Below are 57,671 nucleotides of genomic sequence, written 5' to 3'. Positions count from 1 at the left end.
CCGACACGCTGTACGTCACGCAGCTCGTCGCAGACGGTGTCGTGAACACCATGCCCGAGAAGACCCTCGAGGCGACGTTCGACCACGGCCAGATCGACGGCGACAGCGTCACCGGCTCGTACGACGAAGCCAACAAGGTCCTCGACAAGCTCGCCGGCCTCGGCATCTCGTACGACGAGGTGACCGCTCTCCTGGAGAAGGAGGGCGTCGAGAAGTTCATCGTGTCATGGGACGAGCTGCTCGAGACGGTCACCGCAGCTCTGGCGGCCGCAAAATGAGCTTCAAGATCCACGTCTCCGGCGCCGCCAAGGCCGCCGTCGACGCGGTGGTCCCCACCCTCGTGACCGACATGGTCGCGTCGGGGATCACCGGGCAGGACGCCGCGCTGTGGGGTCCTGCGGCTGAGGACGAAGCAGGCAAGCGTCTCGGCTGGACCGAGGCGACCACGGTCTCCCGCCCGCTCGTGGCCGAGATCGAGACGCTCCGCGCCGAGCTCACCGCAGCAGGGGTCGAGCACATCGTCCTCGCAGGCATGGGTGGCTCGTCGCTCGCGCCAGAGGTCATCACGCGGACGCTCGGCGGGAACCTCACGGTTCTCGACTCGACCGCCCCCGGCCAGGTCCTCTCCGCACTGGCCGACCGGCTGGAAGCATCCGCCCTCGTCGTGTCGTCCAAGTCTGGCTCGACCGTCGAAACCGACAGCCAGCGTCGGGCATACGAGAAGGCGTTCACCGACGCGGGCATCGACCCGCGCGGCCGCATCATCGTGGTCACAGACCCGGGCTCGCCGCTCGACGCGTCCGCGCGTGAAGCGGGTTACCGTGTCTTCAACGCCGACCCGAACGTCGGAGGCCGGTACTCGGCTCTCACGGCATTCGGACTCGTCCCCTCCGGACTTGCCGGAGTGGATGTCGGGGCGCTCCTCGACGAGGCAGACTCGGTCGCCGTCGAACTGTCGATCGATGACAAGCACAACCCGGGGCTCATCCTCGGTGCCGCCATCGCCGGCACGTCGCCGTTGCGAGACAAGCTCGCCATCGTCGCAGACGGAACCCACATCGTCGGGTTCGCCGACTGGGCCGAGCAGCTCATCGCCGAATCGACGGGCAAACAGGGCACAGGTCTTCTGCCCGTCGTGGTGGACACCGTGGCCCCGGAGATCTCCGGTTCGTACGACGACGTCCAGGTTGTCCGTCTCGTGGACGACGCGGGAACGCTGCACCTGTTCCCGCACGACCGCCACAAGGGCGAGATCCTCGTGTCGGGCACCCTCGGAGCGCAGATCCTCGTCTGGGAGTACGCCACAGTCATCGCCGGCCGCATCCTCGGGATCAACCCCTTCGACCAGCCGGACGTCGAGTCTGCGAAGATCGCGACCCGTGGCCTGCTGGACGCCCGCCCGGAGCCCACCGCTCCCCTGTTCGTTGAGAACGGCATCGAGGTGCGCGGCGACGCCGACGTCCTCGCCGGGGTCTCGACGGTCAAGGAAGCCATCGACGCTCTGATCGGCCGACTCGATGACAACGGCTACCTCTCGGTGCAGGCATACGTCGACCGTGTCGCGCTTCCTCAGCTCGAGGGTGTCCGCGGCATGCTCGCCGGAATCGCCGGTCGCCCGGTCACGTTCGGCTGGGGCCCGCGCTTCCTGCACTCCACGGGGCAGTTCCACAAGGGCGGACCCGCTGTCGGCGTCTTCCTGCAGATCACCCAGGAATCACCGGTCGACCTCGAGGTCCCCGGCCGCCCGTTCACCTTCGGCCAGCTGATCCAGGCCCAGGCACAGGGTGACGGCAGCGTTCTCGCGGATGCCGGTCGCCCGGTCGTCACGTTGAACCTGACCGACCCTGACAACAACATCGTGTCACTGTTCGAGGCGATCAACTAGCTCACGCTGGTTGGTCCGCCGTTACCGAGGAGCCGTATGTCCCCCGTGGATATCACCCCGGAGTTCAACCCGCTGCGGGTGGATTCCGATCGCCGACTGAACCGCATCGCCGGGCCGAGCGGCCTCATCATCTTCGGCGTGACAGGTGACCTGTCTCGCAAGAAGCTGATGCCTGCCGTCTACGACCTGGCGAACCGCGGACTCCTTCCCCCCGGGTTCTCGCTGGTCGGGTTCGCCAGGCGGGACTGGGAGGACCAGGACTTCGAACAGGTCGTGCATGACGCCGTGAAGGCGTACGCACGGACGGAGTACCGGGAGGAGGTGTGGAAGCAGCTCGCCCAGGGCATCCGTTTCGTTTCGGGTGAATTCGGTGACGACGCGGCATTCGAGCACCTCAAGGAAACGGTGGAGAAGCTCGACGAGGAACGCGGAACGATGGGAAACCACGCGTTCTACCTCTCGATCCCGCCGAAGGCGTTCCCCGAGGTGACCGAGCAGCTTCGGCGCTCGGGCCTCGCGGACGCGAGCGAGGGCCAGTGGCGCCGAGTCGTCATCGAGAAGCCGTTCGGATCCGACCTGAAGACCGCCCGTGAACTGAACGCGGTCGTCGAGTCGGTCTTCCCCGCTGACTCCGTGTTCCGGATCGACCACTACCTGGGCAAGGAGACGGTGCAGAACATCCTGGCGCTGCGTTTCGCCAACCAGATGTTCGAACCGATCTGGAACTCGCACTTCGTCGACCACGTGCAGATCAGCATGGCCGAGGACATCGGAGTCGGCGGACGGGCCGGGTACTACGACGGAATCGGTGCCGCTCGCGACGTCATCCAGAACCACATCCTCCAGCTTCTGGCCCTCACCGCCATGGAGGAGCCGCTCTCGTTCGACGCCAAGGATCTTCGCGCAGAGAAGGAGAAGGTTCTCGCGGCGGTCAGCCTGCCCGAGGACCTCGGCACGGCCACGGCGCGCGGACAGTACGCCGGCGGGTGGCAGGGCGGCGAGAAGGTCCCCGGATTCCTCGAGGAAGACGGCATGGCCCCCGAATCGACGACCGAGACCTATGCAGCCATGCGGCTCGACATCAAGACCAGGCGCTGGGACGGCGTCCCTTTCTACCTGCGGGCAGGTAAGCGCCTCGGACGCCGGGTGACCGAGATCGCCGTGGTGTTCAAGCGCGCTCCCCAGTTCCTCTTCGCCGAGAGCCAGACCTCCGAGCTCGGCCAGAACGCCCTCGTGATCCGGGTCCAGCCCGACGAGGGTGTGACCATCCGTTTCGGCTCGAAGGTCCCGGGCGCAGGCACCCAGGTGCGCGACGTCACCATGGACTTCGGCTACGGGCACGCCTTCACCGAGGCCAGCCCCGAGGCCTACGAACGACTCATCCTCGACGTGCTGCTCGGCGACCCGCCGCTGTTCCCCCGTCACCAGGAAGTCGAACTGTCGTGGAAGATCCTCGACCCGATCGAAGAATACTGGGCCGCCCAGGGCGGACCGCTCGAACAGTACCAGCCGGGCTCGTGGGGTCCGGCATCCGCCGACGCGCTCCTCGCGCGCGACGGACGCACCTGGAGGCGACCATGATAGTCGATCTGCCCGACACAACGATCAGCAAGCTGTCGAAGAAACTCGTCACCCTGCGTGAGGACGGTGGAGCCGTCGCGCTCGGCCGGGTTCTCACGCTGGTCATCGTTTCCCAGTTCGGTGAGGAAGAGGAGGCCATCGAGGCCGCCAACGACGCCTCCCGCGAGCATCCGATGCGCGTTCTCGTGCTCTCCAGGATCCCCGATGACGCAGGGGAAGCCGAGAGAATCGATGCCCAGATCCGTGTCGGAGGCGATGCGGGGGCCAGTGAGGTCATCATCCTCCGCGCCTACGGCGACGCCGCGAGCAACGAGGAGAGCCTCGTCAACGGCCTCCTACTGCCCGACGCACCCGTCGTGGCCTGGTGGCCGATCGAAGCACCCGCAGACGTAGCGAAGACAGCCATCGGGCACATCGCCCAGCGCAGGATCACCGACGCCTCCGAACACGAAGACCCGCATGCAGCGCTCGTCGACCTGTCCGGCTCGTACGCGCCGGGTGACACCGACTTCGCCTGGACGAGGCTCACCCTGTGGCGGGCGCAGCTCGCAGCCGTTCTCGACCAGCCGCCGTACGAACCGGTGACCGGAGTGACCGTCTCCGGCGCGTCGGATTCGGCGTCGACGGTCCTCCTCGCCGCGTGGCTGCAGATGCAGCTCCAGGTCGAGGTGGTGCAGGAACTGACCCCGCGCGGTTCAGGTGATACCGGCATCCACGGCGTTCGGCTGTCCCGCGCGAGTGGCGACATCGTCCTCGAGCGCCCGTTCGACGCGATCGCCGAGCTCACGCAGCCGAACCAGCCGACCCAGGAGCTGACGCTGCCACGGCGCAGCCTCAGGGACTGCCTCGCCGAGGAGTTGCGCAGGCTCGACCCCGATCCGTTGTACGGTGAAGTGATCACCAAGGGTGTGCGACAACTCGGAGCCGAGACCGCCGCCGCGGAAAGGTAAGACTGAATGACCAACGAACGACGCGTGCTTGTACACTCAGACAGCGACGCCCTGGCCGCCTCCATCACAGCGCGGTTCCTGACGAAGACCGTCGACCTGCTGGATGAGAACGATCGGGTCAACATCGTGCTGGAGGGCGGGCGCATCGCCATCAAGGTCCTTGCCACCATCAACGCGTCTCCCGCTCGTGACAGCGTCGACTGGTCACGCGTCCACTTCTGGTGGGGTGACGAACGCTGGCTCCCGGCAGGCGATGCCGAGCGCAACGACGTGAAGGCGCGCGAAGCGCTGATCGACCACCTCGACATCCCCGCGGAGAACGTGCACACCTGCCCGGCGTCCGGCGGGGAGCTCGACCTCGATCAGGCCGCGGCAGCGTATGCGGACGAGCTGGCGCGGCACGCGGACGGTGAAGGAGGACTCCCCCGCTTCGACATCACCTTCCTCGGTGTCGGGCCTGACGGCCACACGGCGTCCTTGTTCCCTGACCGCCCCGAGGTGCTCGAACGCGACGCCACCGTCGTCGCCGTGCGTAACTCCCCCAAGCCTCCCGCTGAGCGGATCAGCCTGACCCGTCCGGCGATCAACTCGTCACAGCGGATCTGGGTGGAGCTGTCAGGAGCAGACAAGGCGTCGGTTCTCGGACTCGCCCTGGCCGGCGCTGCGTACACAGAGGTTCCGATCGCCGGGATGAAGGGGCGCAAGCGCACCGTCTTCTTCGTCGACTCGGATGCTGCGTCCGAGGTCCCCGAAAGCCTCATCGCTCCGACCTACTGACACCGAACACGAGAAGAGCCCCTGTCGAATCGACAGGGGCTCTTCTCGTGCTCCGGCAAGCCGGAACGAAGTGCTACTGGGCTGACGCGGTTCCGCGGCGGGCGCGCAGCTGTTGCAGTGCCTCATCGAGAAGGGCTTCCGCCTCTTCCTCGGTGCGACGCTCCTTCACATAGGCCAGGTGAGTCTTGTACGGCTCCAGCTTGGCGACCTCGGGCGGGTTGGCCCTGTCACGCCCTGCAGGCAGGCCGGAAGACGGGCTGTCGATGATCTCGGGGATCTCCTCGTCTGGGAGGCTCGCAGCGAAATGCCGAACCGTCTCATTCCCGAGGATGTCCCAGTACGACACCGCTACCCGTTCCGCATGGAAACCGTGATCCTGTTCACCCATGGGGCCAGCCCCGACGCGTGAACCGCGAATTGCGCTACCTCCGGCAGCCATATGTCCTCCTACGCGCCCGAGGTGAACTTGGTGATGAGACCAAGCGCCACGATCGAGCTGAACCAAACGAGACTGAGTACGACCGTGAACCGGTTGAGGTTACGCTCGGCGACTCCGGACGAACCGAGGCTCGATCCCATGCCACCGCCGAACATATCCGACAGCCCACCGCCGCGCCCCTTGTGCAAGAGGATGAGGAATGTGAGCAGGAGGCTCGTGATACCGAGCACCACCTGCAGAACGACCTGAAGTATCTCCACAAAGGACCTTTCATGTGGCGGCCATGGAGTTCCATGAACCGCCCTCAATTATAGCGTGAGCGTGCGGGTGCTACAGTCCCACGTGCTTCTGGTAGCGCACGATGCTCGTGAACTCGTTCAGGTCGAGGCTGGCACCGCCGACGAGAGCACCATCGACGTTTGGTTCCCGCATGAATCCGGCGATGTTGGATGCCTTCACCGAACCACCGTAGAGGATGCGGGTCTTCGCGGCGACGTCATCACCGAGCGTCTCGACGAGGACGGCACGCAGAGCTGCAGCGACCTGTTCGGCCTGCTCAGGCGTTGCTGCCTGGCCGGAGCCGATGGCCCAGACCGGCTCGTACGCCACGACGATGTCCACCGTAGACGAGATCCCGGCGAGTGCCGCACGAAGCTGGGCGACGGGAACGGCGCTCGGGCCGTGCGTCTCCAGGTCTTCGGCGGTCTCCCCGACACAGATGATCGGAGCAAGGTTGTGCTTGAGCGCTGCGGTGACCTTTGCGGCGACGTCGTCGTCGGACTCACCGTGCAGCGTACGCCGCTCGGAGTGCCCGATGATCACGTAGCGGCAGTCGAGCGCTGACAGGAACGCGCCGGAGATCTCCCCCGTGTACGCACCTGAGTCGTGCGCTGACAGGTCCTGCGCTCCGAAGGCGATCGGCAGCTTGTCCGCCGAGACGAGCGTCTGCACGCTGCGCAGGTCGGTGTATGGCGGGAACACCGCCACCTCGACCGTGGACACGTCGTGCTTGGCGTCTGCGAGACCCCAGGCGAGTTTCTGAACGAACGCGATCGCCTGGAGGTGGTCCAGGTTCATCTTCCAGTTCCCAGCGATGAGCGGGGTCCTGCGTACTGACGAGGTCACTGTTGCCATCCCAAAATCTCCAGTCCGGGAAGCCGCTTGCCCTCGAGGAACTCGAGACTCGCGCCACCTCCGGTCGATATGTGTCCGAATTGATCGTCATCGAAGCCGAGTGCCCGAACCGCAGCTGCGGAATCTCCTCCGCCGACGACGCTGAGGCCGTCGACCTCGGTGAGGGACTGGGCGACCGTCTTCGTTCCTGCGGCGAACGGTGCGAGCTCGAACACGCCCATCGGGCCGTTCCAGAACACCGTCTTCGATGAACGGATGATCCCGGCGAAGCGGGCGGCTGTCTCCGGTCCGATGTCCAGGCCGAGGCCAGACGCACCGAACGGGGTGTCCTCGATCGCGTCAGCGGGCTGGACGACGTGGTCGGCGTCAGCGCTGAACGACGCGGCCACGACGACATCCGTCGGGAGTACGATCTCGACGCCGAGCTTCTCGGCTTCGGACAGGTACCCCTTCACGGTGTCGATCTGGTCTTCCTCGAGCAGGCTCGAGCCGACCTTGTGCCCCTGCGCTGCGAGGAACGTGAACAGCATCCCTCCGCCGATGAGGAGCGTGTCGACCCGGGGAAGCAGGTGTCCGATGACACCGAGCTTGTCCGACACCTTCGAACCGCCGAGGACGACCGCGTACGGGCGCTCAGGCGATTCGGTGAGGCGGTCGAGGACATCGAGCTCGGTGGAGATGAGCAGGCCGGCCGCACTCGGCAGGAGCTTGGGCAGCTCGTAGACGCTCGCCTGCTTGCGGTGGACGACTCCGAACCCGTCTGAGACGAAGGAATCGCCGAACGCGGCGAGCTTCTCTGCGAAGGCGGTGCGCTCGGATTCGTCCTTGCTCGTCTCTCCCGGGTTGAAGCGGAGGTTCTCGAGAACGGCGATGTCACCGTTCCCGAGGGAGTCGACGGCATCCTGAGCGGCCTGGCCGACGGTGTCGGAGGCGAACGTGACGGCTGAGCCGAGGAGTTCGGACAGGCGCTGCGCCACAGGGGCGAGGCTGTACCTGTCGTCCGGTGCGCCATCGGGCCTGCCCAGGTGGGAGACGACGACGACGCGTGCGCCCTGGCTGAGCAGGGCGTTCAGAGTGGGAAGCGACGCCCGCACGCGCCCGTCGTCGGTGATGACCCCGTCCTTGAGAGGAACATTGAGGTCACACCTGACGACGACGCGCGTGCCGGCGAGCGAGCCCAGCGATTCGAGTGTACGAAGCGACACGGCTTGGTGATCGTCTCTAGAGACGGTCTGCGACGTACTCGGTGAGGTCGACGAGACGGTTGGAGTAGCCCCATTCGTTGTCGTACCAGCTCACCAGCTTGACCTGGTTGCCCATGACACGCAGCAGGCCGGCGTCGAAGATCGACGAGTGCGGGTCGGAGACGATGTCGCTCGAGACGATCTCGTCTTCGGTGTACTTGAGGATGCCCTTGAGCGGTCCCTCTGCTGCAGCCTTGTACGCGGCCTTGATTTCCTCGACGGTGACGGGGCGCGACGACTCGACCGTGAGGTCGGTGATCGAACCGGTCGGCACAGGAACGCGCAGCGCGAAGCCGTCGAGCTTGCCCTTGAGCTCGGGTAGGACGAGGCCGATGGCCTTCGCTGCACCGGTCGAGGTCGGGACGATGTTGACAGCGGCGGCACGGGCACGACGCAGGTCGCTGTGCGGGCCGTCCTGGAGGTTCTGGTCAGCGGTGTACGCGTGAACGGTGGTCATCAGGCCGCGTTCGATACCGAACTCATCGTTGAACACCTTGGCGAGCGGCGCGAGGCAGTTCGTCGTGCAGGAGGCGTTCGAGATGATGTGGTGGTTTGCCGGGTCGTACAGGTCCTCGTTGACGCCGATGACGAAGGTGGCGTCTTCGCCCGTTGCCGGTGCGGAGATGAGGACCTTCTTGGCGCCTGCGGCGATGTGCTTCTTCGCGTCGACGGCCTTGGTGAAGAAACCGGTGGACTCGATGACGATGTCGACACCCAGTTCACCCCAGGGGAGGTTGGCCGGGTCGCGCTCCGAGAAGACCTTGATGGCCTTGCCGTCGACCGTGATCTTCTCTTCGTCGTACTCCACTGTGGCGTCGAGGCGCCCGTTGATGGAGTCGTACTTCAGAAGGTGGGCGAGGGTCTTGTTGTCGGTGAGGTCGTTGACCGCGACAATTTCGAGGTCGCTGCCCTTGGCGAGAGCTGCGCGGAAGTAGTTACGGCCGATGCGGCCGAACCCGTTGATACCGATCTTTACGGACAAGGATCTCTCCTGTTGCTGAGGCGCCGAAGCGCGTGTTTGTTGTGCAGTTGTGGTCGGAAGAAGGGAAAGGTCGTCCGGGTGAACCCCGGACGACCTCGTCGGTTATGACAGTAGCAGCAGCCCGGAGGTCTTCTCGCGAGCCGTCACGAAACGTTCAGAGACGTTCTCCCAGTTGGTGATGTTCCAGAACGCCTTGACGTAGTCGGCACGGACGTTCTTGTAGTCGAGGTAGTAGGCGTGCTCCCAGACGTCGAGAAGCAGGACGGGGACGGTGCCCGCGGCGAAGTTCGACTGCTGGTCGAAGAACTGCTGGACGATGAGCTTCTGCCCGATCGAATCCCAGACGAGGGCGGCCCATCCTGAGCCCTGCACGCCGAGCGCTGCAGCGGTGAAGTGGGCGCGGAACTTGTCGAACGAACCGAAGTTGTCGTCGATCGCAGCGGCGAGTTCGCCGGTGGGCTTGTCTCCGCCGTTGGGCGAGAGGTTGGTCCAGAAGATCGAGTGGTTGACGTGTCCGCCCAGGTTGAACGCGAGGTCCTTCTGGAGCTTGTTCACGTTGGCGAGGTTGTCCGAGTCGCGAGCTTCAGCGAGCTGTGCGAGGGCGGTGTTCGCACCAGTCACATATGCCTGGTGGTGCTTCGAGTGGTGCAATTCCATGATGGCCCCAGAGATGCTCGGCTCGAGTGCCGAGTAGTCGTAACCGAGGTCAGGGAGGGTGTAATCAGCCATTGTTTCTCTCCTCTTCTTGTGCCGCTGGCCGCTGTTGGCGCGGCTGTGAACGACCTTTCCAGTCTAGTCAGGTCGTTCAGGACATCGGCGCGTGCGTGCCAACTGTGACAGATCAGACGTCGTCGAGGTCAGGCGGCAGGTTCGCATCCGTGCCGGGGAGCCCGAGGTCCTGTGCCCGTTTGTCTGCCATGGCGAGGAGGCGACGGATCCGGCCGGCGATGGCATCCTTCGTCATGGGCGGGTCGGCGTGGTGACCGAGCTCGTCGAGGCTCGAGTCCCGGAATCGCAGGCGGAGCTCCCCCGCGTACCTGAGGTGCTCGGGGATGTCGTCTGCCAGGATCTCCATGGCGCGTTCGACCCGCGCGCACGCCGCGACTGCTGCCTGTGCCGAGCGGCGCAGGTTGGCGTCGTCGAAGTTGACGAGGCGGTTGGCTGTCGCCCGGACCTCACGACGCTGCCGGAGGTCCTCCCACGCCTTCACGGTGGCATGAGCTCCCATGAGCACGAGCATGGCGCTGATCGCTTCGCCGTCACGGATGACGACACGGTGCACACCGCGGACCTCTCGCGCTTTCGAGGCGACGCCGAGGCGACCTGCTGCGCCGACGAGCGCCATGGCCGATTCGTTGCCCGGGCAGGTGATCTCCAGTGCGGCGGAGCGGCCGGGATCGGTGAGGGTGCCCGCTGCGAGGAACGCGCCGCGCCACACGGCGGCGAGCTCGGCCCTCGTGCCCGTTGTGAGCCGGTTGGGCAGGCCGCGGATCGGGCGGCGTCGTGCGTCGAGCAGTCCGGTCTGCCTGGCGAGAGTCTCCCCGCCGTCCTGGACCCGCACGAGATAGCTCTCCCCGCGGCGGGTGCCTGAGCCGCTGATCATGCTGACTTCGCTGCGGACGCCGTACAGTTCGGCGAGATCCTTGCGGATGCGACGGGCCAGCTGCGGAGTGTCGAGTTCGCTCTCAATGGCGATGCGACTCGAGATGAGGTGGAGTCCGCCGCTGAAGCGCAGGATCGAGGTGAGCTCCGCTGCCCGCACGGCCGTCTTCGCTTCCACGATTCCGGCCAGTTCTTCTTTGACCTCAGCAGTCAGTGCCAATCGTTGTCCCATCTCGTGTGTTCATGTGTGATCGTCTGTGCCGCTGGTCTACTCGCGACCGAGGTCGCGATGCTTGACGCTGACGGCGACACCGGGCTGCTCAGCGAGTTTGTCGGCGAGCTGCAGTGCGAGCGCGACCGAGCGATGCTTTCCGCCGGTGCACCCGATTGCGAAGGTGGCGAATCGTTTGTTCTCCCGCTGGTAACCGGCAAGAACCGGTGCGAGTGCCGCGGCATAGCTGTCCAGGAACTCCCTGGCGCCCGGCTGGTTGAGTACGAAGTCGCTGACTTCGGCGTCCAGTCCAGTATGCGCCCGCAAGTCGGGAACCCAAAACGGGTTGGGCAGGAACCGGGCGTCAGCGACAGTGTCCGCGTCAGAGGGAAGGCCGTACTTGAAGCCGAAACTCATCACTGTGAGTTTCACGCCCGGCGTGCCCTCAGCGGCGAACAGCTCGGATGTCTTCGTGGCCAGCTGGTGCACGTTGAGGTCGGAGGTATCGATGACGATGTCGCTGGATTCACGGATGGTGGCGAGCCTGGCACGCTCACTGGTGATTCCGTCGAGGATGGTGCCGCCGCCCTGCAGCGGGTGCGGGCGACGCACCGCGTCGAACCGGCGCACGAGTGCGGCATCCGTAGCATCGAGGAAGACGACCCGGAGTTTCGTGCCCGAGCGCAGCGACTGGATCATCTGCTGCAGGTCGCTGAAGAAGTCACGGCCGCGGACGTCGACGACGGCAGCAATCCTGGGCAGAGCACCCTCGGCGCGTTCCGCCAGGTCGATCAGAGGCCTGAGCATCTGCGGAGGAAGGTTGTCGACCACGTACCAGTCCAGGTCTTCCAGGGCGTTGGCCACTGTGGAGCGGCCGGCACCCGACATGCCCGTGACGATCAAGACTTCCTGCTGAGGGATCGGCTGGTCCACCGGTTTCCTGCACTTTCGATTTGCTCGCGCAGCCTGATGCGGCTGCTCCCCCAGCCTACCGACTGTTCAACTGGGCGTGGATTGTCGTCGCCAGCGCCGGGCCGATGCCGGCGACCTCGGTGATCGCCTCAGGCGCCGCCTGGCGCAGCTTGGCGACCGAGCCGAAATGACGCAGCAGGGCCTTGACCCGCGCCGGCCCGAGGCCGGGGATGTCTGCGAGCACGCTCGAGATGTCCTTCTTGCGTTTGGTGCGCTGGTAACTGATGGCGAAGCGGTGTGCTTCGTCGCGGACCCGCTGGAGCAGGAACAGGGCCTCGGAGTTGCGCGGGAGGATCACCGGGTAGTCGTTGTCAGGCAGCCAGATCTCCTCGAGCCGCTTGGCCATGCCTGCCAGCTGGATGTCCGTCCTGCCGGATTCGACGAGGGCGCGCTGGGCCGCCTGCACCTGCGGTTGCCCGCCGTCGACGATGAGAAGCTGGGGCGGATACGCGAACTTGCGCGGCTTCGACACCGCGTCTGCACCGGTTTCATCGACGTCTGGTTCGGGTTCCGGGTCGGTGAGGTAGGCCAGCCGGCGGGACAACACCTGGTAGATCGACTCGGTATCGTCGCTCGACTCGGCGATTCCGAAGCGCCGGTACTGGTCCTTCCTCGGCAGTCCGTCCTCGAAGACGACCATGGATGCCACGATGTTCGTGCCCGACAGGTGCGAGACGTCGAAGCATTCGATGCGCAACGGTGCCTGATCCATCCCGATGGCATCCTGGATGTCGGTGAGCGCCTGGGAACGCGCGACGAAATCGGCGCTTCGCCTGGTCTTGTAGAGCATCAGCGAGTTCTTCGCGTTGATCTCGGCGGTCTGCATGAGAGCGGCCTTCTCGCCGCGCTGGGCGGTGTGCAGCCTGACCTTGCCCTTGCCTCGCAGGCCGGCAAGCCAGGTCTCCAGTTCGGCGGAATCCTCTGGGAGCTCCGGCACGAGGATCTCACGCGGGATGTCGACGATTCCGCCGGAGTCGTATGCCCGCTGCAGGACGCTGTCGACGAGTTCGGCGGTCGACAGGTCGAGCTCCTTGTCCACGGTCCAGGACCGCACACCGCGGATCCTGCCCGAGCGGACGATGAACTGCTGCACGGCGGCGGACAGTTCGTCGTGGGCGAGTCCGAACAGGTCGGCGTCGACCGAGTCCTTCAACACGACGGCGCTCTTGTCGAGCACGGCCTCGAGCGCCTGGAGACGGTCGCGGTACCTGGCCGCTGACTCGTAGTCCTGCACGGCCGCGGCCTCACGCATCCGTTTCGTGGCCTCCGTGACGAAGCGTTTGTCGTTACCGTTCATGAAGCTGACGAAATCGTCGACCATCGCGCGGTGTTCCTCGATGGTCACGCGCCCGGAGCATGGGCCGCCGCAGCGGCCGATCTGACCGGGGAAACACGGGCGTCCTGACTGCATGGCCCGCTTGTAACTGGAGTCAGAGCAGGTGCGGATCGGGAACGCCTTGATCATCAGGTCGATGGTCTCGTGCACCGCCCAGATCTTCGGGTACGGGCCGAAATACTTCGCCCCTCGGATGCGCGGGTTGCGGGTGACGAGCACCCGTGGAGCCTCATCCCCGAGGGTCACCGCGAGGTAGGGGTACGTCTTGTCGTCGCGGAACTTGACGTTGAACGGCGGCTCGAACTCCTTGATCCAGGTGTACTCCAGCTGGAGGGCGTCGATGTCGCTGCCCACGACGGTCCATTCGACGCCGGTCGCGGTGGTGACCATCCGCCTGGTGCGTTCGTGCAGACTCGGCAACGGGGCGAAGTAGTTGCTGAGCCTCGCCCTGAGATTCTTCGCCTTGCCGACGTAGAGCACCCGACCGGTGTCGTCGCGGAACCGGTAGACACCCGGGCTCGTCGGAATCTCGCCTGGGCGTGGCCGGTAGGCCAGAGCCGATCTCACCTATCCGGCCTTACGGGCGACGATCTCGCCGGCCTCCAGGACTTCCTTGAGGTAGTACCCGGTGTGGCTCTTCTTCACGTTGGCGAGCTTTTCAGGTGTTCCGGTGGCGAGGACGCGGCCACCGCCTGCACCGCCCTCGGGACCGAGGTCGATCAGCCAGTCCGCCGATTTGATCACGTCGAGGTTGTGCTCGATGACGATGACCGTGTTTCCCTTGTCGACGAGGCTGTTGAGCACGAGGAGGAGCTTACGCACGTCTTCGAAGTGGAGTCCAGTGGTCGGTTCGTCGAGAACGTACACGCTGCGGCCGTTCGTCCGCTTCTGGAGTTCGGTCGCCAGCTTCACCCGCTGTGCTTCACCGCCGGAGAGTGTCGTGGCGCTCTGGCCGAGACGCACATAGCCGAGGCCGACTTCGACCAGGGTCTTGAGATAGCGGTGGATCGAGGTGATCGGCTCGAAGAACTCCGCGGCCTCAGCGATGGGCATGTCGAGCACTTCAGCGATGTTCTTGCCCTTGTAGTGCACCGAGAGGGTGTCGCGGTTGTACCGTGCTCCCCCGCACACCTCGCACGCCACGTAGACGTCGGGAAGGAAGTTCATCTCGATCTTGATCGTGCCGTCGCCTGCGCACGCCTCACAGCGCCCGCCCTTGACGTTGAAGCTGAACCGGCCGGGAAGGTAGCCGCGGGTCTTGGCCTCGATCGTTTCGGAGAACAGGTTCCTGATGCGGTCGAAAACGCCGGTGTATGTCGCCGGGTTCGAGCGCGGTGTGCGGCCGATCGGCGCCTGGTCGACATGGATCACTTTGTCGAGCTGTTCGAGTCCGGTGACACGCGTGTGCTTGCCGGGGACCTTGCGCGCCCCGTTGAGCTTGTTCGCGAGGACGCGGTAGAGCACGTCGTTGACCAGTGACGATTTGCCCGAGCCGCTGACGCCGGTGACGGCCGTGAACGTGCCGAGCGGGAAATCGACGGTGACCTTGCGCAGGTTGTTCGCCTCGGCGCCGACCACAGTGATCATGCGTTCGGGATCGATCGGCCGGCGGGTCTCGGGGATGCCGATCTCCTTGCGCCCCGACAGGTAATCGCCGGTGAGCGATCGAGTGTTCGTGACCAGGTCTTCGTACGAGCCCGAGTGGACCACTTTTCCGCCGTTGACCCCTGCGCCTGGGCCGATGTCGACGATCCAGTCTGCCGTCCGGATGGTGTCTTCGTCGTGTTCGACGACGATGAGGGTGTTTCCGAGGTCACGCAGGGTGACCAGGGTCTGGATGAGACGGCGGTTGTCGCGCTGGTGCAGGCCGATGCTCGGTTCGTCGAGCACGTAGAGCACACCGGTGAGCCCTGAACCGATCTGTGTGGCCAGGCGGATGCGCTGCGCCTCACCTCCGGACAATGAACCGGCGTTGCGGGAGAGGTTCAGGTAGTTGAGCCCGACCTGGATGAGGAAGTCGAGGCGCACCTTGATCTCGCGGAGCACCTGGGCGGCGATCATGCCCTCCCGGTCGCTCAGCTCCATCCGGTCCATGAACGCTCGGGCGTCGCTGAGGCTCAGCTCGGCGACATCTGCGATGTTCGCGCCGTGGATGAGGACGCTCAGCACCTCAGGCTTGAGTCGCTTGCCCTCGCACACCGGGCAGGGGATCTCGCGGAGGTATTCGGCCCAGCGGGCACGCTGCACATCGGTCTCGGCCTGCGCGTATTGACGCTCGATGTACGGCATCACGCCCTCGAACCCGGAGGTGTAGCTCACCTCACGGCCGTAGCGGTTCTTCCACTTGACCTTGACCTTGAAGTTCTCGCCGCGGAGGACAGCCTCCTGCACGTTCTTCGGAAGCTTCTTCCACGGGGTCTTGAGAGAGAAGCCGAGGTCACGGGCCAGACCTTCGAGAAGCTTCTCGTAGTACTGGTAGAGACCCTTGCCCTGAGTCGTCCACGGGATGATCACGCCGTCGTTGATGCTCAGCTCTGAGTCGCCGATCAGGAGTTCCTGGTCGACGGACATCCGCGTGCCGAGGCCGGAGCACTCCGGGCAGGCGCCGAACGGCGCGTTGAAGCTGAACGTGCGCGGTTCGATCTCGGTGAGTTGCAGCGGGTGGTTGTTCGGACAGGACAGTTTCTCGCTGTATGAGCGGATCGAGTCAGGACCCTCTTCGTCGACAAGCTTGATCTGGACCAGTCCGTCGGTCAGGCCGAGGGCGGTCTCGAGGGAATCCGTGAGCCGGCTGAGGGCGTCTGGCCCGGCGACGAGGCGGTCGACGACGACGGAGATGTCGTGCTTGTACGACTTCTTCAGGACCGGTGGCTCGTTCAGCTGGATCTGCTCGCCGTCGACGAGGGCACGAGCGAAGCCCTTTGCCGCGAGCTCCTTGAAGAGGTCGACGAACTCGCCCTTCTTCTGTGAGACGACGGGGCTCATCACCATGTATCTGGTGCCCTGCTCGAGTTCCATCAGCTGGTCGGCGATCTGCTGCACGGTCTGACGTTGGATCGGCTCACCGCACACGGGGCAGTGCGGCACGCCGATCCGTGCCCAGAGGAGGCGCATGTAGTCGTAGACCTCGGTGATCGTGCCGACCGTGGAGCGCGGGTTGCGGTTCGTCGACTTCTGGTCGATCGACACGGCGGGGCTCAGGCCCTCGATGAAGTCGACGTCTGGCCGGTCGACCTGGCCGAGGAACTGGCGGGCGTACGCCGAGAGGGATTCGACGTAGCGTCGCTGCCCCTCGGCGAAAATCGTGTCGAAGGCGAGCGACGACTTGCCCGATCCGGACAGGCCGGTGAACACGACGAGCGAGTCCCTCGGGATGTCGAGGTCGACGTTGTGCAGGTTGTGCACGCGGGCACCGCGGACGCTGAGTTTTGAGGCTGAATTTACCTTCGAAATTGACACCCATTGAGTCTACGTCGACCCACTGACATCGCCGTCCCCGGGGTGGACAATGAGCTATGGACCCGTATGCGGCCAAGCGGGACAGGATGGTGTCGGAGCAGATCGCTGCGCGTGGCATCCGTGACGAACGCGTGCTGGATGCCATGCGACGCGTCCCGCGGGAGGAGTTCGTGCTGAGGAACTCCCGGGCGAGCGCGTATGAAGATCACCCGCTCCCGATCGGTGACGGGCAGACGATCTCGCAACCGTACATCGTCGCGCTGACCGTCGAGGCCGCACGGGTCGACGAAACATCTTCCGTGCTCGACGTCGGCACAGGCTCGGGCTATGCGGCCGCCGTGATGGCCGAGATCGCCGGAGACATCGTCTCGATCGAACGTCACGAGGGCCTGGCCTCTGCTGCCAGCCGCGTGCTCGAGCGGCTCGGCTACTCCAACGTCACGGTCGTCGTCGGCGATGGGACGCTGGGCTGGCCGGATGCAGCGCCATACGACGCGATCGTGGCCGCGGCGGCCGCGCCGCGGGTTCCTGCGCCGTGGCTCGACCAGGTGCGCGTGGGAGGCCGGCTCGTGATGCCCGTCGGGACGCCGGGGTTCGGCCAGCGACTGCAGCGGATCACGAGGACGGATGGCACGCCCCGGGTCGACGATCTCGGAGGCGTCACTTTCGTCCCGCTCATCGGAGCACACGGGGTCGGAGCGCCGATGTTCGAGGAACGGGACGACTGACCCGTGAGGTCAGCCCAGGTGTCCGGCCTTCTCCATCTGCCTGAGGTCGCGTTTCAGGTCAGACAGTTCGTCACGGAGCCGCCCGGCCAGCTCAAACTTCAGCTCGGCGGCGGCGGCCAGCATCTGGTCGTTGAGGTCGGCGATGATTCCCTCGAGTTCCGCGGCGCCCTCTGACGCGATGCCCTCGCGCCGCAGTCGCGGTGTCGGGCTCTTCTTGCGAGAGTCGCGGTTCGCCAGCATCGCAGCCGTGTCTGCGCCCTCCCGAGCAAGAGCATCCGTGATGTCTGCGATTTTCTTGCGCAGCGGGGTCGGGTCGATGCCGTTCTCGACGTTGTACGCCACTTGCTTCTCACGGCGCCTATCTGTCTCTTCGATCGCACGCTTCATCGAGTCGGTGAGCACGTCGGCGTACATGTGCACCTCGCCGGACACGTTGCGGGCCGCGCGTCCGATGGTCTGGATGAGCGACGTGGATGACCGGAGGAAACCCTCCTTGTCTGCGTCGAGGATCGCGACGAGCGAGACCTCCGGAAGGTCGAGGCCCTCACGGAGGAGGTTGATCCCGACGAGGACGTCGTAGACACCTGAGCGGAGTTCGCTGAGCAGTTCGACCCGGCGGAGGGTGTCGACGTCTGAGTGCAGGTACCTCACCCGCACGCCGGCTTCGGTGAGGAAGTCGGTGAGTTCCTCGGCCATCTTCTTCGTCAGAGTGGTGACCAGGACGCGTTCGTCACGACCGGCACGGAGGCGGATCTCCTCGAGCAGGTCGTCGATCTGGCCCTTCGACGGCTTCACGACGATCTGCGGGTCGACGAGGCCCGTTGGCCGGATGATCTGTTCGACGACGCCGTCGGCGATCCCCATCTCGTACCGGCCCGGGGTCGCGGACAGGTAGACGGTCTGGCCGACCCTGTCCTTGAACTCATTCCACTTGAGCGGGCGGTTGTCGAGGGCGCTCGGCAGCCGGAAACCGTGCTCGACCAGGGTGCGCTTGCGCGAAGAGTCGCCTTCGTACATCGCCCCGATCTGCGGAACGGTGACGTGTGACTCGTCGATGACGACGAGGAAGTCGTCGGGGAAATAGTCGATGAGGCAGTGGGGTGCCTGCCCTGGTGACCTGCCGTCCATGTGGCGCGAATAGTTCTCGATACCTGAGCAGAAGCCGATCTGCTGCATCATCTCCAGGTCGAAGCTCGTCCGCATCCGCAGTCGCTGGGCTTCGAGCAGCTTGCCCTGGCGCTCGAGTTCGGTGAGCCGCTCCCCCAGTTCCTCCTGGATCGTGCCGATGGCGCGCTGCATGGAGTCCGTGCTCGCGACGTAGTGGGAACCGGGGAACACGGACACCGAGTCGAGTTTGCGGACGACGTCGCCGGTGAGCGGATGCAGCGAGTACAGTCCCTCGATCTCGTCACCGAACATCTCGATCCGGATCGCCAGTTCTTCGTACACAGGGATGATCTCGATCGTGTCGCCGCGCACACGGAAGTTGCCGCGGGAGAAGTCGACGTCGTTGCGGTTGTACTGCATCGAGATGAATTTGCGGATCAGCCAGTCGCGGTCGACCCGCTGGCCGACCTGCAACGCCATCATGGCGTTGAGGTATTCCTCCGGCTTGCCGAGACCGTAGATGCAGGAGACCGTCGAGACGACGATCACGTCTCGCCGGCTCAACAGCGAGTTGGTCGTCGAGTGGCGGAGACGCTCGACCTCGGCGTTCACAGACGAGTCCTTCTCGATGAAGGTGTCGGTCTGGGGCACGTAGGCCTCTGGCTGGTAGTAGTCGTAGTACGAAACGAAATACTCGACCGCATTGTTCGGCATCAGTTCGCGGAACTCATTGGCGAGTTGCGCGGCGAGGGTCTTGTTGTGGGCAAGAACGAGAGTCGGTCGCTGGACGGCCTCGATCAGCCAGGCCGTCGTCGCGGACTTGCCGGTTCCTGTGGCACCGAGCAGCACGACATCCGTCTCGCCGGCGTTGATCCGGCCGCTCAGTTCGGCGATCGCCTTGGGCTGGTCGCCGCTGGGGGTGTATTCGCTGATGACCTCGAACGGGTGCACAGAGCGCGTGGGTTGCATGCTTCGAGTCTAGGCACGCCCACTGACATCGAAGCGTGCAGCACGTGTGAGGTAAGCCGGCCACGCGGATGCCTGTCGGCACGTCGAGGTGCCCCGACGTGTGGTCCGACCCGCGACTGGACGACCTTGTGGGGCAACCCGATCGCCCCGACAGCCGATGGGGGCAACTCGCCACAGCCCGGGTGCGGCATCGACGATCCGCAGCCCGGGGTCAGCGCGACGAAGAGGACCGCGCCAGGTCCCAGAGCGCGTCTGCCTGCTCGACGGTGGCGTCGATCGTTCCATCCGTGTCGATGACGCGGTCGGCGACGGCGAGCCGTTCGTCGTCGCTGGCCTGCGATGCGATGCGCCTGCGGGCCTCTTCGGGAGACATCCCGCGCATGCCGACGAGGCGGGAGATCCTCGTGTCTGGCGCGGCGCTGGCGACGACGACGAGGTCGAAGGCGTGCGGGACCTGTGCTTCGACGAGGAGGGGGACGTCGTAGACGACAACGGCGTCGGGATCCGCCTCTTCGGCGGAGGCGATTCGACGAGCTGTGAGTTCGCGCACAGCCGGATGGACGATGGCGTTGAGGGCCTGGAGGGCTTCGGGGTCGGAGAACACGATCCCGCCGAGTTCGGCGCGGTTGAGGCTGCCGTCATCGTTGAGGACGCCTGGCCCGAACCGCTCGACCACGGCCGCGAGGGCTGGGCTGCCGGGCTCGACCGCTTCGCGGGCGAGGACGTCTGCGTCGATGTGGACGGCACCACGTTCGGCCAGCCGACGTGCGATGGTCGACTTGCCTGAGGCGATTCCGCCGGTCAGGCCGATCAGGTACACGGAGTGGTCACCTGTGGGAGTCAGGCCGTCGGGACGAGGTGACCCTCGAGGTAGCCGACAGGAACGGCGCGGGCTTCGGCGAGAAGCCAGGGGTCACCGTCTGTGGAGGCGTCAAAGGCGAGGCGCTGCAGTGCGCGGGAGAGTTCGACGGCGACGTTCAGGTGGACGAGCCAGCGTTCGTCCGTCGGGAAGTCGAACTGTGAGAGCAGGTCGGCCAGTGCGGCGACGTACTCGTTCGACCCCTTGAGGTACTGTTCCTGGCTTTCCTCGTCGCCGAGGATTCTGTACTGGGTTGCCTTGAAGCCGGGGATGGTGCGCCTGGCCAGGACGGACGTGTCGGTCATGATGCCGAGCGCTTCCTGCCACGTCGTCGGTTCGGCGTCCAGGAGCTTGTCGATGCACAGAGCCACGTACTGGTCCTGCATGTACTGGTAGACGCCGAGCATGAGGGCGATACGGTCCGGGAAGAAGCGGTAGACGGTTCCGATGGCCATCTCGGCACGCTTGGCGACTTCGGCCGTCGTCACACCTGCGTGACCGGACTCGTCGATGATCTCGCCGCAGACACGGAGGATCGCCTCGAGACTCTGGCGGCTTCTTTCCTGTTGGGGGCTGTTCCTGAGTGACTTCTCATTCGAGATGTCAGTTGCCAGGTACTGCCGCAGAGAACCAACGTCCACGTCGTCCCTTCGAAGGTTGTGTCGTACGAGAAGCCGTCGCATTTCGCGGCACGGCCAACATTATCAGTCAGGGTGTTTTACGAAGCCCCCAACAAGCGGGTCAGGCGGGATCCGCCTGCACACACGTCGACTGGCCGGCCCCGTCAGGGACCGGCCAGTCGACGTGTTCGTGGTGCTTAGGAGTTGCTGGTCAGCTTCTCACGCAGAGCCGCGAGCGACTCGTCGTCCGCGAGGGTGCCGCTGCCGGCCGTCTCGCTGGAGAAGCTCGAGCCTGCTGACGGGGCGGAGGCAGCGACTGCCTCTTCCGTTGCGGCCGTAGCAACCTGCTTCTTGTGAGACTCCCAGCGAGCCTGGGCTGCAGCGTAGTCCTGCTCCCACTTCTCGCGCTGGGTGTCGAAGCCCTCTTTCCACTCGTTGGTCTCCGGGTCGAAGCCCTCAGGGTACTTGTAGTTGCCCTGGTCGTCGTACTCGGTGAGCATTCCGTAGAGTGCCGGGTCGAACTCGGTGCCTTCGGGGTCGACGCCTTCGTTGGCCTGCTTGAGGCTCAGCGAGATGCGACGGCGCTCGAGGTCGATGTCGATGACCTTGACGAACACCTCGTCACCGACGGAGACGACCTGCTCGGCGAGCTCGACGTGCTTGCCGCTGAGCTCGGAGATGTGCACGAGGCCCTCGATGCCGTCTGCGACGCGAACGAACGCACCGAACGGAACGAGCTTGGTGACCTTGCCCGGTGCAACCTGGCCGATGGCGTGGGTGCGGGCGAAGACCTGCCACGGGTCTTCCTGCGTCGCCTTGAGCGACAGGGAGACACGCTCGCGGTCGAGGTCGACTTCGAGGATCTCGACGGTGACCTCCTGGCCAACTTCGACGACCTCGGACGCGTGCTCGATGTGCTTCCAGCTGAGTTCGGAGACGTGGACGAGACCGTCGACGCCACCCAGGTCGACGAACGCACCGAAGTTGACGATCGACGAGACGATGCCCTTGCGGACCTGGCCCTTCTGGAGGTTGTTGAGGAACGTGGTGCGGCTCTCAGACTGGGTCTGCTCGAGCAGCGCACGACGCGACAGAACGACGTTGTTGCGATTCTTGTCGAGTTCGAGGATCTTGGCTTCGATCTCCTGGCCGAGGTACGGCGTGAGGTCGCGAACCCGGCGAAGCTCGATGAGCGATGCGGGCAGGAAGCCACGGAGTCCGATGTCGACGATGAGGCCACCCTTGACGACCTCGATGACCGAACCGGTCACGACGCCATCGGTGTCCTTGATCTTCTCAACGTCGCCCCACGCACGCTCGTACTGTGCGCGCTTCTTGGACAGGATGAGGCGGCCTTCTTTGTCTTCCTTCTGGAGGACGAGGGCTTCGACCATGTCGCCGACCTGGACGACCTCGCTGGGGTCGACGTCGTGCTTGATGGAAAGTTCGCGAGAGGGGATGACACCCTCGGTCTTGTAGCCGACATCGAGGAGGACCTCGTCGCGATCGATCTTGACGACGGTGCCCTCGATGAGGTCTCCGTCGTTGAAGAACTTCAGTGTTTTCTCGACCGCGGCCAGGAAGTCTTCAGCCGATCCGATGTCGTTGATAGCGACCTGCTTGGCGGTCGTTGCGGTTGTCATGTAGTGGTTGCTCCAGTAAGGACTGATTTCAGGCCGACACGATCCTCGTCAATCAGGGATTGTCTGGGATGTTTCCGTGCACGGCGAACGGATAGAACGTCACAAAAGTGACATGTCAGTCTATCGGTTCCCGCTGGCGGTAAGCAACCTGCGTGAAACCGCGGGAATCGAGGGGCGATCAGCCGCCCGCCGGGGTCCGTGTTGCATTCAGAACGAGGTCGAAACTCACGTCAGGGGTCCCCCGGTAATTGAGGTGAACGGACGCGGACAGCACGTTGGTCCCGGAGTTCAGGAGTGACGCCGGAACGCTGAACGTCGCCGGGGACGCGACCGCCGCGGACGTCCGTGGCGCCCCGAGCGGATAGGTGCTCGCCGTGATCGGGCCTGTCGGCATGTTCGATCGGCCGATCTCGACACCGTTCAGGTAGACGACGACTCCGTCGTCGGCGCGGGTCGTCGCGGAGATCGCGGAGAGTTCCGAGATGTCAGCGAGGGTGAAGGTGTGGCGGAACAGCGCGGTTCTCGGACGGTTGCTTGTCGGCGGTGGGACGTCGATGTTCGTCTGGACGCCGGTGAAACCGAAGCCGAGCGGTGCGCGGCCGGTCGGCCACGCGGTGTCATCGAAGGCGAGGTTCGTCCAGCCGGCGGGCCAGGCAGTGTTGGAGTAGAGCCACGACCAGGTGGACCCTCCCGGAACCAGGACGACCGGCCCGCCGGTCGGCGGCTGTGCCGGAGTCGTTGCCGAGGCCGTGCCCGCTGTCGAGGTCAGCCCTGTCGTTCCGACGGCGACGACCGAGTAGGAGTACGTCGTCGACGGCGCCAGGCCGGTGTCGGCGAATGTCCTGGTCGGCTCTGTGGTCGTGCCGACCTGGCTGCCGTTGCGCAGGACGCGATACGACGCGGCCTGTGGTCCGGTGCCAGGCGTCCAGTCGACCCGAACCGCAGTCGGGCTCGTCGCCGTCGCCGTGACCGCCGGAGCGCCAGGTGGGACCTGTGCCGGTCCCCCTGTCGTCCGCTTGCCGGCGAGCGACAGTTCCATGCTGGCATCCGTGGTTCCCCGGTAGTTGAGGTGGACGGAGACGGCGACGACGTTGACGCCGTCCCTGAGGAGTGCGGTAGGGACGTCGAAGAGGACAGGTGCCGCGATCGCTGCGCTCGTCCGCGGTGCCGCCGTCGCGTATGTGGTGGTGCTCAGGGTTCCGGTGGGCAGGCTCCGCCGCCCCACCTCTGTGCCGTTGACCCACACGGCTGCACCGTCGTCGGCGCGCGTAGAGATGACCATGTCGGAGTATTCGGATGCCGTGGCGAGCGTGAAGGAGTGCCGGAACAGTGCCGTGCGCGGCCTGTTCGAGGTCGGCGGGGGCACGTCGATGTTCGTGGCGATGGTCGTGCTCCCGAATCCGAGCGGTGCCTGGCCAGCGGCCCATGCGCTGTCTGCGAAGGACGGACCCGTCCATCCGCTCGGCCACGCGTTCGAGGAGTACAACCACTTCCAGCTCGACCCTGAGGGAATCACGGTGACCGGGTTGGTTGTGCCGGCCGGGGGTGGCAGGGTGACGGATGCCGTTCCGGCCGGCGAAGTCAGACCGGTCGGGCCGACCGCGACAACGGTGTAGTCGTGCTGGGAACCGGCGGCAAGGCCGGAGTCGGTGAAGGTTCGCGTCGGCTCGGTCACGGCCTGCGGTGCCCCACCGTCACGGCTGACCCGATATTCGACCGCTGCGGGACCGGCCCCAGGGGTCCAGTCGACGCGCGCCGTGGTGCTGTCGACGGCCGTCGTGGTCACGGTCGGACGTCCGGGCGGCACTGGGGTGGGTTCGCCACCCTGGCGGAGCGCCGTCATGACGAGGTCGAAACTGAGGTCGGCTGTCCCACGGTAGTTGACGTGCACGGATGCCGTGACGACGTTGGTGCCGTTCTGCAGCAGCGCTGCGGGAACCGTGAACACAGCAGGTGCAGCGGTTGCCGCGTTCGTGCTCGGCGCTGCCGTGGCGTATGTCGCGTTGGTGATGGTTCCCGTCGGCATGTTCTTCCTGCCGACCTCGACGCCGTTCACACTGACGACGAGGCCGTCGTCAGCGCGCGTGGTGAGACTGACTCCGCTCAATTGAGCGGCATCCGCCACCTGGAAGGTGTGCCGGAAGAGCGCACTTCTTCCCCGGTTCGAGGTCGGTGGGGGCACGTCGATGTTCGTCGTCCTGCCGTTGTTGCCGAAGCCGAGGACGGCGTTCCCCCTCGCCCAGCTGCCGTCGGCGAACCCCGTGGTCGACCAGCCCGCAGGCCAGGCGACGTTCTGGTACCACCAGGCCCATTCGCCGCCGCCGCGCACGAGCAGTTCTCGCTCGCCTGAGCTGGCAGGCGACATGTCGTAATTGAGGCTGAACTCACTGTCCGCGTCCGTCTCGAACCGGCCCAGCGTCGGCGAGTAGGTCTTCGCCGCGATCGTTCCCGCGGTGGGACTGAACGTGTAGTACCGCATCCAGCCGTCCCCGCCGTTGATGCGGGACTGGTAGTCGGAGAGAATCTGGTGCACCGGCTGACCGCACGCGTTCGGGTCGGTGCGGTTCGCTTCGCCTTCGTCACCGTCGTGCCAGTGCCCGTTGAGGACGAGGAAGATGTTGCAGTTGTCGTAGATCAGCTCGTTCCAGACCTGCACGGCCGAGTTGATGCCCGGGTCGCTGCGCACTGTGGTGTTCGAGCGGCTCCCACCGGTCGTGATGAACCCGTGGGTGGAGATGATGGCGCGCCGGTCCGGGTACGCGTCGAGCACCTTCTGCGCCCAGTCGAGGGTGTAGTCCGGCGATTCGAATTCGAGGTTGATCAGGACGAAGTCCATGCCGCCTGCGGTCAGCAGGCCGAAGTTGTCCTTGTTCTTGCGGTCGACGGGGTCCGGGCCGAACAGATTCTGGCCGAGGTATCCGCCGTATGAGGCCTCAGGCGAGTTCCAGGATGCCCCTGAATACCTGCTCGGAGGGAAGTACGTGTCGTATGTGGTCGCCTCACCGGTGACGATGTTCATGTCGTGATTGCCCGGCAGCACGCTGTTCGGAACGCCCGCGTCGTCGAGGACCTTCATGTACTTGCTTGCCCGATTCCAGTGATTCACGTTCGGCCACGACTCGACGAGGTCGCCCAGCTGCGTCACCCACGCGATATTGAGGTCGTCCTGGTTCTCGACGACCCAGTCGACCTGGTCCTCGAACTTCGACTCGTTGGTGGCGGACACTGTGTAGCCCTGCGTGTCGGGGATCACGGCGATGGTGAAGTCCTCGCCCGGCGGAGGCGGATCGGCCGCGAAGGCCGGTGCTGTCGGAACTGCGAGGGCGATGATCAGGGCCGGGATGCATGCCGCCCGAAGCAGCGCCAGACGGGAACGGGCTTCGCCCGGCTGTCCGACCATGGAAACTCCTGCCGTCCTGCGCCCGGAAAGGGTCACTGGTGTCAGGAGTAGTCCCCCATCGGGGTGGCACACCAGTCCCCCAAGTGAGGGACACTCACGTTTGGGAGGTGGTCAGTCGCGAGGGGTGCGCTCCCGGAGAGCCGCGACGAAATTGCCGACGGCATCCGGATCCGAGTGAAGGAACAGCGACGGTTCGAAGAGCTCGGCTTCGAGCACCAGCGGGCCCTTCACCGGATCGTCGACCACGTCGATGCGGGCATAGAGCGGAAGAGACTCGGCGTCGCTCAGGCCTCGGCCGGCCAGGACGGCACGGATCGCGGTGACGAGCGCATCACAGACCGCCCGTTCGTCAGCGGACGGATCGACGCCGGCAACGACCTCGGTGTACACGCCGCCGAGCAGCCCGCCGCCGACGGCGAGCAGCGGTCCCTTCGAGATGGCGTGGCTGAACCGTCCGTTGAAGTAGAGAAGCGCGTGTTCGCCGTGTTCCTGGACGCCGTCGATCGCCGGCTGGACCATCACCGTCTTCCCGAGGTCGAGGATCAGGTCGGCGAGGACCAGAGCTGCGGGATCGCCGACCTCGAACAGGCCGGTGTTCTGCGAACCGGCGGATACGGAGGGCTTGATGACCAGTCGGGCCGCGTCGACGGCAGCGCATGCTGTTTCGACCTCGGCGTGCGTGGTGCAGAACGTGGTGGGGACGAGGGGGACGTCCGAGACGGCCGCGATGTCGCGCAGGTAGGTCTTGTCGATGTTCCAGCGGATCAGGTCGGGGGCGTTCAGGACCGTGGTGACGGCCGCAACCGAGTCGAGCCAGTCGAGGAACTCCCTCGGACGTTCCGGGTAGTCCCACGGCGAACGGATGACCACCAGGTCGAAGTCCTGCCAGACGATCGACGGGTCAGTCCAGAGCACAATCCTGGCCGGGATGCCTGCGACGGCCAACGCATCGGTGAGCAGGGGAAGATCGTGGTCGGTGTAGACGGGGTCTGTGATTCCATGGCTGACGAGGGCGATCCTGGACATCTGGTTCTTTCGGGTTCAGGCGGGAAGCGGGCTGTCGAGCGTACGGGCCGTCGGCGAGACGATCGACCGGAGCGCGGGCTCGAGGTCCGGGTGCGCGAATTCGTACCCGGCGGCGGTGAGCCGTTCAGGAACGACCCAGCGGCTCTTCAGGACGAGTTCGGTCTCACTCCGGATGACCGCGGTTCCCAGTTCGAGCATCCAGCGTGTGGTCGGCAGCCCGAACGGCATCCCGAGTGCGCGGCGCAACGACGCCATCAAGCCGCGGTTGTCAGTGGGGTTGGGTGCAGCGGCATTGACGATGCCGTCGATGTCGTCGGTCTCGCGGAGGAACCGGATGATGCGCTCGACGTCGTCGATGTGGATCCAGCTGAACTTCTGCCGGCCTGCTCGCGCTCCGAAGGCGTGGTAGGTCCCCGCCGCCAGGCGGCTCCGTGATGCTGGCCAGCGGCCGTCGCGCTGGGTGCCGCCGAGGCCGAACCTCGTGAGCAGTCGCAGCGGTGTCAGTGCGCTTCCATCGCCGAGGACGATGGCGAGCCTCAGCGCCACGCGACGGGTGCCCGGGAGGTCGTTGGCGAAGAACTCCTCTTCCCAGGCGCGGGCGATGCCGACGCTGAACCCGGTGCCGAGGTCGCCCGTCGATTCGGTCATCGGCCGGTCTTCAGCGTGCCGGTAGATCGTCGCCGTCGATGAGTTCACCCAGAGCGCCGGTGGCGCGATGCATGCCCGGACGGCGGCGTTCAGTTCCCTGGTCGTCTCCACGCGGGATCGGAGGATTTCTGCGCGGTTGGCCGGCGTGTACCGGCAGTTGACGCTCTTCCCCGCCAGATTGATGAGAAGGTCTGCTCCGTCGAGAAGACGGGTGATCCGAGCGGTGTCGCCCCAGACGGCATCCGCAGAGCCGCGCCCGACAGCGCTCACCGTGGCGCCGTCGGCCCGGAACCCGGCGACGAGATGATGGCCCAGGAAGCCGGAGGCCCCGGCGATGACGATGCGATCGGTCACGACGGATCTCCCCCACTGCTGACGGAATACCGGAAGGCCCCGCTGTACTGATAGAGCCTACCGACGAGTGGCGCGTCGATCGTGACGGCGACCTGCTGCATCGCCGTCGCGTCGTCGAACCGTTCGGTCAGTCGGACCACAGGGGCCAGGCCGTGCGGGATCGGGATGGCGAGGGTTCCGAGATGGATGACGACGCGGGTGGATCTGAGGTGGAGTCCGCCGTCCACGACGCGGGAGCTGAATGCGGCCTCGATCAGGCCACCGGATCCGAGACGGTCGACCAGCCCTCCCGATTGTGCCGAGATGACGTCGATCATGTCCCTGGAACCGTGGTCGAAGCTGAACCGACGCACCGCGCTCACCGCCGGCCGGCCGCCGGCATCCGCCGGCGTGTTGGTGACGGTGAACGGCACGTCGCGTTCCCACACCGGGAAGACGACACCGGCCAGTCCGAGCAGCCACAGCGCGGGCCAGAGCCAGCGCCTTGACGTGCCGACGACGTCGAACACACCGTTCCCCGTGCCGATGCTCCCGGACGGGATCGTCGAGAAGTAGGCGTGCAGGCGTGGATGCAGCCCCGCGAACTCCGGCCCGAGGACGCGTTCGTACGGAGACAGCGCAGGCGCAGGAGCCGGATCAGTCGGCAAGGAGGGTGCGCTTCAACGTGTCGAGTCCGACTCCGCCGAGGTCGAGTGCCTTCCGGTGGAACGCCTTGATGTCGAAGCTCGCGCCCTCGCGGCGCGCGTACTCGTCACGCAGCTGCTCCCAGATCCGCTGGCCGACCTTGTAGGAAGGCGCCTGGCCGGGCCAGCCGAGGTACCGGTTGACCTCGAAGCGGACGAATCCGTCGTTCATGTTGACGTTCTTCCTGAGGAAGGCGAACGCGTCGTCAGCGGTCCACGGGCGACTGCCGTCCGGGAGCGGCTTCTCCAGGTGCACCCCGATGTCGAGAACGACCCTGGCTGCACGCATCCGCTGGCCGTCGAGCATGCCCAGCCGGTCGGCGGGGTCGTCGAGGTAACCGAGCTGCTCCATCAGCCGTTCGGCATACAGCGCCCAGCCCTCGGCGTGTCCTGACGTGCCTGCAAGCTGCCGACGCCAGGTGTTCAGTTTCGCGCGGTTGTAGACGGCCTGGCCGATCTGCAGGTGATGCCCTGGAACACCCTCGTGGTAGACGGTGGTGAGTTCGCGCCAGGTGTCGAACTCGGTGACACCCTCTGGGACCGACCACCACATCCGGCCTGGCCTGGAGAAGTCATCCGTCGGCCCGGTGTAGTAGATTCCACCCTCCTGGGTGGGCGCGATCATGCACTCGATGGTGCGGATCTCCTCGGGGATGTCGAACTGGCTGCGGCCCAGTTCTTCGACGGCTCTGTCGCTGGTCTCCTGCATCCACTTCTGCAGGGCGTCCGTGCCGTGCAGCTTGCGGCTGGGGTCTCCGTCGAGGAACGCGATCGCTTCCTCGACGCTCGCACCTGGCTTGATCTCCCTGGCGATCGACTCCTGCTCCTCAACCATGCGGGCGAGCTCGTCGATGCCCCACTCATAGGTCTCGTCCAGGTCGATCGTGGCCCCGAGGAACCTGCGGGACTGGAGCGCGTAGATCTCGCGCCCGACGGCATCCTTCTCCTGGGCGACGGGTTCGAGTTCGTGGGCGAGGAAGTCGGCCAGCGAGCGGTATGCCACGGCGGCCTGCCCGGCGTTGACAGCGAGGTCTGAGGCGAGGGATGCGGGGAGCTGGCCCTTCTCCGGAGCCGCCGTCGCTGCGAGCTCCATGAAGAATCCTTCGTCGGCGCCGTACTTCTTCGCCTGTTCGAAGACCTCGCGGACCTGGCGTTTCGCCGGGGTGATCCCGCGCTCGACACCGAGGCGGAGAGTTTCGACGTAGCCGGCGACCGCAGCAGGGAGGGCCTTCAGGCGGGACGAGACGTCATCCCAGTCGTCGACGGTCGACGTCGGCATGATGTCGAAGATCTCCCGGATGCCCTGGGCAGGTGAGGCGATGACGTTGAGGTCGCGCAGCTGAAGCTGCGCGTCCGAGCTCTCCAGGTCGAGGCGGAGCTCGTTGGTGAGGTCGGTCTTCGTGACCTCGTCGATGTTGTCGACGGGTGTTGCGGCGTCGAGCGCAGCCAGCACCTTCTTCACTTCGCCGATGTACCGGTCGTGACCGGCAGGTGACAGGTCGCCGAACCGGCTGTTCGCTTCGGTCCTGCCGATGTATGTTCCGAGCAGGGGATCGAGTTCGACGAGCGTGTCGACCCAGTCTTCGGCGATCGCGTCGACGGCGGACGGAGTGCGCTGCGGTTCAGTCATGGAGTCGAGCCTACGACAGCGGCGACCGCGCGTCACGGAATCCGGTCAGTGCGCTGCGGCGTCCCAATCGTGCCCGCGACCGACGTGCACGTCGAGCGGCACGGTCAGGTCGGCGGCGTTCGCCATCCGGGCGCGGACGATCGTCTCCAGGTCGTCCCACTCCCCCTGCACGACCTCGAAGATGAGCTCGTCGTGGACCTGCATCAGCATGCGGGAACCCAGACCGGCCGCGGCGACGTCTGCCTCGATGTCGACCATGGCGATCTTCATGATGTCGGCCGCCGAGCCCTGAATCGGCGCGTTGAGAGCGGCCCGCTGAGCATTGTCCCTCAGCACCCGGTTGGGGCTTTTCAGGTCGGGGAACGGACGCCGCCTGCCGAAGATGGTCGTCGTGTAGCCGTCGTCCACGGCCTGCTCGACGACGTTGCGCAGGTAATCGCGCACGGCGCCGAATCGGGCGAAGTAGTCGCTCATGAGCTTCTTGGCCTCGGACGAGTCGATCCGCAGCTGCTTGGAGAGGCCGAAGGCACTGAGTCCGTAGGCGAGGCCGTACGACATCGCCTTGACCTTGGTGCGCATCTCGTTGGTCACGTCTGCCGGCTCGACGCCGAAGATCCGCGCACCGACGAACCGGTGGAGGTCCTCGCCGGACCGGAAGGCCTCGATCAGCCCTTCGTCGCCGGAGAGGTGCGCCATGATGCGCATCTCGATCTGGGAGTAGTCGGCGGTGAGCAGCGTCTCGTACCCGGCGCCGGCTTCGAACGACGCACGGATGCGCCTGCCCTCTTCGGTGCGGACGGGGATGTTCTGCAGGTTGGGGTCCGTCGAGGAGATCCGGCCGGTCGTCGTGCCCGTCTGCACGTAGCTCGTGTGGACGCGGCCGTCGTCTGCGATCGCCTTGTCGACGGTTTCGACGATCTGACGCAGCTTGGTGGCGTCGCGGTGTTCGAGCAGGAGCCCGAGGAACGGATGCGGATTGGATGCCTGCAGATCGGCCAGCGCACCGGCATCCGTCGAATAGCCGGTCTTGTTGGCTCGGGTCTTCGGCATGTCGAGCTCGTTGAACAGCACCTCCTGGAGCTGCTTCGGCGAGCCCAGGTTCACTTCGTGACCGATGATGGCGTATGCCTGCGACGCGAGATCTGCAGCCTTCGCTCCGAGCTCGGCGGACAGCTCGGTCAGCTGTTCGTGGTTGACGGTGACGCCGCGCAGTTCGATGTCGACGAGGGTGAGCAGCGTCGGCATCTCGATGTCACGGAGAACCTTGAGCGACCCGTCGTCGAGGGCCTCGGTCAGCGGCGCGACGAGGCGGACGGTGTACCAGGCCTCGAGCGGAGCCGTCGCCGGGTCGTCGAGCGACAGCTGGTTGGGATCCGACTTCGGGACCGACTCGTCGAGATACCGGGAGACGAGGTCAGCGAGGGTCTTCTCTGTTCCGCTCGGGCGGAGGAGCCAGCCGGCGATGTGGGTGTCGAACGCGATGCCGTCGAAAGCGAGGCCGACAGACGTCAACGCCTTCAGTTGCCGTTTCGCATCCGTCATCACCTTGGGAGCGTCGCTGGCGAGCCAGGCCTCGAATGGTGCATAGTCAGCGCGGCCCTGCTGCCACGCAAGCGCGACGGACTCGGTCGGTGTGGCGATTCCGACACCGACGGGCTTGCCTTCGAAGACGTCGATGGAGAGCCCGAGGCCGGTGGGGTTCGCCGTGGTCGCGCGCGTCAGCCAGGCGCCGAGCTCCTCGTCGAGCAGCTGCTGTGCGGCCGGGATCTTCGCGGCACCCACGCGAACGGAGGGGATCCCTGTGGACTCCTCGTCGAGCCCCTCGGCCTTGAGCAGGCGATCGAGCATCGTGCGGAATTCGAGTCGCGCGAAGATCTCGCGGACGGCCTCTTCGTCGATCTGCCGCTTCTCGAGCGAGTCGAGGGTGACGGGAAGCTCGACATCGGTGAGCAGGTGGTTGAGCTTGCGGTTGCGGATCGCGTTCTCTTTGTGCTCACGGAGGCTCTCCCCCACTTTGCCGCCGATCTTGTCGGCGTTCTCGAGGATCCCGTCGAGGGTGCCGTACAGGTTGAGCCACTTCACGGCGGTCTTTTCGCCGACCTTCGGGACTCCGGGGAGGTTGTCGCTCGTCTCACCGACGAGAGCGGCGACCTCCGGGTACTGGTGAGGCTGGATGCCGTAGCGTTCCATCACCTTGGCGGCGTCGTACCTGGTCAGGTCTGAGACGCCCATGCGCGACGGGTAGAGCAGGGTGACGTCGTCGTTGACGAGCTGGATCGTGTCGCGGTCTCCGGAGACGACGAGGACGCGATAGCCCTGTTCCCTGCCCTGGACGGAGAGGGTGGCGAGGATGTCGTCTGCCTCGTAGTCCTCGATCGAGATCGTGGTGATGTTCATTGCAGCAAGGGCGTCCTGGAGCAGGGGAACCTGACCGATGAACTCCGACGGAGTCTCGCCTCTGGTGCCCTTGTAGTCCGGGTACTCACGGGTGCGGAAGCTGAACCGCGAGATGTCGAACGCCACGGCGATGTGGGTCGGCTTGTGGTCTCGGATGAGGTTGATGAGCATCGCGAGGAAGCCGTGGATCGCGTTGGTGTGCTGGCCGTCCTTCGTGGAGAAACTGTCCACAGGCAGGGCGTAGAACGCCCGGAATGCGAGGGAATGACCGTCAATGACGAGGAGGGTAGGCTTTTCGTTGTCCGACACCACCCCAGCCTACAAGCGACAAGCGACAGTGGGTTTCGAGCACGAGCAAAGGCGACGATGACCGCGAAGACCCCCAACGACCTCGATTACGTCCTGCAGCGTGGAGGGGGTGCACTCGCCGCAAAGATGGGGATCGAGTTCGTCGAGTTCTCTGTCGACAGGGCCGTCGCCACGATGCCGGTCGAGGGCAACACCCAGCCGGCCATGTTGCTCCACGGGGGCGCCTATGTGGTCCTCGGCGAGTCCCTCGGGTCGATGTCGGCGAACCTCTGGGCCGGCGCGGGCAAACTGGCCGTCGGTATCGACATCAATGCCACCCACACGCGCTCGGCGACGTCTGGGATCGTGACAGGTGTGTGCACGCCGATCCACCTGGGACGGTCGATGACCGTGCACGAGATCGCGGTGACCGACGAACAGGGCCGCAGGTGCTCGACCATCCGGATCACGAACCTGATCAAGGACCTGCCTGCCGGCTGACGGCATCCGCCCGTCCGACCGAAAGCATCATTTCCGGTCGAGAGTCCCCCGCGCTCGTGGTGCCTTCGACCGCATCTGATGCCCTCGAACTACCTGTTAACGACGAAACGGACCGGTGAACCGGCCCGTTTCGAGGGTGAGAGCTACTTCTTTGCGGTGAGCTGCTCGACGATCGCCTGTGCGACGTCGTGCATGGTCAGGCGGCGATCCATCGATGCCTTCTGGATCCAGCGGAACGCCTCTGGCTCGGTGAGGCCCATCTTCTCGTTGAGGAGACCCTTGGCGCGGTCGACGAGCTTACGGGTCTCGAAGCGCTCGACCATGTCGGCGACCTCGGCCTCGAGGGTGATGATCTGCTGGTATCGGCTGAGAGCGATCTCGATGGCCGGCAGCAGGTCGTTCGGGGTGAACGGCTTCACGACGTAGGCAAGTGCGCCCGCTTCGCTCGCACGTTCGACGAGTTCCTTCTGGCTGAACGCGGTGAGGAGGACGACCGGTGCGATCTGCGCCTTGTTGAGACGCTCAGCGGCGGAGATTCCGTCCAGCTGAGGCATCTTGACGTCCATGATGACGAGGTCAGGACGCAACTCGGTGGCCAGCGCAACAGCGGTTTCGCCGTCACCTGCCTCGCCGACGACCTCGAAGCCATTGTCTCGGAGGATCTCGACGATATCGAGGCGGATCAGCGATTCGTCTTCGGCTACGACTACTCGACGAGGGGCTGCTGGAGTTGCTTCTGGCTCGGTCACGGCTTAATCCTACGGTACTCTGGTGCACGTTGTTGTGCGCCGGTGTGGCGGAATGGCAGACGCGGAGCACTCAAAATGCTTTGTTCGAAAGGACGTGTGGGTTCGAGTCCCACCACCGGTACAACAGGGTTACCCCTCGACGTTCCAGCGCCAGCGCGAACGTGGAGGGGTCGGTTCGCTCAGAGCGACGTCCGCCGATCATGACGCTGCGCGGCGAGATCTCGGGCAGCGCTGATCAGTGCACGGGCCTGATCGCCGGTCCGCTCCCCCGGGTTGAGGATCGACACCCACGCCTGCGAGGCATAGATCGGATGCGGCAGGATCCGGTCGAGCTCGGCGTAGTCGTAGTCACCTGATCGTGCGGTGTGTTCGTCCGGCGTGTGACCGAGCAGCTCGGCATAAACGGCTCGCCCGACGGCGATGTTGAGCCGGTGCACGCCGGGGCGGTCGAGCTCTGATGACTCATCGAAACCCGGGTAGTTGCTGACCACGATCGTGGTGAACGGCGTCCGCCTGTTCGCGTCGTCGTCGTCCGGGTCGTAGTAGAAGAAGCTGTCGCCCCATGCGGATGCCGGCGCTCCTGACGCTTCATCGGCCGTCATCACGACGACACCGGGGAGGCTCTCGCCGAAGTCCAGGAGGTCGCTCTCGCTCATGCGCGACAGTCTGCCAGAATCCTCATTCCCCGCCCAGCGACCCTGGCGCAAGGGGATGGTGCGGGCGAAGGGACGGCAGCCATACTTGCTGGCTATGAGCTCTTCAGACACCGGCCCCGATTCCGCCCACCGCCGCCCAGCAGGGGTCAGCGACGACACGGTCGAAGCGCTCGGGAAGCTGTCTGAGGCGCTCGAGGTCGTCGAGCACGCCCGCGGCTATCTCTACGGGTTCCACCGGCTCACGGGCAAGGCCGACCTGGCGCTCGGCGAAGCTGTCGACCTTCTCCGCGCGGCCGGGCACACCGAACTGGCGGAGGAGATCGCGCGCGACATCGTCGGGCGCAACGTTCTCCATGGTCGCTGGACCTTCCAGATCGTCGAGGATTACGACGACAACTACTACTCAGCCGTCACCGCCGCGGAAAGAAGGGCACGGCAAGAGCTCGTCGACGGGAAGCGGCACCTCTTCGAGGCCGAGATGAAGGAAGATCGCCGGAGCCGCGGTCGGCCGCACCACGAAGCCCTTCCAAACGGCGAGAACTGACAGGCCCGCTCGCGCGGGCCTGTCTCCCCCTCAGGTCAGATGGCCGCGCGCTCGGCCACGAGCGGGCACGCGAACGGATCGCTCTCCCCCAGGCCGACGCGGTTGATGTACTTCAGCACGATCCCGTAGGACTGGAACAGCCCGGTCTCGGTGTACGGCACATCGTGCGACCGGCAGTACTCGGCCACGAGAGGCGCGGCACGGCGCAGATGGGGGCGGGGCATCGACGGGAACAGGTGGTGTTCGATTTGGTAGTTGAGCCCGCCCATGGCGATGTCGAGGAAGCGGGAGCCCTTGACGTTGCGGCTCATCATCACCTGACGACGCAGGAAATCGAGCTTCATGTCCTTCGGCACCAGCGGCATCCCCTTGTGGTTCGGAGCGAACGCGATGCCCATGTAGAACCCGAACAGGCCCAGCTGCACACCGAGGAACGCGAAGGCGATCCCGGGTGAGAGAACGAGGAAGACCAGGGTGAGGTACCCGGCCAGCCGAATCGTGATGAACGCCATCTCGACCCAGCGACGGTCGATGTGGTCGCGGCTGCACAGCCGGCGGACACTCGATGCGTGCAGCGAGAGTCCCTCGAGCAGCAGAATCGGGAAGAAGAAGAGGCCCTGGTGGGCGACGAGCCACCCGGTGACGGGGTTGCGCCGGTTCCGGGCCTGGGCGGGCGTGAACGAGATCACCGGAAGGTCGATGTCCGGGTCCTTCCCCTCCTGGTTCGGGTTGGCGTGGTGGCGCGTGTGCTTGTGCTGCCACCAGCCGTAGCTCATCCCGACGAACAGGTTGCCGATGATGAGGCTGGTCCAGTCGTTCCACTTGCCTGACTGGAAGATCTGCCTGTGGGCGGCGTCATGCCCGAGGAATGCCGTCTGGGTGAACAGCACTGCCAGCCCCGCGGCGACGAGCAGTTGCCACCAGCTCTCGCCGATGAGGATGAACGCCGCGGCCGACGCTGCGAACACGACAGGGACCGCGATGAGCTTGGTCCAGTAGTAGCCGTACCGGCGGCGGAGCAGACCTGACGCCTTGACGGCGTGCGCCAGGTCGGTGAAATCCCCCAGCACTGCACCGCCCGGACCGCCCGGATGTGTTCGGATGATTCGAGTGGATACGTCGACGGATGCCACGGTGTCCTCCAGACCGAGAGACGGAATCGCTGGGGGCGACCGAGGTCTGGGGCTGCCGGTGAATCGAGTCTACGCTTCGCGCCGCGAAGCGCGGCCGATCCTCAGCGGACCCGAAGAAAGAGGGATCTCAGTGGGATTCGGGTGGTTCAGGCGAGACCCGGAGACTGCCCCCGCCATTCGCGGACGCCATCAGGTCCTCGAGCCAGGTCCGGTTGAGCTTGTCCTCGCCCAGTCCGTCGAACTGGAACTGAATCGGAATCGCCGGATGGATCCAGATCACCCGCCTGCCGGACTGATCCGATCCGATCCGGCCGTCGACGGTGAAGGCGAACATCTCACTCCGCCGCAGCTTGGTGATGATGACGACCTTGACGTGCGCCAGTTCCCTGTCGGTCAGTTCGATCTCGACCGGCGGTAACCCGTACAGCAGTTTTCCCACGGTTCACACCCTCCCGCATCGGGCGACGCCTTCCTATGCACGATAGCCCGCCGCGGCCCCTGAGTCACGCATTGCGACTTTCTTGCAGGTCCGCCAGCCGTTTCTCCGCGCGCTCCGCGGCGCGGGCGGCCACATCCGCGGTGCGATCAGCGGATGCCGCCGCGCGGCTGAGTGCCTCATCGTCGCGATCGAGGGCGGCGAGATCCTGTTCGACGGCGGCCAGCTTCGCCTCGAGCTCGTCACGTGCGGTTCCGAGTGCGAGTCGTCGCTCTCCCAGGGCGGTCCGTCTGGTTCGCAGTTCCGCCCGGGCATCCTCGGCCGCTGTGGCGCTCGCACGCGCATCCCGTGCCTTCGCCTCCGCCTCGGCGAGCCGTCGCCCGGATGCTTCGTCGTCCACGGCCCGCAGTGCAGGGCGGGAGGCCCGTTCGACGATCACTGAGGGAAGAGCGACGGCACCGTCGAGGTCGACAGGGTCGATGCCTGACGAGGTGAGCCCCCGCAGGAGTCTGCCGCTCCGGATCGCGTCTGCTGCTCCTGCATCGGCCATCGCTGCGTGGAGCGTCTGTTCGACCTCGATGAGCGCGGCGGCGCTCATCCGATGGCCTGCCTCAGCCGCGAGGTCCTTGCCGAGCGCGGCGATCGATCGGATGAGAAGCAATCGCTGTTTCCCGAGACGGCGCAGGTCGCCGGCATCCAGGTCTTTCTCGGCCTCGCGCATCTCGGCGCCCAGCGCGACGAGCTGGTCGATCTCGGCCGATTTCCGGGCCGAGAGGAGGTTGACCAGCCACGCTGCCGCCGAGGGTTTCGGCAGCCGGCCGATCGTCCTGGCCAGGTCGGCATCCCCGTCGTCCCTGGCGGCCGCGACCCGCGACGCGCGCACGGCGGTGAACTCGGCCGGTGTGCGCAGGTACAGGTCGACGAGCACGTCGTCCAGGTCCATGCGCTCTCCTTTCACGTGCCATTCTCGGGCGTCTGCGTTCAGGATACGCGGGCGTCGCGGGGTCAGGCGGGCTGCCGAAAACGGACGCGGCGAACGAGTGCCCGGACGGGGGTGCACCGTGAACGCCCCACGTCCGTCATGATTGATGCGTGCCCAACAAGTTCTTCGCACGTCTGCGGCGCCGTGCGCCGGTGGTCGCCACGCCCGGGCAGGACGAGGCGTACTCTCCTGCGCCTGAAGGAGATGCCCTGCTGGACACCGGGGCCGACCAGTTGCGGGCATACCTGGTCCTTCACCCCAGGCGCGCAGCCGCCCTGGAAGCAGCCTGCCTGCCGTTGAGGAAGCGACTGCTCGACCTCGCCGCAGCCGGCGACACCACGAGCGATCTCGCAGCCATGCTCCCGCACTGCGCGCGGGCCGCCGCCACGAACGCGCCGACTCTCTGGGACGCCGTGTTCACCGACCTCGTCGAAGCAACACAGGGCGGCCCAGGCATCACGATGAGCCCACTCGTCGTGCTGATGAGCACGGCCATCTCACGAAGCGTGTACGGGTCGGACGACGAAGGCCTTCTCTACGTCTCCTCCGAGGCACGTTCAACGGCCGACGAGCTCGTCGCAGACGTCCCAGGGATCGGCAAGGTCATCGCAGACCTCATGGAGATCTCCCGCAGCACGATCGCGGCCAGGGCTACCCAGGCCGGCATCGACAGCGTCCTCGTGCACCGGCGATTCCGGATGACGGAGGCCACGGACGCGGTTCTCATTCACCAGCTCGAGAGCGGACCGCCCGGGGATCTGGTGAACCGGGTTGCGGACGACATCGACTTCCACACCCTGTCTGTGTGGTTCGCTGACATCCGGGTCGCCCGCGACTGGTCGCCGTCAGCGGATCCGGCTTCGACGAGCGTCGTCATCCTCAGCGTTCGCGTGCCGGTGTCGTCGATCTGGCTGGCCCCGCGTCGTGAAAGCGGGGAGTTTCTGATCAGCGCCGAGGCGCTCGTACCCGAGCACAGCGAAGTCCTCAACCGTGACTGACGACCGAGGACGCACGCGGCGGTCGAGATGGGTTCTTTTCGGCGTCTCTGTCGTCGTGATCGTCTTTGGGCTTCTCGTTCGTGCCATTCCCGGAGCGATCGGCGACGTGACCGGCGGCATCCTCTACGCCGTACTGGTGTTCCTCCTTGTCGCCGTTCTGGTGCCGACGGCGTCGACCGTTCGGGTCGGCCTGGTGGCGTTCGCGATCTGCGTGGCGGTCGAGCTCCTGCAGCTCACCGGGCTTCCTTCAGCGCTGACGGGCGTCTTTCCGCCTGCGCGCCTGGTACTGGGCACGACCTTCGTCGCCACGGACCTGGTCAGCTCCGCTGTCGGAGTCGGCCTCGCCGTGATCGCCGACCGACTGCTCCGGCGTCCATCCGGGACCCTGGACGACTCAGTGAGTGCGCGCGCTCTGCTGGACGAGCGCGTGGACGCGGGCCTCGAGCAGCCGGAGCGCCGCGACGACCGCTGAATCCACGATCTCTGCCGGGCTTCCACCGAGGTGGCGTTCTGCGACGTGGAGTTCGCCGCGCGGTGAGTGCACACCGATGAAGATCGTGCCGACCTCCTGCCCGTCCTGTTCGTCGGGACCGCCGACACCGGTGACGGACAGGGTGAGGTTGGCCCGCATGAGCTTGGCGACGCCGGTGGCCATCTGCTCGGCGGCCCTCGCGGAGACGACGGGGCCTTGCCCGAGTTCGAGCACGTGGTGCTTGGACTCGGTCATGTACGCCACTATTCCCCCGGCGAACCACTCTGATGAGTCCGGTGCTGCGCCGAGCCTCACGGCGATCGCGCCGCTCGTCAGCGACTCAGCGACGGCGATCCGCAGCGAGGTCCCGCGCACTGCAGCGGCGATCGACTCGGCGAGAACGATCGCGTGGGCTTCACTGGGGTCAGGGGAAGGCATACGTCCATTGTGAGTGCCGCTGCCCCACCTCCCAAGGGGTTGACACTGTCCGGCGCCGGATCAGGAACCAAGGATGAGGTTCCTCAGCGCCGTCTCCGGCGCGATCCCCCGATTCTCGAGCAGATCGCCGGTCTGGTAGCGGTCAAGCACACGAGGGTCGATGTAGCTCGACCGCGCGATCGCGGGAGTGTTGCCCAGCGCTTCTGCCGTCTCTTTCACTGCGACAACGACGTTCCTGGCGCACCGGGTGGCATTGGACGCCGGCCCCAGGCGGCGCAGGGCGGTGGCCGCGATGATGCTCCCGTGAAGCGTGCGGAAGTCCTTGGCCGTGAAGTCGCCGTTCGTGCGCCTGCGCACGTATTCGTTGACCTCCTGGGCGTTGAGCGGGCGCCAGTGATTGTCTGACTTCCAGGCGAGGAGCCGAGCCCGTGGACCTCGGGTCTTCAGGGATCGGATGACGGCGGCGAGGTCCTCGTCCTCGGTGTCACTCGACCATGCCTGTCCGCTCTTGCCGGGGAAATCGAGGAGGACCCGGTCGCCGCTCACCGTCGCGTGGGCACAGAGCAATGTGGTCAGTCCGTGGCTGCCGTGCTCGAGGGCGAACCGTTCGCTCCCGACCCTGAGCCTCGCGGAATCGAGGAGACGGAAGCCGGCGGCGAGGGCGCGTTCCTTCGAGCCGGTCACCCCGCGAAGATCGAGTGTCACCAGCCTGCGGGCGGACGGCAACGCCGACGCCAGGTCGAGGGCCCTGTCGAACTTTCGCTCCGCCTGCTTCCTTGACCAGGCCTCGTGGTAGAGATACTGCCTGCGTCCCGCACCGTCTGTTCCGACGGCCTGGATGTGGGCGTTCGGATGGGGCGCGATCCAGACATCCGACCACGCCGGCGGGATGACGAGTGCGGTGATCCGTTCGATCGTCGCCTCATCCCGGAGCGGGTGACCTCCCTCATCGACATAGCGGAATCCTGAACGGGTCCGTCGACGCCCCAGGCCTGGGGCGGTGGGGTCACTCCGGCGCAGGCGCGGCACGGCGGCTCCGTCCCTGTGTGCGTTCGTTCCCCTTCGGCATGGCGCCCCTTACATTCCTGGGAGACGGGTTCACAGCGCCTTGCCGCCGGTGACCGGCAGGACGGCTCCTGAGACGTACGATGCCTCGTCCGACGCTAGGTAGACGTATGCAGGCGCGAGCTCGGCCGGCTGGCCTGCCCGGCCCAGCGGTGTGTCCTGTCCGAACGTGGGCACCTTGTCCGGCCATGAGGTCGCCGGGATGAGCGGGGTCCAGATCGGACCGGGAGCGACCGCGTTGACGCGGATCCCCCGATCGCCGAGCTGATCGGCCAGTGCCTTCGTGAACGCGACCTGAGCAGCTTTCGTCATGGCGTAATCGATCAGTTCGGGGGCAGGCTGGAACGCCTGGATCGACGCGGTCGTGAGAATGGATGCCCCGGGTTTGAGGTGCGGGATCGCTGCGCGCGCCGTCCACATCGGTCCGTAGAGGTTCGTCTTGAACACCCGGTCGAATTCTGCGGTCGGAAGGTTCTCGAGTCCGTTCCTGTTCTCCTGGTACGCGGCGTTGAGTACGAGCACGTCGAGACGGCCGAACTCCCCCATCGTGAGTTCGACGATGTCTGTGCTGAATTGCTCGTCCGTGACATCTCCGGGCAGGAGCAGCGCCCGTCTGCCCGCATTCTCCACCCAGGTCGCCGTGTCCTCGGCGTCGTCCTGTTCCTCGGGAAGGTAGGCGATCGCGACGTCCGCGCCTTCCCTGGCGAAGGCGATCGCGACGGCCCGCCCGATTCCTGAGTCGCCGCCGGTGATCAGTGCGACCCGGTCGGTGAGCCTGCCGTTCCCGACATAACTGTGCTCGCCGTGGTCGGGCGTCGGCGAGGTCTTGGCGGTGAGGCCGGGCTGGTCCTGCTCCTGGCGGGGGAAATCCTCCGAGGTGTATTTCGTCCTCGGGTCGGGGTTCTTCGCGGTCACACCACGCCTTTCGTTGGTCCGGGCGCACGAGGCGTCCAGCTGACAGTGGCAGCCACCATACGCTGCGGCTCTCGGCGCGTTCAAGGGGCTGGCGTGTTCCGTCGGAACCCCAGTAGCGTTGTGCGGCTGTGGGCGCTCCGTGCGCCACGTCGAAAGGACGGAACCCATGTTCGATCCGCCGCTGCGCCGCTCGCTCTGGCTCGACCGTCCCTCGCCGATTCCGACGGACGAATGGCGTTCGCTCGACGCCGTCGACGTCGTCGTGATCGGCGGAGGGATCTCCGGCCTCTCCCTCGCCGCGATGGTCGCCGAACAGGGCCGCTCCGTCGTCGTCCTCGAGGCGCGACATGTCGGCTCTGTCACCACCGGCAACACGACAGGCAAGGTGACCCTGCTCCAGGGTTCCCAGCTGTCGCAGATCCGGGATGCCGTGTCCCGCGAGCTCGCTGAAGCGTACGTTGCGGCGAACAGGGCCGGGCAGGACTGGTTGATGCGGCACCTCCGCGACAACGCCGTTCCATTCGACGAACGGACCGCTGTGACGTACGCGACGACGGATGCCGGCGCTCCGATCGTGGAGGCAGAGCTCGACGCGGCATCCGATCTGGGTCTCGCAGTCTCCGCGAGACGAACCCTGGAGCTGCCGTTCCCGATCACAGCCTCGGTCTGCCTTCCCGGCCAGTTCCAGGTCGACGCTGTCGACATCCTCGATTCGCTCGTGCGCACTGTTCGGCGCCACGGCGGGTTCGTCATGGAAGGGGTCCGCGCCACCGAGGTCGATTCGGGCGACCCCTGTGTCGTGTCGACCAACAGGGGCGATGTCACCGGCGACCGCGTCGTCGTGGCCACAGGAACGCCGTTCCCGAAACGCGGGGGCCATTTCGCCACGCTCGAACCCCGTCGTTCGTACGCTCTCGCCTATCGTTGGCCTGATCATTCGCTGGAGGGCATGTACCTGTCTGTCGACGAACCGTCGAGGACGATCAGGGACGCAGGACGCGAGGACGGGCGCTACCTGGTCGTCGGCGGCAACGGGCATCGGGGCGGGAAGGGCGCACCGACGTCCGCGCGGGTGGAGGACCTCGTGGAGTGGACGACCGCTCTGTTCCCCGACGCCGTGCCGACGCACTCCTGGTCGGCTCAGGACTACCATTCCACCGACCACCTTCCCCACTTCGGTCCCATCACCGGAGGCGACGACCGGGTGTTCGTGGCGACCGGCTACGACAAGTGGGGCCTCACCAACGGCGTGGCTGCGGCGATAGCCATCTCCGGCCGGATGTCAGGAGCCCGGCCGGGCTGGGCGGTCAGCCTGGAGGACCGGCCGCCCGCATTCACCTCAGTGGGCAGCACACTGGGGGCGGGAGCACACGTGGCAGCCGACCTGGCACACGGCTGGGTGGCAGCCGAACTGTCGCCCGAGCCCGCAGATGCGCCTGCGGAAGGCGATGGCGTCGTCGTGAGGGACGGTGTCTCCCCCGTCGCGGTCTGCACGGTGGACGGTGTCACGCGGCGTCGATCTGCTGTCTGCACCCATCTCGGAGGCATCGTCGGCTGGAACAGCGCAGAGCGGTCATGGGACTGCCCGTTGCATGGGTCGCGGTTCAGCCCTGCAGGCGACGTTCTCGAAGGTCCGGCAGTCCTCCCTCTGAACGACTGACTCAGGCGGGTTTGCTGGCTTTCTTCTTCGCGGCCGGTGCCTTCTTCTTGGCGGTGCGCGATTTCTCGACGCTGCGGCGGAGTGCCTCCATGAGGTCGATGACCTCGCCGGATTCGCCGGCCTCATCGCCGGTCTCGCCGAAGGTGGCATCCGTGTCGACGGCGTCGCCCTGCTCGAGCTTGGCCTCGATGAGCTTGCGCAACTGGTCCTGGTAGTCGTCGTGGAACTTCTCCGGTGTGAAATCGTCGGCGAAGCTGTCGACGAGCGACGCCGAGAGTTCGAGTTCCTTCGCAGAGATCCGCACCTTTTCATCGAGTGCGGGGAACTCCGCCTTCCTCACCTCGTCCTCCCAGAGCAGCGTCTGGATGAGAAGCACGCCGTCGCGGGACCGCAGCGCCCCCAGGCGGGTCTTCTGGCGGAGGGCGAACTGCACGATCGCTGTCCGGTCGGTGGATTCGAGGGTCTTGCGCAGGAGCACGTAGGCCTTCGCCGACGAGGAGTCCGGTTCGAGGAAGTAGCTGCGATCGTACATGATCGGATCGACCTGGTCGCTGGGGACGAACTCGACGACCTCGATCTCCCGGCTCTTCTCCTCGGGAAGGGAGGCCATGTCCTCGGCGGTGAGGATCACCGTCCTGTCACCGTCCTCGTAGGCCTTGTCGATGTTCTCGTACTTGATGATCTTGCCGCAGATCTCGCAGCGACGCTGGTAGCGGATGCGGCCGCCGTCTTTGTCATGCACCTGATGGAGGGCGATGTCGTGGTCTTCGGTCGCGCTGTACACCTTCACCGGCACGTTGACCAGTCCGAAGGTGATCGCGCCCTTCCAGATAGCTCTCATCCCCCCAGTGAACACCAGCGGGGCGGTCGGTGCCTACCCCTTGCCGTCCTCGTCGCGCCTGGACATCGTGTGCCGCACGATCAGGGGAAGCAGCAGGCCGAGCGACACGGTGATGACGGTGACGACGACGGCGGCGACGACCCCGGCCTGGTGTCCGAGGACGAAGTCGAAGATCAGCATCGCGGTTCCGATCATCGTCAGGGACACTCCGACGAGGACCGCCTTGAGCATCCGGTCGCCGATCCGCACCGTCGCCTCTTTGACCAGGTGGCGGAACAGGATGCGATGGGCGCTCACCGGCAAGAGACTGAGGACCGTTGTCAGGATCGACACCGAGACAAGTGTGAGATAGAGGCCGAGCTGGAACGCATCGAGCTCGGTGAACCGCGGCTGGAAAGCGATCGCCAGGAGGAAGGCCGTGAGGATCTGGGTGCCTGCCTGCAGGACCCGCAGCTCCTGGAGCAGGTCGGCCCAGTTGCGGTCGGACCGCTCGGTCTCGGTCTCGCTGCGGCCGTCGTGGACCGCGTCGGCGCTGGGCCGGACGGCGTCCCCGTCGTGCTCGGTCACCATCGTGTCGCTCCGTTCCCGTCGCCTCATCCTGCCACTGCCATGAGTGACGGCCAGGGGCTTCCGCCCCGGCGTCCGCCAGCCTAACCTTTCCTGCACACGCGGGCGTAGATCCACACGCGCCCGCCCGGAAACGGTGAGGAGAGCGACCGACATGACGAATCCCATACCGGACGACTACCCGGTGGAGTACAACGAGGACGAGGAACTGGCGATCCTGCCCGACGACCTCGACGACGATGACCTCGGTATCGCATTCGACGACGACCGGCCGATCGATGAGGCGGATTACGAGCCGGACGACGTGCTCCCCGACGACCTGTAGCGCCGGAAACGACACAGCGCGGGCCCCGAACGGGACCCGCGCTGTGTCGTGCGGCCTGGGCTACTGGTAGGCGGGCACCACGCCGTGGTGTGCGTCGCCGACCTTGTGCACGCGGAGGTCGTTGGTTGAACCGGTGATTCCGGGAGGGGAACCGGAGATCACGACGACCTTGTCTCCGATGGCTGCCCTGCCGGTTCCGAGCAGGATGTCGTCGACCTGGCCGAACATGGCATCGGTGTGGGTGACGCGGTCGACGAGGAACGTCTCGACTCCCCAGTTGAGCTGCATCCGGCGGCGGATGCTCTCCTCTGGCGTGAATCCGAGGACGGGGATGGTGTGGCGGATGCGGACCATCCGGCGTACGGAGTCACCCGACTCGGTGAAGACGCAGAGGAACTTGGCGTCGACGAACTCGGCAACCTCGCTGGCGGCCAGCGTGATGGCACCACCCTGGGTGCGCGGCTTCGTTCCGAGCGGCTGGATACGCTCCAGGCCGTGGTCCTCGGTGGACTCGATGATGCGGGCCATGGTCTGCACGGTGATCACGGGGTAGGCGCCGACACTGGTCTCGCCGCTGAGCATCACTGCGTCAGCACCGTCGAGGACGGCGTTCGCGACGTCCGACGTCTCGGCGCGGGTCGGGATCGGGCTGGAGATCATCGATTCGAGCATCTGCGTGGCGACGATGACCGGCTTTGCCATCCGGCGACAGAGTTCGACGGCGCGCTTCTGGACGATCGGGACGGCCTCGAGCGGAAGTTCGACGCCGAGGTCACCACGGGCGACCATGATGCCGTCGAAGGCGTCGATGATCTCTTCGAGGTGGTCGACGGCCTGCGGCTTCTCGATCTTTGCGATGACGGGGAGGCGCTTGCCTTCCTCGTCCATGATCTCGTGGACGCGGCGGATGTCTTCGGCGTTGCGCACGAAGGACAGCGCGATGAAGTCGGCACCGAGCCTGAGGCCCCAGCGGAGGTCCGCCTCGTCCTTGTCGCTCAGGGCGGGGACGTTGACGGCGACGCCGGGCAGGTTGATGCCCTTGTTGTTGGAGACGGCTCCTGCGACGATGACCTCGGTGGTCACGACGACGCCGTCCGTCTCGAGGACCTTGACCTTGACCTTGCCGTCGTCGATGAGGAGGAAGTCACCGGGCTTCACATCGTTCGGCAGGCCCTTGAAGGTGGTGCCGGAGAGTTCCTTGGTGCCGATGACATCCTCGGTGGTGATCTTGAAGATGTCGCCTTCGGCGAGGTCGTACGGGCCGCCCTCGAACTTGCCGAGGCGGATCTTCGGACCCTGCAGGTCGACGAGCACAGCGACCGGCTTGCCGGCGTCGGCAGCGGCCTTCCGAACGTTGGCGTAGACACCCTCGTGGACGTCGTACGATCCGTGGCTGAGGTTCATCCTGGCCACGTTCACTCCGGCGTCGATGATGGCGCGGATGTTCTCATAGCTGGCGGTTGCCGGGCCGAGGGTCGCGACGATTTTAGCTCGTCTCATAGGTGCTGCTCCATATTTCTGCGCGAACGCGCACTGGCGGGATCTGAGGGGAAAAGGAGGAGGAGGCGAGAAGCCTCGCCACCGAGTCTAGAGCGAGATGGCGTGATCGGTCGGGCGTACAGGGGACGGCAGGCTGGTTTCGCCCTCGAGGTACTTGTCGACGGCGGATGCCGCTGCCCGGCCTTCGGCGATGGCCCAGACGATGAGCGACTGCCCACGTCCGGCATCCCCGGCGACGAAGACGCCCGGTTCGCTGGTCTGGTAGTCGTTGTCGCGCTCGACGTTTCCGCGGTTGTCGAACGGGACTCCCAGCTGCGGGGCGATGTGCTCGGACTCAGGTCCGGTGAACCCCAGGGCGAGGAGCACGAGGTCGGCCGGGATCTCCCGCTCGGTGCCGCTCTTGGGAACGCGGCGTCCGTCGAGAAACTCGGTCTCGGCCACCCGGATGGCGCGGACCTCGCCGGACTCGTTGCTGAGGAACTCGACCGTGGACACGAGGTACTCCCGGTCGCCGCCTTCTTCGTGGGCGCTCTGGATCTCGAACAGGGTCGGCATGGTCGGCCAGGGCTGTGCGTCAGTGCGCACCGGCGACGGCTGCTTGCCGATGGCCAGGTTGGTCACGGATGCGGCACCCTGCCTGTGCGCGGTTCCGATGCAGTCCGCTCCGGTGTCGCCACCGCCGAGCACGACGACGTGCTTGTCCTCGGCCGTGATCTGGCCGGGAACGTCGTCGCCTGCACCCGCCTTGTTCTGCGGGACCAGGTAGTCCATGGCGAAGTGCACGCCGGCCAGGTCGCGGCCGGGAATCGGAAGGTCGCGCGGCACCATGGCGCCAGTGGCGATGATGACGGCGTCGTAGCGTGAGCGGAGGTCGTCCCAGGTGATGTCGACGCCGATGTTGACTCCGGCGCGGAAGCGCGTTCCTTCGTCAGCCATCTGCTTGAGACGGGCGTCGATGTGCTTCTTCTCCATCTTGAAGTCCGGGATGCCGTAACGGAGCAGTCCGCCGATGCGGTCGTCCCGCTCGTACACGGCGACCGTGTGACCGGCGCGGGTGAGCTGCTGGGCAGCGGCCAGGCCGGCAGGGCCGGAGCCCACGACGGCGACGGTCTTGCCCGTCAGGCTCTCCGGCGGGTGGGAGTCGACCCAGCCGTTCGCGAAGGCTTGGTCGATGATCGACACCTCGACCTGCTTGATGGTCACGGCAGGCTGGTTGATTCCGAGCACGCACGAGCTTTCACACGGCGCAGGGCAGAGCCGTCCGGTGAATTCGGGGAAGTTGTTGGTGGCGTGGAGGCGCTCGATGGCCTGCCTGCCCTCCCCGCGCCAGGTGAGGTCGTTCCACTCCGGAATGAGGTTTCCGAGCGGGCAGCCCTGGTGGCAGAACGGCACGCCGCAGTCCATGCAGCGACCGGCCTGGCGCCGGAGCTGGGTCGAGTCACCCTGCTCGTACACCTCTTTCCAGTCCATCAGACGGATCGGGACCGGGCGCCGCTTGGGCAGTTCGCGTTCCGTGACCTTCAGGAATCCCTTGGGATCAGCCACCGGTTACCTCCAGGATTCGGCCCCAGACGACATCACCGTCGGGGTCGAGACCCTCGGTGACGGCGTCCTGGCGGGTGCGCAGCACTGCTGCGTAATCGCGGGGCAGGACTTTGACAAATCTTGCGACGGTGTCGTCGAAGTGGGCGAGCAACCGGGTTGCGAGGGCGGACCCTGTTTCGGCGACGTGGCGCTCGAGAAGGTCACGGACGATCTCGACGTCCGCGCTGCCGAGTTCGGTGAGTTCGAGCTCGCCGAGCTGGACGGCTTCGCGGTTCACCTGCTCCGGCTTGAGATCGAAGACATAGGCGGTTCCTCCGGACATTCCTGCCCCGAGGTTCCTCCCCGTCGACCCGAGGATGAGCGCCAGTCCCCCGGTCATGTATTCAAGGGCGTGGTCTCCGACGCCTTCGACGACGGCCGTTGCTCCTGAGTTCCTCACGAGGAACCGTTCGCCGACGATACCGGAGATGAACATGCTGCCCTGTGTGGCACCGTAGCCGATCACGTTTCCGGCGATGACGTTGTCCTCGGCCGCGAACGTGCTGGTCTTCGGGGGGTGCACGATGATCTCGCCGCCGGAGAGACCCTTGCCGACGTAGTCGTTGGAGTCGCCTTCGAGGCGCAGCGTGATGCCGTTGGGCAGGAACGCGCCTAGCGACTGGCCGGCCGAGCCGGTCAGGTGGACGTCGATCGAGTTCGCCGGCAGTCCGTTCTCGCCATGGCGGAGGGTGACCTCGTGGCCGAGCATGGTACCGACGGCGCGCTCGGTGTTGCGGATCGGGAGGTCGATCCTGATCTGCCCGCCGTGGTCGAGCACGTTGTGGCTGCGCTTGATCAGCTCGACGTCGAAGTGCTTCTCGAGTTCGTGCTTCTGGTCGCGGGCGTGCGTCTTCGGCTCGCCAGGGCGGAACGACGGGCCGATGAGGATCGGCTCGAGGTTGAGCCCGGACGCCTTCCAGTGCTCGATGGCCGTGTTGGCGTCGATGAGCTCGTTGTGGCCGATGGCCTCCTCGAGCGTGCGGAATCCGAGTTCCGCCAGGTACTCCCTGACCTCCTGCGCGATGAACTCGAAGAAGTTCACGACGAATTCCGGCTTGCCGGTGAACCGCTCGCGGAGCACGGGGTTCTGGGTGGCGACGCCGACCGGGCAGGTGTCGAGGTGGCAGACGCGCATCATGACGCACCCTGAGACGACGAGAGGCGCTGTGGCGAAACCGAACTCCTCAGCGCCGAGCAGGGCACCGATGATGACGTCCCGGCCGGTCTTCAGCTGGCCGTCCACCTGCACAACGACGCGATCGCGCATGCCGTTGAGCATGAGCGTCTGCTGGGTCTCGGCCAGGCCGAGCTCCCACGGTGTCCCGGCGTGCTTGAGCGAGTTGAGCGGGCTGGCGCCCGTCCCACCGTCGTGACCCGAGACGAGGATGACGTCGGAGAGCGCTTTGGCGACTCCGGCAGCGACGGCTCCGATTCCCGACTGGCTGACCAGCTTCGTGTGGATCCGCGCGGACGGGTTGGCACGCTTGAGGTCGAAGATGAGCTGCTTGAGGTCCTCGATCGAGTAGATGTCGTGGTGGGGCGGCGGCGAGATGAGCCCGACGCCCGCTGTGGCGTGCCTGGTGCGCGCCACCCACGGGTACACCTTCGTCGGCGGCAGTTGGCCGCCCTCGCCGGGCTTGGCGCCCTGGGCGAGTTTGATCTGGATGTCGTCCGCGTGGGTGAGATACATGCTCGTGACGCCGAACCGGCCGGATGCCACCTGCTTGATGGAGCTTCGGCGTTCGGGATCGAGCAGGCGGTCGGTGTCCTCGCCGCCCTCACCGGTGTTCGACTTGGCGCCGAGCCGGTTCATGGCGATTGCGAGCGTCTCGTGTGCCTCCTGCGAGATGGAGCCGTAGCTCATCGCGCCGGTCGAGAACCGTTTCACGATCGACGCGACCGATTCGACCTCGTCGAGGGGAACCGGCTCGCGTTCGGCCGTCTTGAGCTTGAACAGGCCGCGTAGCGTCATCAGGTTCTCGGCCTGGTCGTCGACGAGCCGCGTGTAGTCGCGGAAGATGTCGTACCGTCTGGTGCGGGTCGAGTGCTGCAGGCGGAACACGGTGTCCGGGTTGAACAGGTGGGGCGAGCCGTCACGGCGCCAGGAGTATTCGCCGCCCGTTTCGAGGCGCTCGTGCGAGGTCTCGGCGGTGTTCAGCGGGTACGCGGCCTGGTGGCGCTTGAGGTTCTCGGCCTGGATCACGTCGATGCCGACGCCTCCGAGCTTCGACTCCGTGCCGGTGAAGTACTCGTCGACGAAGTCCTGGCTCAGGCCGACGGCTTCGAAGCACTGAGCGCCTGCATAGGACGACACCGTGGAGATGCCCATCTTGGACATGATCTTCAGCACGCCCTTGCCGAGCGCGTAGATGACGTTGCGAACGGCCTTCTCGGCGGTCACTCCTTCGATCATGCCGCTGCGGACGAGGTCCTCGCAGGTCTCCATCGCCAGATACGGGTTGATGGCTGAGGCGCCGTATCCGATCAGCGTGGCGACGTGGTGGACCTCGCGCACGTCGCCGGCTTCGACGACGAGTCCGACCTTCAGCCGGTTCTCCGCCCGGATGAGGTGGTGGTGCACGGTGGCGAGCAGGAGGAGAGACGGGATCGGCGCGAGGTCCTTGTTCGAGTCGCGGTCGCTGAGCACGATGAAGAGGGCGCCGGCCTCGATGGCTTCGTCGACTTCGGCGCAGATGGCGGTGAGGCGGTTGCGCAGGGCGTCGGGACCCTCATCGAAACGGTACAGGCCGCGGATGGTGGTCGTGGTCCTCGAACCGTGCTTGGGATCGATGTGCTGGATCTTGGCGAGTTCGTCGTTGTCGATCACCGGGAAGTCGAGGACGACCTGGCGGGCGTGCTCCGGACCTGAAGTGAGCAGGTTCCGCTCAGGGCCGAGCCCGAGCTTAAGGGAGGTGACGACCTCCTCGCGGATCGAGTCGAGAGGCGGGTTGGTGACCTGGGCGAACTGCTGGGTGAAGTAGTCGAACAGCAGGCGCGGGCGCTTGGACAGTGCGGCGATCGGGGTGTCCGATCCCATGGCGCCGAGCGGTTCGGCTCCGGTCTGTCCCATCGGGCGCAGGAGGATGCGGACTTCTTCCTCCGTGTAGCCGAAGGTGCGCTGGCGGCGGGTGACCGAGGCAGGCGTGTGCACGATGTGCTCGCGCTCCGGCAGGTCGGAGAGGTTGATCCGGCCGGCCTGCAGCCAGTCTCCCCACGGCTGAGACGCCGCGAGGTTCTCTTTGATCTCGTCGTCTTCGATCAGGCGCTGGGCCTCGGTGTCGACGAGGAACATCTTGCCTGGACGGAGCCGGCCCTTGCGCTTGACCCGGTCGGGGGCGATGTCGAGCACGCCGATCTCGCTGCCGAGCACGACGAGCCCGTCAGTGGTCTCGAGCCAGCGGCCTGGGCGGAGGCCGTTGCGGTCGAGGGTCGCGCCGACGAGGGTCCCATCGGTGAAGGTGAGCGCGGCGGGGCCGTCCCACGGTTCCATCTGCATCGAGTTGAACTCGTAGAAGTTCCGGAGTTCCTGGTTGAGGCCCGCCTGCTTCTCCCAAGCCTCAGGCACCATCATCATCATGGCGTGGGGCAGCGTCCGCCCGGTGAGCGTCAGAAGCTCGAGCACTTCGTCGAACGACGCCGAGTCGCTCGCGCCGGGAGTGATGATCGGGAGGAGGGGGCGGATGTCGCCGATCAGCTCGGATTCGAGCTGGGACTGGCGCGCCCGCATCCAGTTTCGGTTTCCCTCGACCGTGTTGATCTCGCCGTTGTGCGCCATCATGCGCAGTGGCTGCGCGAGCGGCCAGGACGGGAACGTGTTCGTCGAGTACCTGGAGTGGACGATCGCGAGCTTCGATGCGAAACGCTCGTCACTGAGGTCGGGGTAGAACGGCTCGAGCTGGAGCGTCGTCACCATCCCCTTGTAGACCACGGTGCGACAGGACAGCGAGATGAAGTATGCGTTCAGTTCGCGTTCGGCGCGCTTCCGCAGCCGGAAGGTCTGGCGGTCGAGAGCGATGCCGGAGACGGGCTCGCTGGCATCCGTGGTGATCGTGCTCGACAGGAACAACTGCTCGAAGGCGGGCATCGCGTCGTGCGCGAGCTTGCCGAGGTTCTCGGGGTCGGTCGGAACGTCGCGCCAGCCGAGGACGGCCAGGTCCTCGTCAGCGGCCAGGCGTTCGATGCCCGCCTTGAGGTCGGCCCTCGCGTCGTCGTCGAGCGGGAGGAACGCCATGCCGACCGCGTACTGACCCATCGGGGGCAGCTCGAAGCCGGTCACCGCACGGAAGAACTCGTCGGGGATCTGCGTCAGGATGCCGGCGCCGTCGCCTGTGCCCGCGTCTGAGCCGATGGCTCCACGGTGCTCGAGGTTCCGCAGCGCGTCGAGCGCGTGAACGATGATGTCGTGACCGGCCGTGCCCCTGAGTGTGGCAACCATGGCCAGCCCACAGGCGTCCTTCTCACCGGCAGGGTTGTAGAGACCCTGCTTGGGCGGAACGAGGCTGAACTGGGAAAACGTGGGTCGAGGCTCCATCGGTAACCGTCCTCACAAAGAAATAGCGGCGGTGGGACGACGATGGCCCGGGGAAGTTGAGGGTTCGCCGCCCGACAGTGGGCTGTGTGATCGCACACGCCAGGCGAGTGGCTTGGTGGCTAGCAGCCGTCGGGTACAGGCAAACCTATGATTTCGAGCCGGTCTCGCTTGTGGCGACGGCATCCACCGGAGCAGGGGTGGAATCCTCGGGCTCGCCGAGATCCACGTATTCCGAATCGGTGTGTGACGATTGTACCCCAGCGCCGGCCCCATCCCATTCCCGGCCCGTGACGTACGGTCCAGGCTCGAGACCGGTGTGGCGGCGGGACTGCACGACGAGAATAACCAGGCCGACGAGGATGGCGAGCAGTGCGGCCCAGACATTGACCCGCAGGCCGAGGAACACCTCGCTCGGGTCGATGCGGATGGACTCCCAGACGGTGCGGCCGAGGCCGTACCAGATGAGGTAGAGGCCGAGGACCTTGCCCCACTGGAGCCGGAAGAACCGCTCGAGCGCGAGAAGGACGACGACACCGGCGAGGTTCCAGAGAACTTCGTAGAGGAAGGTGGGGTGGAACAGCGTGCCTGCCGGCAGTCCGACCGGCCAAGCCGGGTTCGACTCGTCGATCTCGAGGCCCCACGGCAGGGTGGTGGGGATGCCGAAGAGTTCCTGGTTGAACCAGTTGCCGAACCGACCGAAGGCCTGGGCGAGCAGCAGCGCTGGGGCGACAGCGTCTGCGAAGGTCCAGAACCGGATGCCGGTGACGCGGCAGCCGATCCAGGCTCCGATGGCGCCACCGATCAGGGCGCCGAAGATGGCGATGCCGCCCTCCCAGATGTACAGGGTGCGCAGCAGGTCCGCACCCGGGTAGAAGTAGTCGTTCGGGTGGGTGAGCACGTGGAAGATGCGTGCGCCGACGATGCCGAACGGAACGGCCCAGAGGATGATGTCGAGGACGATGCCCGGCTCGGCGCCGCGCTTCGTCAGCCTGTGGTTCGTGAAGAACGCGGCAGCGACGATACCCGCGAGGATGCAGAGGGCATAGAAGTGAATCGTAAAGTTACCGAGTTGGACGGAACTGATGTCCGGACTCGGGATGCTCAGGTGGATGGACACTGACTCCATGCCTTTCTGGGGTTACTTCTCGAACGTGCGCGTACAACTCTAGTTCGCGCGGGTCGTGCCCTGCGCCAAGTCTTGAGCGACGGCTGCGACACGGTCGACTCCGCCTTCGGCGAGTGCCTTGACGAGCGCCGAACCGACGATGGCACCGTCGGCGTATGCGAGGATCTCGCGGACCTGCTCGGCCGTGGAGATGCCGAGTCCGACGCACGCGTGCTCGCTTCCTGCCTCACGGAGCCGCGAGACGAGGATCTTCGCCGCCTGGTCGACGTCGCTCCTGGCGCCGGTGATGCCCATGGTCGACACCGCGTAGACGAATCCCCTGCTGGCCTCGACGGCCTGGCGCAGCCGGGCGTCACTCGACGACGGTGCGGCGAGGAACACGCGGTCGAGGCCGGTGCGCTCGGACGCTGCGAGCCAGTCGGCCCCTTCATCTGGGATGAGGTCGGGAGTGATCAGGCCTGCGCCGCCGGCGGCGACAAGGTCGTCGGCGAACCGCTCGACGCCGTACTGCACCACCGGATTCCAGTAGGTCATCACGAGAACGGGCACGTCGACCCGCTCGGTGATGGCACGGACGGCATCGAAACCGTGCCGCAGCTTGAAACCGTTCGCCAGGGCGTGCTGGGTGGCCTTCTGGATGACAGGGCCGTCCATGACCGGGTCCGAGTACGGCAGGCCGAGCTCGATGATGTCGACGCCGTTCTCCGCGATGGCCACGGCGGCGTCGACGCTCTCGTCGAAGGTCGGGAAGCCGACGGGGAGGTAGCCGATCAGCGCGCCGCTGCCTGCCTCACGCTTCGCGGTGAGGACGGATGCCACGCTTGTCACGATTGTTCTGCTCCCTGGTCGATGAGGTCGAAGTACCGCCCGGCCGTCTCCATGTCCTTGTCTCCGCGACCGGAGAGGTTGATCAGGATCGTGGCGTCCGGGCCGAGTTCCTTGCCGAGGTCGAGCGCGCCGGCGAGGGCGTGTGCGCTCTCGATGGCCGGGATGATGCCCTCGGTGCGGCTGAGCAGGCGGAGTGCGCTCATCGCTGCGGCATCCGTCACCGGGCGGTAGGACGCACGGCCGATGCTCGACAGCCAGGAGTGTTCGGGGCCGACGCCCGGGTAGTCGAGTCCGGCCGAGATCGAGTGCGACTCGATGGTCTGGCCGTCTTCGTCCTGCAGCAGGAAGCTGCGGGCGCCGTGGAGCACGCCCGGCCTGCCCTTGGTGATGGTCGCGGCGTGGCGCGGGGTGTCAGCGCCTTCACCTGCGGCCTCGAAACCGTAGAGGGCGACATCCGTGTCGTCGAGGAATGCGTGGAAGATCCCCATCGCGTTCGATCCCCCGCCGACGCACGCAGCGACGGCATCCGGGAGCTTTCCGGTGAGGTCGAGGACCTGCTGGCGAGCCTCTTCACCGATGATCTTCTGCAGGTCGCGGACCATGGCAGGGAAGGGGTGAGGACCGGCGACGGTCCCGAAGATGTAGTTCGTGGTCTCGACGTTCGTCACCCAGTCGCGCATGGCGTCGTTGATGGCGTCCTTGAGCGTGCGGGAGCCGGTGGTGACGGAGACGACCTCTGCGCCCAGCAGGCGCATCCTGGCGACGTTGAGCGCCTGTCGCTCGGTGTCGACCTCGCCCATGTAGATGACGCAGTCGAGCCCGAACAGGGCGGCGGCGGTCGCAGTCGCTACGCCGTGCTGGCCTGCGCCGGTCTCGGCGATGACTCGGGTCTTGCCGATCCGTTTGGTGAGGAGGGCCTGGCCGAGCACGTTGTTGATCTTGTGCGAGCCGGTGTGGTTGAGGTCCTCGCGCTTGAGGATCATCCTCGCGCCTCCGCCGTGCGCGGCGAAGCGGGGCACCTCGGTGAGGATCGACGGCCTGCCGGTGTATGTCCGGTGCAGTTCGTCGAGTTCGGCGTGATAGCCGGGGTCGAGTTTGGCCAGTTCCCAGGCCTCTGACAGTTCGTCGAGCGCTGCGATGAGGGATTCGGGGACGAATCGTCCACCGAACTCACCGAAGTATGGGCCGGTTTCGTCGCGTAGTGCCATGGTTATACCGCCAGGAATTCGCCGAGGGTGAGAATGGGGTCGCTCGTGACGAGCGCTTCCCCGATGAGGACCACGTCTGCTCCTGCGTCGCGGTAGTGCGCGACGTCGGCAGGGGCGAGGACGGCCGATTCGGCCACGCGGATGACTCCGGACGGGATCTGGGGAGCCAGACGCCCGAACAGGTCCTTGTCGAGTTCGAAGGTCGAGAGGTTGCGCGCGTTGACGCCGATGAGTCCGGCGCCGAGGTCGAGGGCCCGTTCGAGTTCGTCCGCACTGTGTGTCTCGACGAGCGCGGTCATGCCGAGGTCGGTGACCAGTGTGTAGAGCTCGCTCAGGGTTCGCTGGTCGAGCGCGGCCACGATGAGCAGGGCGAGGTCGGCACCGGCGGCGCGGGCCTCGAAGACCTGGTACGGGATCGAGATGAAGTCCTTGCGCAGCACCGGGATGCCGACGGATGACCGCACATCGACGAGGTCGTCGAGCGAACCCTTGAACTTGCGGCCTTCGGTGAGGACGCTGATGGCGCTCGCTCCCCCGCGCTCGTACGAGACGGCCAGCTGGGCCGGGTCGGGGATGTCGGCGAGATCGCCGCGGGAAGGACTCGCGCGCTTGACTTCGGCGATGATCTTGACGCGATCGACCGGTGACAGTGCGGAGAGGGCGTCGAGGGGTGGCGCAGCATCCGCCGCAGCGGATTCAACACGGGAAAGCGGGCGCAGCAGTTCGCGCTCGCGTGCGTCGTGGAGTGCGCCAGCCGTGAGGTCGGCCAGCACGGGGCTAGTGGCCCTTCGGGATGTACTTCGCGCCGTTCACGCCGTAGCCCGCCTTGGCCAGGATCCAGCCGAGAAGCGCACCGACGACGAGGAGGGCGGCCGAAGCCCACACGAGCCAGGCCAGGTCGAGCCAGAAGGCGACCGTGCCGATGGTGAATGCGATCAGCATCACCGTTACAGCCGTCCAGGCGGCCGGTGAGTGGCCGTGTCCTTGGTCTGTCGACTCTGCGCTCATGGAACTCCTTCAGTATCAGTGCCGGTCAAGTCTATCGGGTGGAGCGAACGGGACCCAGTTCAGCGGGTCGGGTCGTCTCCTCGAGTCAGTTCGTCCCAGCTGTCGACCGCATCGGGCATCTCATCGCCATCGACGGGTTCGAGGCGGACTGCCGAGTATTTGCGCGATGACGACGGCCAGCTCCTGCCGGTGACGGCAATGCCCAGGCCGACGATGACGAGCAGGATGCCGGTGACGAGCGTGATCACCGGCCACACGGTGAGCGAGGTGGCGGTCACGATCCCGGCGATCGACTCCGAGCCGGCGATGCCGGTTGCTGCCGTGACCGCTGCTTCGCTCGCTGCGACGGGGCCGGTGACGACGAGCACTGCGGAGAGTGCGATGCACGCGCCGATGAGCGCGTCGAGGACGCCGAGCACGATTCGGAAGAGGACGCCGGCGATCGAGAGCGCTGCGGTGAGGGCCAGTCCCGCGAGCGCGAGCGCCGCGAGGGCCGGCGCAGCGACGGCGCCGTCTACGGTCACGGTCTCGGTCGGCGCGCCTGCGCCGAGCGAGACCGTCAGCCAGGTCTGCGTCCATGCGACGAGCACGAGGGCCGCGAGGGCGAGCGACGCGAGGATGAGCGTGTACTTGGTCCTCTTGCCGCCGCTGCCGGTTGCGGGGGTCATCGGACCCGCTTC

General features: G+C 66.1%; 52 protein-coding genes and 1 tRNA gene (2 of these 53 only partly in view). 13 read left to right on the top strand and 40 right to left on the bottom strand.

The window, feature by feature from the left end; all coding sequences use genetic code 11:
- The 5 genes in view from tal to pgl are tightly spaced (at most 36 nt apart) and all read left to right on the top strand, a layout consistent with a single transcriptional unit that may run on beyond the window.
- On the top strand, positions 1–278 hold the final stretch of the coding sequence (tal, locus tag AC1M2K_RS14525) for a transaldolase (protein WP_480241500.1). The gene continues 835 nt to the left of window position 1, outside the view; only the last 278 of its 1,113 coding nucleotides appear in the window; its start codon lies off the left edge, out of view; it ends in the stop codon at positions 276–278.
- Positions 275–1,885, top strand: a complete 1,611-nt coding sequence (locus tag AC1M2K_RS14520) for a glucose-6-phosphate isomerase (RefSeq protein WP_480241499.1) — start codon at positions 275–277, stop codon at positions 1,883–1,885. The genes tal and AC1M2K_RS14520 overlap by 4 nt, the downstream gene beginning before the upstream one ends.
- 36 nt (positions 1,886–1,921) lie before the next feature.
- A complete protein-coding gene (gene zwf / locus AC1M2K_RS14515) occupies positions 1,922–3,466 on the top strand; it encodes a glucose-6-phosphate dehydrogenase (protein WP_480236449.1) in 1,545 nt (514 codons plus the stop codon).
- Positions 3,463–4,416, top strand: coding sequence for a glucose-6-phosphate dehydrogenase assembly protein OpcA (locus tag AC1M2K_RS14510; protein ID WP_480241498.1), 954 nt, complete (start codon positions 3,463–3,465; stop codon positions 4,414–4,416). Before zwf ends, AC1M2K_RS14510 begins: the two co-directional genes overlap by 4 nt.
- Positions 4,417–4,422: 6 nt before the next feature.
- Entirely contained in the window at positions 4,423–5,193 is a 771-nt protein-coding gene (pgl, locus tag AC1M2K_RS14505; protein WP_480236451.1) for a 6-phosphogluconolactonase, read from the top strand.
- Positions 5,194–5,266: 73 nt separating this feature from the next.
- Here the strand turns inward: pgl and AC1M2K_RS14500 are convergent, their stop codons facing one another.
- The 10 genes from AC1M2K_RS14500 to uvrA all read right to left on the bottom strand — a co-directional run bounded on the left by AC1M2K_RS14500 (position 5,267) and on the right by uvrA (position 16,572).
- Positions 5,267–5,632: an RNA polymerase-binding protein RbpA gene (locus tag AC1M2K_RS14500; protein WP_480236452.1), complete on the bottom strand. Its 366-nt coding sequence runs from the start codon at positions 5,630–5,632 to the stop codon at positions 5,267–5,269.
- 8 nt (positions 5,633–5,640) lie between these two features.
- Positions 5,641–5,892 carry a preprotein translocase subunit SecG gene (secG, locus tag AC1M2K_RS14495; protein ID WP_480236453.1) on the bottom strand — a complete coding sequence of 84 codons (252 nt, stop codon included), beginning with the start codon at positions 5,890–5,892 and terminating at the stop codon, positions 5,641–5,643.
- A 70-nt stretch (positions 5,893–5,962) separates the two neighbouring features.
- Positions 5,963–6,766 (bottom strand): triose-phosphate isomerase, encoded by an 804-nt coding sequence (tpiA, locus tag AC1M2K_RS14490; RefSeq protein ID WP_480236454.1) that lies wholly within the window; start codon positions 6,764–6,766, stop codon positions 5,963–5,965.
- Entirely contained in the window at positions 6,754–7,971 is a 1,218-nt protein-coding gene (locus AC1M2K_RS14485) for a phosphoglycerate kinase (protein WP_480241497.1), read from the bottom strand. Before AC1M2K_RS14485 ends, tpiA begins: the two co-directional genes overlap by 13 nt.
- 16 nt (positions 7,972–7,987) lie before the next feature.
- Positions 7,988–8,992: a type I glyceraldehyde-3-phosphate dehydrogenase gene (gene gap / locus AC1M2K_RS14480; protein ID WP_480236456.1), complete on the bottom strand. Its 1,005-nt coding sequence runs from the start codon at positions 8,990–8,992 to the stop codon at positions 7,988–7,990.
- Between the two features lie 102 nt (positions 8,993–9,094).
- Positions 9,095–9,721, bottom strand: a complete 627-nt coding sequence (locus tag AC1M2K_RS14475) for a superoxide dismutase (protein ID WP_480236457.1) — start codon at positions 9,719–9,721, stop codon at positions 9,095–9,097.
- Positions 9,722–9,833: 112 nt separating this feature from the next.
- Complete coding sequence (gene whiA / locus AC1M2K_RS14470; RefSeq protein WP_480236458.1) at positions 9,834–10,814, bottom strand: DNA-binding protein WhiA; 981 nt, start codon at positions 10,812–10,814, stop codon at positions 9,834–9,836.
- Between the two features lie 48 nt (positions 10,815–10,862).
- Positions 10,863–11,738, bottom strand: coding sequence for an RNase adapter RapZ (rapZ, locus tag AC1M2K_RS14465; RefSeq protein ID WP_480241496.1), 876 nt, complete (start codon positions 11,736–11,738; stop codon positions 10,863–10,865).
- Positions 11,739–11,793: 55 nt separating this feature from the next.
- Positions 11,794–13,680 (bottom strand): excinuclease ABC subunit UvrC, encoded by a 1,887-nt coding sequence (gene uvrC, locus AC1M2K_RS14460; RefSeq protein ID WP_480241495.1) that lies wholly within the window; start codon positions 13,678–13,680, stop codon positions 11,794–11,796.
- On the bottom strand, positions 13,681–16,572 hold the full coding sequence (gene uvrA, locus AC1M2K_RS14455; RefSeq protein WP_480236461.1) for an excinuclease ABC subunit UvrA: 2,892 nt from the start codon (positions 16,570–16,572) through the stop codon (positions 13,681–13,683).
- Positions 16,573–16,628: 56 nt separating this feature from the next.
- Here uvrA and AC1M2K_RS14450 point away from each other — a divergent pair, with 56 nt between their 5' ends.
- The gene (locus tag AC1M2K_RS14450) at positions 16,629–17,300 is read left to right on the top strand and encodes a protein-L-isoaspartate(D-aspartate) O-methyltransferase (protein ID WP_480241494.1); all 672 of its coding nucleotides are present in this window, start codon (positions 16,629–16,631) and stop codon (positions 17,298–17,300) included.
- Between the two features lie 9 nt (positions 17,301–17,309).
- Here the strand turns inward: AC1M2K_RS14450 and uvrB are convergent, their stop codons facing one another.
- From uvrB to polA, 10 genes are all read right to left on the bottom strand, one after another.
- A complete protein-coding gene (gene uvrB / locus AC1M2K_RS14445) occupies positions 17,310–19,376 on the bottom strand; it encodes an excinuclease ABC subunit UvrB (protein ID WP_480241493.1) in 2,067 nt (688 codons plus the stop codon).
- A gap of 211 nt (positions 19,377–19,587) precedes the next feature.
- Entirely contained in the window at positions 19,588–20,196 is a 609-nt protein-coding gene (gene coaE, locus AC1M2K_RS14440; RefSeq protein WP_480236464.1) for a dephospho-CoA kinase, read from the bottom strand.
- Between the two features lie 20 nt (positions 20,197–20,216).
- Entirely contained in the window at positions 20,217–20,876 is a 660-nt protein-coding gene (locus AC1M2K_RS14435) for a TetR/AcrR family transcriptional regulator (RefSeq protein WP_480236465.1), read from the bottom strand.
- Positions 20,877–21,052: 176 nt separating this feature from the next.
- Positions 21,053–22,498, bottom strand: a complete 1,446-nt coding sequence (rpsA, locus tag AC1M2K_RS14430; protein ID WP_480236466.1) for a 30S ribosomal protein S1 — start codon at positions 22,496–22,498, stop codon at positions 21,053–21,055.
- A gap of 178 nt (positions 22,499–22,676) precedes the next feature.
- Complete coding sequence (locus tag AC1M2K_RS14425) at positions 22,677–25,898, bottom strand: fibronectin type III domain-containing protein (RefSeq protein ID WP_480241492.1); 3,222 nt, start codon at positions 25,896–25,898, stop codon at positions 22,677–22,679.
- Between the two features lie 111 nt (positions 25,899–26,009).
- Positions 26,010–26,924: an ATP-grasp domain-containing protein gene (locus AC1M2K_RS14420; RefSeq protein ID WP_480241491.1), complete on the bottom strand. Its 915-nt coding sequence runs from the start codon at positions 26,922–26,924 to the stop codon at positions 26,010–26,012.
- A gap of 15 nt (positions 26,925–26,939) precedes the next feature.
- Complete coding sequence (locus AC1M2K_RS14415) at positions 26,940–27,926, bottom strand: epimerase (RefSeq protein ID WP_480241490.1); 987 nt, start codon at positions 27,924–27,926, stop codon at positions 26,940–26,942.
- Positions 27,923–28,573, bottom strand: a complete 651-nt coding sequence (locus AC1M2K_RS14410; RefSeq protein ID WP_480241489.1) for a DUF4166 domain-containing protein — start codon at positions 28,571–28,573, stop codon at positions 27,923–27,925. The genes AC1M2K_RS14415 and AC1M2K_RS14410 overlap by 4 nt, the downstream gene beginning before the upstream one ends.
- Positions 28,563–30,239, bottom strand: coding sequence for a DUF885 domain-containing protein (locus AC1M2K_RS14405; protein WP_480241488.1), 1,677 nt, complete (start codon positions 30,237–30,239; stop codon positions 28,563–28,565). The genes AC1M2K_RS14410 and AC1M2K_RS14405 overlap by 11 nt, the downstream gene beginning before the upstream one ends.
- A 45-nt stretch (positions 30,240–30,284) precedes the next feature.
- Positions 30,285–32,945: a DNA polymerase I gene (gene polA, locus AC1M2K_RS14400; protein WP_480241487.1), complete on the bottom strand. Its 2,661-nt coding sequence runs from the start codon at positions 32,943–32,945 to the stop codon at positions 30,285–30,287.
- 57 nt (positions 32,946–33,002) lie between these two features.
- Here polA and AC1M2K_RS14395 point away from each other — a divergent pair, with 57 nt between their 5' ends.
- Entirely contained in the window at positions 33,003–33,425 is a 423-nt protein-coding gene (locus tag AC1M2K_RS14395; protein WP_480241486.1) for a hotdog fold thioesterase, read from the top strand.
- 143 nt (positions 33,426–33,568) lie between these two features.
- Here AC1M2K_RS14395 and AC1M2K_RS14390 read toward each other — a convergent pair whose 3' ends face one another.
- Positions 33,569–34,174 (bottom strand): ANTAR domain-containing response regulator, encoded by a 606-nt coding sequence (locus AC1M2K_RS14390; protein ID WP_480236474.1) that lies wholly within the window; start codon positions 34,172–34,174, stop codon positions 33,569–33,571.
- A gap of 38 nt (positions 34,175–34,212) precedes the next feature.
- On the opposite strand from AC1M2K_RS14390, the gene AC1M2K_RS14385 reads away from it, so the two are divergent.
- A tRNA-Leu gene (locus AC1M2K_RS14385) sits at positions 34,213–34,295 on the top strand.
- 58 nt (positions 34,296–34,353) lie between these two features.
- Here AC1M2K_RS14385 and AC1M2K_RS14380 read toward each other — a convergent pair.
- Positions 34,354–34,830, bottom strand: a complete 477-nt coding sequence (locus tag AC1M2K_RS14380) for a DUF6194 family protein (protein ID WP_480241485.1) — start codon at positions 34,828–34,830, stop codon at positions 34,354–34,356.
- A 94-nt stretch (positions 34,831–34,924) separates the two neighbouring features.
- Here AC1M2K_RS14380 and AC1M2K_RS14375 point away from each other — a divergent pair, with 94 nt between their 5' ends.
- Positions 34,925–35,374, top strand: coding sequence for a hypothetical protein (locus AC1M2K_RS14375; RefSeq protein ID WP_480241484.1), 450 nt, complete (start codon positions 34,925–34,927; stop codon positions 35,372–35,374).
- Between the two features lie 35 nt (positions 35,375–35,409).
- On the opposite strand, the gene AC1M2K_RS14370 is transcribed toward AC1M2K_RS14375, so the two are convergent.
- From AC1M2K_RS14370 to AC1M2K_RS14360, 3 genes are all read right to left on the bottom strand, one after another.
- Positions 35,410–36,480, bottom strand: coding sequence for a fatty acid desaturase family protein (locus AC1M2K_RS14370; RefSeq protein ID WP_480241744.1), 1,071 nt, complete (start codon positions 36,478–36,480; stop codon positions 35,410–35,412).
- Positions 36,481–36,634: 154 nt separating this feature from the next.
- Positions 36,635–36,946: a DUF7882 family protein gene (locus AC1M2K_RS14365; protein ID WP_480241483.1), complete on the bottom strand. Its 312-nt coding sequence runs from the start codon at positions 36,944–36,946 to the stop codon at positions 36,635–36,637.
- 64 nt (positions 36,947–37,010) lie between these two features.
- On the bottom strand, positions 37,011–37,886 hold the full coding sequence (locus AC1M2K_RS14360) for a transposase (RefSeq protein WP_480241482.1): 876 nt from the start codon (positions 37,884–37,886) through the stop codon (positions 37,011–37,013).
- 149 nt (positions 37,887–38,035) lie between these two features.
- Here AC1M2K_RS14360 and AC1M2K_RS14355 point away from each other — a divergent pair, with 149 nt between their 5' ends.
- Positions 38,036–38,923: a hypothetical protein gene (locus AC1M2K_RS14355; RefSeq protein WP_480241481.1), complete on the top strand. Its 888-nt coding sequence runs from the start codon at positions 38,036–38,038 to the stop codon at positions 38,921–38,923.
- Positions 38,916–39,395, top strand: coding sequence for a ribosomal maturation YjgA family protein (locus AC1M2K_RS14350; protein WP_480241480.1), 480 nt, complete (start codon positions 38,916–38,918; stop codon positions 39,393–39,395). The genes AC1M2K_RS14355 and AC1M2K_RS14350 overlap by 8 nt, the downstream gene beginning before the upstream one ends.
- Here AC1M2K_RS14350 and AC1M2K_RS14345 read toward each other — a convergent pair.
- The 3 genes from AC1M2K_RS14345 to AC1M2K_RS14335 all read right to left on the bottom strand — a co-directional run bounded on the left by AC1M2K_RS14345 (position 39,318) and on the right by AC1M2K_RS14335 (position 41,813).
- Positions 39,318–39,833, bottom strand: a complete 516-nt coding sequence (locus AC1M2K_RS14345) for a CinA family protein (RefSeq protein ID WP_480236481.1) — start codon at positions 39,831–39,833, stop codon at positions 39,318–39,320. The two genes, AC1M2K_RS14350 and AC1M2K_RS14345, sit on opposite strands and share 78 nt — an antisense overlap.
- A 60-nt stretch (positions 39,834–39,893) precedes the next feature.
- Complete coding sequence (locus AC1M2K_RS14340) at positions 39,894–40,862, bottom strand: DNA topoisomerase IB (RefSeq protein ID WP_480241479.1); 969 nt, start codon at positions 40,860–40,862, stop codon at positions 39,894–39,896.
- Positions 40,863–40,931: 69 nt separating this feature from the next.
- Entirely contained in the window at positions 40,932–41,813 is an 882-nt protein-coding gene (locus tag AC1M2K_RS14335) for an SDR family oxidoreductase (RefSeq protein WP_480241478.1), read from the bottom strand.
- 166 nt (positions 41,814–41,979) lie between these two features.
- On the opposite strand from AC1M2K_RS14335, the gene AC1M2K_RS14330 reads away from it, so the two are divergent.
- Positions 41,980–43,473, top strand: coding sequence for an FAD-dependent oxidoreductase (locus tag AC1M2K_RS14330; RefSeq protein ID WP_480241477.1), 1,494 nt, complete (start codon positions 41,980–41,982; stop codon positions 43,471–43,473).
- 1 nt (position 43,474) lies between these two features.
- Here AC1M2K_RS14330 and ku read toward each other — a convergent pair whose 3' ends face one another.
- Both ku and AC1M2K_RS14320 read right to left on the bottom strand, forming a co-directional pair.
- Positions 43,475–44,314 carry a non-homologous end joining protein Ku gene (ku, locus tag AC1M2K_RS14325; RefSeq protein WP_480236485.1) on the bottom strand — a complete coding sequence of 280 codons (840 nt, stop codon included), beginning with the start codon at positions 44,312–44,314 and terminating at the stop codon, positions 43,475–43,477.
- 33 nt (positions 44,315–44,347) lie between these two features.
- Positions 44,348–44,884 carry a DUF6328 family protein gene (locus tag AC1M2K_RS14320; RefSeq protein WP_480241476.1) on the bottom strand — a complete coding sequence of 179 codons (537 nt, stop codon included), beginning with the start codon at positions 44,882–44,884 and terminating at the stop codon, positions 44,348–44,350.
- Between the two features lie 151 nt (positions 44,885–45,035).
- Between AC1M2K_RS14320 and AC1M2K_RS14315 the strand changes: the two genes are divergently transcribed.
- On the top strand, positions 45,036–45,206 hold the full coding sequence (locus AC1M2K_RS14315; RefSeq protein WP_480241475.1) for a hypothetical protein: 171 nt from the start codon (positions 45,036–45,038) through the stop codon (positions 45,204–45,206).
- A gap of 60 nt (positions 45,207–45,266) precedes the next feature.
- On the opposite strand, the gene pyk is transcribed toward AC1M2K_RS14315, so the two are convergent.
- The 10 genes from pyk to AC1M2K_RS14265 all read right to left on the bottom strand — a co-directional run.
- Positions 45,267–46,706, bottom strand: a complete 1,440-nt coding sequence (gene pyk, locus AC1M2K_RS14310; protein WP_480241474.1) for a pyruvate kinase — start codon at positions 46,704–46,706, stop codon at positions 45,267–45,269.
- Between the two features lie 87 nt (positions 46,707–46,793).
- The gene (locus AC1M2K_RS14305) at positions 46,794–48,251 is read right to left on the bottom strand and encodes a glutamate synthase subunit beta (protein ID WP_480236489.1); all 1,458 of its coding nucleotides are present in this window, start codon (positions 48,249–48,251) and stop codon (positions 46,794–46,796) included.
- Positions 48,244–52,821 (bottom strand): glutamate synthase large subunit, encoded by a 4,578-nt coding sequence (gene gltB, locus AC1M2K_RS14300; protein ID WP_480241473.1) that lies wholly within the window; start codon positions 52,819–52,821, stop codon positions 48,244–48,246. The genes AC1M2K_RS14305 and gltB overlap by 8 nt, the downstream gene beginning before the upstream one ends.
- Before the next feature lie 145 nt (positions 52,822–52,966).
- A complete protein-coding gene (gene lgt, locus AC1M2K_RS14295; protein WP_480241472.1) occupies positions 52,967–53,947 on the bottom strand; it encodes a prolipoprotein diacylglyceryl transferase in 981 nt (326 codons plus the stop codon).
- Positions 53,948–53,986: 39 nt separating this feature from the next.
- On the bottom strand, positions 53,987–54,766 hold the full coding sequence (gene trpA, locus AC1M2K_RS14290; RefSeq protein WP_480241471.1) for a tryptophan synthase subunit alpha: 780 nt from the start codon (positions 54,764–54,766) through the stop codon (positions 53,987–53,989).
- Positions 54,767–54,771: 5 nt separating this feature from the next.
- The gene (trpB, locus tag AC1M2K_RS14285) at positions 54,772–55,983 is read right to left on the bottom strand and encodes a tryptophan synthase subunit beta (RefSeq protein ID WP_480236492.1); all 1,212 of its coding nucleotides are present in this window, start codon (positions 55,981–55,983) and stop codon (positions 54,772–54,774) included.
- A 2-nt stretch (positions 55,984–55,985) separates the two neighbouring features.
- The gene (trpC, locus tag AC1M2K_RS14280; RefSeq protein ID WP_480241470.1) at positions 55,986–56,756 is read right to left on the bottom strand and encodes an indole-3-glycerol phosphate synthase TrpC; all 771 of its coding nucleotides are present in this window, start codon (positions 56,754–56,756) and stop codon (positions 55,986–55,988) included.
- A gap of 4 nt (positions 56,757–56,760) precedes the next feature.
- Positions 56,761–56,991, bottom strand: a complete 231-nt coding sequence (locus tag AC1M2K_RS14275; protein ID WP_480236494.1) for a DUF6704 family protein — start codon at positions 56,989–56,991, stop codon at positions 56,761–56,763.
- A 59-nt stretch (positions 56,992–57,050) separates the two neighbouring features.
- Positions 57,051–57,659 (bottom strand): Trp biosynthesis-associated membrane protein, encoded by a 609-nt coding sequence (locus AC1M2K_RS14270; RefSeq protein WP_480241469.1) that lies wholly within the window; start codon positions 57,657–57,659, stop codon positions 57,051–57,053.
- Positions 57,656–57,671 carry the 3' portion of an anthranilate synthase component I gene (locus AC1M2K_RS14265; protein WP_480241468.1) on the bottom strand. The gene runs 1,514 nt beyond the window's last position, so the window shows 16 of its 1,530 coding nt (coding positions 1,515–1,530); the start codon falls outside the window, past its right edge; the stop codon is at positions 57,656–57,658. Before AC1M2K_RS14265 ends, AC1M2K_RS14270 begins: the two co-directional genes overlap by 4 nt.

The organism is Mycetocola sp. Y171, from assembly GCF_056713165.1.
This window is presented reverse-complemented; position numbering and strand designations above follow the sequence as displayed.

Coding starts and splice junctions, on each gene's coding strand:
- AC1M2K_RS14450 (WP_480241494.1), top strand. CDS start 16,629: ATGGACCCGTATGCGGCCAAGCGGGACAGGATGGTGTCGGAGCAGATC.
- AC1M2K_RS14330 (WP_480241477.1), top strand. CDS start 41,980: ATGTTCGATCCGCCGCTGCGCCGCTCGCTCTGGCTCGACCGTCCCTCG.
- AC1M2K_RS14360 (WP_480241482.1), bottom strand. CDS start 37,886: ATGGACCTGGACGACGTGCTCGTCGACCTGTACCTGCGCACACCGGCC.
- gltB (WP_480241473.1), bottom strand. CDS start 52,821: ATGGAGCCTCGACCCACGTTTTCCCAGTTCAGCCTCGTTCCGCCCAAG.
- tpiA (WP_480236454.1), bottom strand. CDS start 6,766: ATGGCAACAGTGACCTCGTCAGTACGCAGGACCCCGCTCATCGCTGGG.
- AC1M2K_RS14500 (WP_480236452.1), bottom strand. CDS start 5,632: ATGGCTGCCGGAGGTAGCGCAATTCGCGGTTCACGCGTCGGGGCTGGC.
- AC1M2K_RS14510 (WP_480241498.1), top strand. CDS start 3,463: ATGATAGTCGATCTGCCCGACACAACGATCAGCAAGCTGTCGAAGAAA.
- lgt (WP_480241472.1), bottom strand. CDS start 53,947: ATGGAGTCAGTGTCCATCCACCTGAGCATCCCGAGTCCGGACATCAGT.
- trpB (WP_480236492.1), bottom strand. CDS start 55,983: ATGGCACTACGCGACGAAACCGGCCCATACTTCGGTGAGTTCGGTGGA.
- zwf (WP_480236449.1), top strand. CDS start 1,922: ATGTCCCCCGTGGATATCACCCCGGAGTTCAACCCGCTGCGGGTGGAT.
- AC1M2K_RS14315 (WP_480241475.1), top strand. CDS start 45,036: ATGACGAATCCCATACCGGACGACTACCCGGTGGAGTACAACGAGGAC.
- AC1M2K_RS14275 (WP_480236494.1), bottom strand. CDS start 56,991: ATGAGCGCAGAGTCGACAGACCAAGGACACGGCCACTCACCGGCCGCC.
- AC1M2K_RS14345 (WP_480236481.1), bottom strand. CDS start 39,833: ATGCCTTCCCCTGACCCCAGTGAAGCCCACGCGATCGTTCTCGCCGAG.
- AC1M2K_RS14380 (WP_480241485.1), bottom strand. CDS start 34,830: ATGAGCGAGAGCGACCTCCTGGACTTCGGCGAGAGCCTCCCCGGTGTC.
- AC1M2K_RS14425 (WP_480241492.1), bottom strand. CDS start 25,898: ATGGTCGGACAGCCGGGCGAAGCCCGTTCCCGTCTGGCGCTGCTTCGG.
- rpsA (WP_480236466.1), bottom strand. CDS start 22,498: ATGACAACCGCAACGACCGCCAAGCAGGTCGCTATCAACGACATCGGA.
- AC1M2K_RS14270 (WP_480241469.1), bottom strand. CDS start 57,659: ATGACCCCCGCAACCGGCAGCGGCGGCAAGAGGACCAAGTACACGCTC.
- ku (WP_480236485.1), bottom strand. CDS start 44,314: ATGAGAGCTATCTGGAAGGGCGCGATCACCTTCGGACTGGTCAACGTG.
- AC1M2K_RS14475 (WP_480236457.1), bottom strand. CDS start 9,721: ATGGCTGATTACACCCTCCCTGACCTCGGTTACGACTACTCGGCACTC.
- AC1M2K_RS14375 (WP_480241484.1), top strand. CDS start 34,925: ATGAGCTCTTCAGACACCGGCCCCGATTCCGCCCACCGCCGCCCAGCA.
- pyk (WP_480241474.1), bottom strand. CDS start 46,706: ATGAGACGAGCTAAAATCGTCGCGACCCTCGGCCCGGCAACCGCCAGC.
- AC1M2K_RS14395 (WP_480241486.1), top strand. CDS start 33,003: ATGACCGCGAAGACCCCCAACGACCTCGATTACGTCCTGCAGCGTGGA.
- uvrB (WP_480241493.1), bottom strand. CDS start 19,376: ATGCAACCCACGCGCTCTGTGCACCCGTTCGAGGTCATCAGCGAATAC.
- AC1M2K_RS14405 (WP_480241488.1), bottom strand. CDS start 30,239: ATGACTGAACCGCAGCGCACTCCGTCCGCCGTCGACGCGATCGCCGAA.
- pgl (WP_480236451.1), top strand. CDS start 4,423: ATGACCAACGAACGACGCGTGCTTGTACACTCAGACAGCGACGCCCTG.
- AC1M2K_RS14420 (WP_480241491.1), bottom strand. CDS start 26,924: ATGTCCAGGATCGCCCTCGTCAGCCATGGAATCACAGACCCCGTCTAC.
- AC1M2K_RS14320 (WP_480241476.1), bottom strand. CDS start 44,884: ATGGTGACCGAGCACGACGGGGACGCCGTCCGGCCCAGCGCCGACGCG.
- AC1M2K_RS14520 (WP_480241499.1), top strand. CDS start 275: ATGAGCTTCAAGATCCACGTCTCCGGCGCCGCCAAGGCCGCCGTCGAC.